43 protein-coding genes, 2 tRNA genes, 2 rRNA genes and 2 pseudogenes (2 of these 49 cut by a window edge) are annotated in these 57671 nt (G+C 40.8%); 19 read left to right on the plus strand and 30 right to left on the minus strand.

The window, feature by feature from the left end:
- The 10 genes from I6H78_RS04625 to I6H78_RS04670 form a co-directional block, all read right to left on the minus strand.
- Nucleotides 1-1699, minus strand: a 23S ribosomal RNA gene (locus tag I6H78_RS04625); it reaches 1202 nt to the left of the window's first position.
- A 123-nt stretch (nt 1700-1822) separates the two neighbouring features.
- Nucleotides 1823-1895, minus strand: a tRNA-Ala gene (locus I6H78_RS04630).
- Between the two features lie 51 nt (nt 1896-1946).
- A 16S ribosomal RNA gene (locus tag I6H78_RS04635) occupies nt 1947-3495 on the minus strand.
- Together the 16S and 23S rRNA genes with 2 tRNA genes alongside form the textbook arrangement of a ribosomal RNA operon.
- A 231-nt stretch (nt 3496-3726) precedes the next feature.
- Nucleotides 3727-3798 (minus strand) — tRNA-Glu (locus tag I6H78_RS04640).
- 125 nt (nt 3799-3923) lie between these two features.
- Nucleotides 3924-4349, minus strand: a complete 426-nt coding sequence (locus I6H78_RS04645) for a cytidine deaminase family protein (RefSeq protein ID WP_198458939.1) — start codon at nt 4347-4349, stop codon at nt 3924-3926.
- Between the two features lie 12 nt (nt 4350-4361).
- A complete protein-coding gene (gene gltX, locus I6H78_RS04650) occupies nt 4362-5822 on the minus strand; it encodes a glutamate--tRNA ligase (protein WP_198458940.1) in 1461 nt (486 codons plus the stop codon).
- A 128-nt stretch (nt 5823-5950) separates the two neighbouring features.
- Nucleotides 5951-7300, minus strand: coding sequence for a glucose-6-phosphate isomerase (locus I6H78_RS04655; protein WP_198458941.1), 1350 nt, complete (start codon nt 7298-7300; stop codon nt 5951-5953).
- Between the two features lie 169 nt (nt 7301-7469).
- Entirely contained in the window at nt 7470-8159 is a 690-nt protein-coding gene (locus I6H78_RS04660; protein ID WP_000124760.1) for a gamma-glutamyl-gamma-aminobutyrate hydrolase family protein, read from the minus strand.
- 139 nt (nt 8160-8298) lie between these two features.
- Entirely contained in the window at nt 8299-10065 is a 1767-nt protein-coding gene (locus I6H78_RS04665) for an ABC transporter ATP-binding protein (protein ID WP_198458942.1), read from the minus strand.
- A 1-nt stretch (nt 10066) separates the two neighbouring features.
- Nucleotides 10067-11773, minus strand: a complete 1707-nt coding sequence (locus I6H78_RS04670; protein WP_198458943.1) for an ABC transporter ATP-binding protein — start codon at nt 11771-11773, stop codon at nt 10067-10069.
- Between the two features lie 206 nt (nt 11774-11979).
- Between I6H78_RS04670 and I6H78_RS04675 the strand changes: the two genes are divergently transcribed.
- Both I6H78_RS04675 and galU read left to right on the plus strand, forming a co-directional pair.
- On the plus strand, nt 11980-12996 hold the full coding sequence (locus I6H78_RS04675; RefSeq protein ID WP_125423309.1) for an NAD(P)H-dependent glycerol-3-phosphate dehydrogenase: 1017 nt from the start codon (nt 11980-11982) through the stop codon (nt 12994-12996).
- 21 nt (nt 12997-13017) lie between these two features.
- Entirely contained in the window at nt 13018-13917 is a 900-nt protein-coding gene (gene galU, locus I6H78_RS04680; protein WP_049490103.1) for a UTP--glucose-1-phosphate uridylyltransferase GalU, read from the plus strand.
- A gap of 121 nt (nt 13918-14038) precedes the next feature.
- On the opposite strand, the gene I6H78_RS04685 is transcribed toward galU, so the two are convergent.
- The 6 genes from I6H78_RS04685 to pbp1b form a co-directional block, all read right to left on the minus strand.
- Nucleotides 14039-14719 carry a rhomboid family intramembrane serine protease gene (locus I6H78_RS04685; RefSeq protein WP_198458944.1) on the minus strand — a complete coding sequence of 227 codons (681 nt, stop codon included), beginning with the start codon at nt 14717-14719 and terminating at the stop codon, nt 14039-14041.
- Nucleotides 14703-15242, minus strand: a complete 540-nt coding sequence (locus I6H78_RS04690; protein WP_198458945.1) for a 5-formyltetrahydrofolate cyclo-ligase — start codon at nt 15240-15242, stop codon at nt 14703-14705. The genes I6H78_RS04685 and I6H78_RS04690 overlap by 17 nt, the downstream gene beginning before the upstream one ends.
- Nucleotides 15243-15253: 11 nt before the next feature.
- Nucleotides 15254-16384: an N-acetyldiaminopimelate deacetylase gene (locus I6H78_RS04695; RefSeq protein WP_198458946.1), complete on the minus strand. Its 1131-nt coding sequence runs from the start codon at nt 16382-16384 to the stop codon at nt 15254-15256.
- A 60-nt stretch (nt 16385-16444) separates the two neighbouring features.
- Nucleotides 16445-17143: a 2,3,4,5-tetrahydropyridine-2,6-dicarboxylate N-acetyltransferase gene (gene dapD / locus I6H78_RS04700; protein WP_198458947.1), complete on the minus strand. Its 699-nt coding sequence runs from the start codon at nt 17141-17143 to the stop codon at nt 16445-16447.
- An 84-nt stretch (nt 17144-17227) separates the two neighbouring features.
- On the minus strand, nt 17228-18139 hold the full coding sequence (locus tag I6H78_RS04705) for a DMT family transporter (RefSeq protein ID WP_061428581.1): 912 nt from the start codon (nt 18137-18139) through the stop codon (nt 17228-17230).
- A gap of 77 nt (nt 18140-18216) precedes the next feature.
- Nucleotides 18217-20724: a penicillin-binding protein PBP1B gene (gene pbp1b, locus I6H78_RS04710; protein WP_198458948.1), complete on the minus strand. Its 2508-nt coding sequence runs from the start codon at nt 20722-20724 to the stop codon at nt 18217-18219.
- Between the two features lie 140 nt (nt 20725-20864).
- Between pbp1b and tyrS the strand changes: the two genes are divergently transcribed.
- Nucleotides 20865-22121, plus strand: a complete 1257-nt coding sequence (tyrS, locus tag I6H78_RS04715; RefSeq protein ID WP_198458949.1) for a tyrosine--tRNA ligase — start codon at nt 20865-20867, stop codon at nt 22119-22121.
- A 54-nt stretch (nt 22122-22175) separates the two neighbouring features.
- Nucleotides 22176-23024: a putative RNA methyltransferase gene (locus tag I6H78_RS04720; protein ID WP_198458950.1), complete on the plus strand. Its 849-nt coding sequence runs from the start codon at nt 22176-22178 to the stop codon at nt 23022-23024.
- Between the two features lie 65 nt (nt 23025-23089).
- Here the strand turns inward: I6H78_RS04720 and glgP are convergent, their stop codons facing one another.
- Together glgP and malQ are read right to left on the minus strand one after the other, a co-directional pair.
- Nucleotides 23090-25348 carry a glycogen/starch/alpha-glucan family phosphorylase gene (glgP, locus tag I6H78_RS04725; protein WP_198458951.1) on the minus strand — a complete coding sequence of 753 codons (2259 nt, stop codon included), beginning with the start codon at nt 25346-25348 and terminating at the stop codon, nt 23090-23092.
- A gap of 24 nt (nt 25349-25372) precedes the next feature.
- Nucleotides 25373-26890, minus strand: a complete 1518-nt coding sequence (gene malQ, locus I6H78_RS04730) for a 4-alpha-glucanotransferase (protein WP_125841278.1) — start codon at nt 26888-26890, stop codon at nt 25373-25375.
- Nucleotides 26891-27364: 474 nt separating this feature from the next.
- Between malQ and I6H78_RS04735 the strand changes: the two genes are divergently transcribed.
- From I6H78_RS04735 to I6H78_RS04755, 5 genes are all read left to right on the plus strand, one after another.
- Nucleotides 27365-28633 carry an extracellular solute-binding protein gene (locus I6H78_RS04735; RefSeq protein WP_125841277.1) on the plus strand — a complete coding sequence of 423 codons (1269 nt, stop codon included), beginning with the start codon at nt 27365-27367 and terminating at the stop codon, nt 28631-28633.
- A gap of 124 nt (nt 28634-28757) precedes the next feature.
- A complete protein-coding gene (locus I6H78_RS04740; protein ID WP_198458952.1) occupies nt 28758-30050 on the plus strand; it encodes a sugar ABC transporter permease in 1293 nt (430 codons plus the stop codon).
- Between the two features lies 1 nt (nt 30051).
- Nucleotides 30052-30894 (plus strand): sugar ABC transporter permease, encoded by an 843-nt coding sequence (locus tag I6H78_RS04745; protein WP_001065641.1) that lies wholly within the window; start codon nt 30052-30054, stop codon nt 30892-30894.
- 179 nt (nt 30895-31073) lie between these two features.
- Complete coding sequence (locus tag I6H78_RS04750) at nt 31074-31874, plus strand: DUF1189 domain-containing protein (protein ID WP_198458953.1); 801 nt, start codon at nt 31074-31076, stop codon at nt 31872-31874.
- 9 nt (nt 31875-31883) lie between these two features.
- The gene (locus I6H78_RS04755) at nt 31884-32870 is read left to right on the plus strand and encodes a LacI family DNA-binding transcriptional regulator (protein ID WP_198458954.1); all 987 of its coding nucleotides are present in this window, start codon (nt 31884-31886) and stop codon (nt 32868-32870) included.
- A gap of 33 nt (nt 32871-32903) precedes the next feature.
- Here the strand turns inward: I6H78_RS04755 and I6H78_RS04760 are convergent, their stop codons facing one another.
- The 7 genes from I6H78_RS04760 to I6H78_RS04790 form a co-directional block, all read right to left on the minus strand.
- A complete protein-coding gene (locus tag I6H78_RS04760) occupies nt 32904-33845 on the minus strand; it encodes a YitT family protein (RefSeq protein ID WP_198458955.1) in 942 nt (313 codons plus the stop codon).
- Entirely contained in the window at nt 33823-35586 is a 1764-nt protein-coding gene (gene aspS, locus I6H78_RS04765) for an aspartate--tRNA ligase (protein ID WP_198458956.1), read from the minus strand. The genes I6H78_RS04760 and aspS overlap by 23 nt, the downstream gene beginning before the upstream one ends.
- A 144-nt stretch (nt 35587-35730) precedes the next feature.
- Nucleotides 35731-35973 (minus strand): hypothetical protein, encoded by a 243-nt coding sequence (locus I6H78_RS04770; RefSeq protein ID WP_198458957.1) that lies wholly within the window; start codon nt 35971-35973, stop codon nt 35731-35733.
- A gap of 17 nt (nt 35974-35990) precedes the next feature.
- Nucleotides 35991-36632 carry a CPBP family intramembrane glutamic endopeptidase gene (locus tag I6H78_RS04775; protein ID WP_198458958.1) on the minus strand — a complete coding sequence of 214 codons (642 nt, stop codon included), beginning with the start codon at nt 36630-36632 and terminating at the stop codon, nt 35991-35993.
- 221 nt (nt 36633-36853) lie between these two features.
- Complete coding sequence (gene hisS / locus I6H78_RS04780; protein WP_198458959.1) at nt 36854-38134, minus strand: histidine--tRNA ligase; 1281 nt, start codon at nt 38132-38134, stop codon at nt 36854-36856.
- A gap of 79 nt (nt 38135-38213) precedes the next feature.
- The gene (locus I6H78_RS04785) at nt 38214-39461 is read right to left on the minus strand and encodes an MFS transporter (RefSeq protein WP_198458960.1); all 1248 of its coding nucleotides are present in this window, start codon (nt 39459-39461) and stop codon (nt 38214-38216) included.
- Nucleotides 39462-39648: 187 nt separating this feature from the next.
- Complete coding sequence (locus tag I6H78_RS04790) at nt 39649-40500, minus strand: helix-turn-helix domain-containing protein (protein ID WP_198458961.1); 852 nt, start codon at nt 40498-40500, stop codon at nt 39649-39651.
- Nucleotides 40501-40623: 123 nt separating this feature from the next.
- On the opposite strand from I6H78_RS04790, the gene I6H78_RS04795 reads away from it, so the two are divergent.
- Entirely contained in the window at nt 40624-40965 is a 342-nt protein-coding gene (locus I6H78_RS04795; protein ID WP_001204052.1) for a metal-sulfur cluster assembly factor, read from the plus strand.
- 44 nt (nt 40966-41009) lie between these two features.
- Here the strand turns inward: I6H78_RS04795 and I6H78_RS04800 are convergent.
- Both I6H78_RS04800 and ilvD read right to left on the minus strand, forming a co-directional pair.
- A pseudogene (locus I6H78_RS04800) lies at nt 41010-41377 on the minus strand (VOC family protein).
- A 123-nt stretch (nt 41378-41500) separates the two neighbouring features.
- Nucleotides 41501-43204 carry a dihydroxy-acid dehydratase gene (gene ilvD / locus I6H78_RS04805; protein WP_198458962.1) on the minus strand — a complete coding sequence of 568 codons (1704 nt, stop codon included), beginning with the start codon at nt 43202-43204 and terminating at the stop codon, nt 41501-41503.
- 184 nt (nt 43205-43388) lie between these two features.
- Here ilvD and I6H78_RS04810 point away from each other — a divergent pair, with 184 nt between their 5' ends.
- From I6H78_RS04810 to rpmG, 4 genes are all read left to right on the plus strand, one after another.
- On the plus strand, nt 43389-44396 hold the full coding sequence (locus I6H78_RS04810) for an SPFH domain-containing protein (RefSeq protein WP_198458963.1): 1008 nt from the start codon (nt 43389-43391) through the stop codon (nt 44394-44396).
- Between the two features lie 2 nt (nt 44397-44398).
- The gene (locus I6H78_RS04815; RefSeq protein WP_000796544.1) at nt 44399-44599 is read left to right on the plus strand and encodes a type II toxin-antitoxin system antitoxin; all 201 of its coding nucleotides are present in this window, start codon (nt 44399-44401) and stop codon (nt 44597-44599) included.
- A 147-nt stretch (nt 44600-44746) separates the two neighbouring features.
- On the plus strand, nt 44747-44929 hold the full coding sequence (gene rpmF / locus I6H78_RS04820) for a 50S ribosomal protein L32 (RefSeq protein WP_000290417.1): 183 nt from the start codon (nt 44747-44749) through the stop codon (nt 44927-44929).
- Between the two features lie 15 nt (nt 44930-44944).
- On the plus strand, nt 44945-45094 hold the full coding sequence (gene rpmG / locus I6H78_RS04825; protein WP_001265622.1) for a 50S ribosomal protein L33: 150 nt from the start codon (nt 44945-44947) through the stop codon (nt 45092-45094).
- A 381-nt stretch (nt 45095-45475) separates the two neighbouring features.
- On the opposite strand, the gene I6H78_RS04830 is transcribed toward rpmG, so the two are convergent.
- From I6H78_RS04830 to I6H78_RS04840, 3 genes are read right to left on the minus strand one after another with little or no spacing between them, the layout of a single operon-like run.
- Nucleotides 45476-46126 carry a hypothetical protein gene (locus I6H78_RS04830; RefSeq protein ID WP_198458964.1) on the minus strand — a complete coding sequence of 217 codons (651 nt, stop codon included), beginning with the start codon at nt 46124-46126 and terminating at the stop codon, nt 45476-45478.
- A gap of 16 nt (nt 46127-46142) precedes the next feature.
- Nucleotides 46143-47648 (minus strand): serine/threonine-protein kinase, encoded by a 1506-nt coding sequence (locus tag I6H78_RS04835; RefSeq protein ID WP_198458965.1) that lies wholly within the window; start codon nt 47646-47648, stop codon nt 46143-46145.
- 13 nt (nt 47649-47661) lie between these two features.
- Nucleotides 47662-48435: a hypothetical protein gene (locus I6H78_RS04840; RefSeq protein ID WP_198458966.1), complete on the minus strand. Its 774-nt coding sequence runs from the start codon at nt 48433-48435 to the stop codon at nt 47662-47664.
- Nucleotides 48436-48650: 215 nt separating this feature from the next.
- Here I6H78_RS04840 and I6H78_RS04845 point away from each other — a divergent pair, with 215 nt between their 5' ends.
- From I6H78_RS04845 to I6H78_RS04865, 5 genes and pseudogenes are all read left to right on the plus strand, one after another.
- Nucleotides 48651-49445, plus strand: coding sequence for a hypothetical protein (locus tag I6H78_RS04845; protein WP_198458967.1), 795 nt, complete (start codon nt 48651-48653; stop codon nt 49443-49445).
- A gap of 177 nt (nt 49446-49622) precedes the next feature.
- Nucleotides 49623-54322, plus strand: a pseudogene (locus I6H78_RS04850) (DEAD/DEAH box helicase).
- A gap of 6 nt (nt 54323-54328) precedes the next feature.
- A complete protein-coding gene (locus I6H78_RS04855) occupies nt 54329-55504 on the plus strand; it encodes a hypothetical protein (RefSeq protein ID WP_198458968.1) in 1176 nt (391 codons plus the stop codon).
- A gap of 497 nt (nt 55505-56001) precedes the next feature.
- Nucleotides 56002-57201 carry a hypothetical protein gene (locus tag I6H78_RS04860; RefSeq protein WP_198458969.1) on the plus strand — a complete coding sequence of 400 codons (1200 nt, stop codon included), beginning with the start codon at nt 56002-56004 and terminating at the stop codon, nt 57199-57201.
- 232 nt (nt 57202-57433) lie between these two features.
- Nucleotides 57434-57671: the 5' portion of a hypothetical protein gene (locus tag I6H78_RS04865; protein WP_198458970.1), read on the plus strand. 77 nt of this gene lie beyond the right edge of the window; the window shows 238 of its 315 coding nt (coding positions 1-238); its start codon is at nt 57434-57436; its stop codon lies off the right edge, out of view.

Here is a 57671-nt window from a genome sequence, read left to right on the forward strand (position 1 = left end):
GTTCCTTAACGAGAGTTCTCTCGCTCACCTGAGGCTACTCGCCTCGACTACCTGTGTCGGTTTGCGGTACGGGTAGAGTATGTTTAAACGCTAGAAGCTTTTCTTGGCAGTGTGACGTCACTAACTTCGCTACTAAACTTCGCTCCCCATCACAGCTCAATGTTATAGATATAAGCATTTGACTCATATCACACCTCACTGCTTAGACAGACACTTCCATTCGTCTGCTTTAGTTAGCCTACTGCGTCCCTCCATCACTACATACTCTAGTACAGGAATATCAACCTGTTGTCCATCGGATACACCTTTCGGTCTCTCCTTAGGTCCCGACTAACCCAGGGCGGACGAGCCTTCCCCTGGAAACCTTAGTCTTACGGTGGACAGGATTCTCACCTGTCTTTCGCTACTCATACCGGCATTCTCACTTCTATGCGTTCCAGCACTCCTCACGGTATACCTTCTTCACACATAGAACGCTCTCCTACCATACCTATAAAGGTATCCACAGCTTCGGTAAATTGTTTTAGCCCCGGTACATTTTCGGCGCAGGGTCACTCGACTAGTGAGCTATTACGCACTCTTTGAATGAATAGCTGCTTCTAAGCTAACATCCTAGTTGTCTGTGCAACCCCACATCCTTTTCCACTTAACAATTATTTTGGGACCTTAGCTGGTGGTCTGGGCTGTTTCCCTTTCGACTACGGATCTTAGCACTCGCAGTCTGACTGCCGACCATAATTCATTGGCATTCGGAGTTTATCTGAGATTGGTAATCCGGGATGGACCCCTCACCCAAACAGTGCTCTACCTCCAAGAATCTTTATGTCGACGCTAGCCCTAAAGCTATTTCGGAGAGAACCAGCTATCTCCAAGTTCGTTTGGAATTTCTCCGCTACCCACAAGTCATCCAAGCACTTTTCAACGTGCCCTGGTTCGGTCCTCCAGTGCGTCTTACCGCACCTTCAACCTGCTCATGGGTAGGTCACATGGTTTCGGGTCTACGACATGATACTAATGCGCCCTATTCAGACTCGGTTTCCCTGCGGCTCCGTCTCTTCAACTTAACCTCGCATCATATCGTAACTCGCCGGTTCATTCTACAAAAGGCACGCTCTCACCCATCAACGGGCTCGAACTTGTTGTAGGCACACGGTTTCAGGTTCTATTTCACTCCCCTCCCGGGGTGCTTTTCACCTTTCCCTCACGGTACTGGTTCACTATCGGTCACTAGGGAGTATTTAGGGTTGGGAGATGGTCCTCCCAGATTCCGACGGGATTTCTCGTGTCCCGCCGTACTCAGGATACTGCTAGGTACAAAGACTATTTTAAATACGAGGCTGTTACTCTCTTTGGCTGATCTTCCCAAATCATTCTTCTATAATCTTTGAGTCCACATTGCAGTCCTACAACCCCGAAGAGTAAACTCTTCGGTTTGCCCTCCTGCCGTTTCGCTCGCCGCTACTAAGGCAATCGCTTTTGCTTTCTCTTCCTGCAGCTACTTAGATGTTTCAGTTCACTGCGTCTTCCTCCTCACATCCTTAACAGATGTGGGTAACAGGTAGTACCTGTTGGGTTCCCCCATTCGGAAATCCCTGGATCATCGCTTACTTACAGCTACCCAAGGCATATCGTCGTTTGTCACGTCCTTCTTCGGCTCCTAGTGCCAAGGCATCCACCGTGCGCCCTTATTAACTTAACCTTATTTTCTGACCTTTCAGTCATAAACTCTTATTAATACTACAGCGTTTCGGTTTATTTTCTTGTTACTATTTGATATAGATATTCAATTTTCAATGTGCATTACTTGGTGATCTCTCACCAATGGAGCCTAGCGGGATCGAACCGCTGACCTCCTGCGTGCAAAGCAGGCGCTCTCCCAGCTGAGCTAAGGCCCCACAAGACCTCTCAAGACTAAACAAGACCAATGTGCAGTTCCTTATCCTTAGAAAGGAGGTGATCCAGCCGCACCTTCCGATACGGCTACCTTGTTACGACTTCACCCCAATCATCTATCCCACCTTAGGCGGCTGGCTCCTAAAAGGTTACCTCACCGACTTCGGGTGTTACAAACTCTCGTGGTGTGACGGGCGGTGTGTACAAGGCCCGGGAACGTATTCACCGCGGCGTGCTGATCCGCGATTACTAGCGATTCCGACTTCATGTAGGCGAGTTGCAGCCTACAATCCGAACTGAGACTGGCTTTAAGAGATTAGCTTGCCGTCACCGGCTTGCGACTCGTTGTACCAGCCATTGTAGCACGTGTGTAGCCCAGGTCATAAGGGGCATGATGATTTGACGTCATCCCCACCTTCCTCCGGTTTATTACCGGCAGTCTCGCTAGAGTGCCCAACTGAATGATGGCAACTAACAATAGGGGTTGCGCTCGTTGCGGGACTTAACCCAACATCTCACGACACGAGCTGACGACAACCATGCACCACCTGTCACCTCTGTCCCGAAGGAAAACTCTATCTCTAGAGCGGTCAGAGGGATGTCAAGACCTGGTAAGGTTCTTCGCGTTGCTTCGAATTAAACCACATGCTCCACCGCTTGTGCGGGCCCCCGTCAATTCCTTTGAGTTTCAACCTTGCGGTCGTACTCCCCAGGCGGAGTGCTTAATGCGTTAGCTACGGCACTAAACCCCGGAAAGGGTCTAACACCTAGCACTCATCGTTTACGGCGTGGACTACCAGGGTATCTAATCCTGTTTGCTCCCCACGCTTTCGAGCCTCAGCGTCAGTTACAAGCCAGAGAGCCGCTTTCGCCACCGGTGTTCCTCCATATATCTACGCATTTCACCGCTACACATGGAATTCCACTCTCCCCTCTTGCACTCAAGTTAAACAGTTTCCAAAGCGTACTATGGTTAAGCCACAGCCTTTAACTTCAGACTTATCTAACCGCCTGCGCTCGCTTTACGCCCAATAAATCCGGACAACGCTCGGGACCTACGTATTACCGCGGCTGCTGGCACGTAGTTAGCCGTCCCTTTCTGGTAAGATACCGTCACAGTGTGAACTTTCCACTCTCACACTCGTTCTTCTCTTACAACAGAGCTTTACGATCCGAAAACCTTCTTCACTCACGCGGCGTTGCTCGGTCAGACTTCCGTCCATTGCCGAAGATTCCCTACTGCTGCCTCCCGTAGGAGTCTGGGCCGTGTCTCAGTCCCAGTGTGGCCGATCACCCTCTCAGGTCGGCTATGTATCGTTGCCTTGGTGAGCCGTTACCTCACCAACTAGCTAATACAACGCAGGTCCATCTGGTAGTGATGCAATTGCACCTTTTAAGCAAATGTCATGCAACATCTACTATTATGCGGTATTAGCTATCGTTTCCAATAGTTATCCCCCGCTACCAGGCAGGTTACCTACGCGTTACTCACCCGTTCGCAACTCATCCGCTCGGTGCAAGCACCAAGCTTCAGCGTTCTACTTGCATGTATTAGGCACGCCGCCAGCGTTCGTCCTGAGCCAGGATCAAACTCTCATTAAAAGTTTGAGTTCTCACTCATTTCTGTCACTGACAGATTTATTGTTTTTTCATTGTTCAGTACTATAACCTCAGTTATAGTGCCCTGCACATTGGTTCGTCTTGTTCAGTTTTCAAAGGTCTTTGTCACTCATTCTCTCTCAAGCGACAACTATATTAGTATATCACAGCCATCTGTCTCTGTCAACAGATTTTTTGAACTTTTTTTCAAGTTTTTTTAACCGCAATACACCATAGTCCGTACGGGATTCGAACCCGTGTTACCGCCGTGAAAAGGCGGTGTCTTAACCCCTTGACCAACGGACCTGAGCTTTTCAACTCTTTCTATTATACCTACTTTTTTACCTTTGTCAAGAACTTTTTTCCTCTTTACCGAAATTCTGAAAAGATTAGGGGAAAAGAGCCAGTTAAACTGACTCCCTCTATTTATCTTACCAATTAGTCGCACGTTCCTCTCCCCACCAGTAAGGGATCAATTCGGCAACCTTAATTGTTTTTCTTGTTTCGTAGTCTATCATGAACTCTGCTTCTTTGTTTTCAGCATTCAATTCTAAGAGAAATTCTCTGCAAGCGCCACAGGGCATACCTGATCCTTCGCCGTAGGGAGGTTTGTCTCGAAAGGCGAGGATTTTCTTAACTTTAGTTTGTCCTGAAAATTGATACATATTGAAGAGAGCCGCTCGTTCTGCACAGAGATGAAAAACGCCACAAGTGCCTTCCATACAAAATCCTGTGAAGATCTGACCATCTTCTGCTTCTACTGCAGCAACAACATGGTTAGCATAAACAAAGTCAGAAACTTCATGGGGATTGTATAGTGTTTGTGCTTCTTCATACATCTTTTCCCATGTATCCATCGGAAGTCCTTTTTATTTAGAAATCTCTTTCAGCATGTTTTCAATATGCTGGATTGACTTTTCACGTCCAAGTAAGAAAATGGTGTCTGGCAATTCTGGTCCATGCATTTCACCTGATACAGCAATACGAATAGGCATGAAGAGATTTTTCCCTTTAATACCTGTTTCTTTTTGTACTGCTTTGATTTGTGGGAAGATGTTTTCTGTCACAAATTCTTCATCTGTCATTGCTTCTAGTTTCGCTTTGAAGGCTTCTAGAACAACAGGAACGGTTTCTCCTGCCATGACCTCGCGCTCAGCGTCTGTCAACTCTGGGAAATCTGAGAAGAAAAGATCTGTCAATGGAACGATTTCGTCCACTGACTTCATTTGTGGTTTGTAGAGTTCTACCATTTTTTCAGATTTGTCAGTCAAACGTCCTGCTTCTTCTAAGTAAGGTTTGGCCATTTCAAAGATAGTAGCTAGATCAGCTCTCTTGATGTAGTCGTTGCTCATCCAGTCAAGTTTTTTCTGGTCGAAGGCTGCTGGAGACTTGCTGAGGCGGTTTTCATCGAAAAGTTTAATGAGTTCTTCACGAGAGAAAATTTCATCTTCGCCACCTGGGTTCCAACCAAGAAGGGCGATAAAGTTAAAGACGGCTTCTGGCAAATAGCCTTTTTTACGGTAGTCTTCGATAAACTGAAGGGTATTGGTATCCCGTTTAGACAATTTTTTACCCGTTTCAGAGTTGATAATCAAAGTCATGTGACCGAACTCTGGAGCTTCCCACCCAAGAGCTTCATAAACCATAAGCTGTTTGGGTGTGTTGGCAATGTGGTCATCTCCACGGATAACATGAGAGATTTGCATATCGTGGTCATCAATAACAACGGCAAAGTTGTAAGTTGGGTAACCATCTTTCTTTTGAATCACCCAGTCACCGCCGATATTGCCACCTTCAAACTCGATATCACCTTTGACCATGTCATGCCATTTGTAGATACCAGATTCATTAACAGCCAAACGAACAGTTGGGATGATACCGGCTGCTTCACGTTCTGCGATGTAAGTTGCTTTTTCTTCTTCGCTCATACCAAGGTATTCATTGATGTAACGTGGTGTTTCACCTGCTGCTTCTTGGCGTTCGCGTTCAGCTGCCAACTCTTCTTCTGTGACGTAAGATTTGTAGGCTTTTCCTTCAGCTAGCAATTGGTCGATGTATTTTTGATAGAGTTCCAAACGCTCTGATTGGCGATAGTTTTCATGAGTTTCTGGACTTTCATCCCAGTCAATTCCCAACCAGCGAAGATTTTCAAGCTGTGAACGTTCTCCATTCTCAACATGGCGTTTACGGTCAGTATCTTCGATACGGATGATAAAAGTTCCACCATGATGGCGTGCGTAAAGGTAGTTGAATAATGCTGTACGGGCATTTCCGATGTGTAGGAGTCCTGTTGGACTTGGTGCGTAGCGTACGCGGATATCTTTTGACATAGTTTCTCCTATAAAGTCTCTAGGCGTCTGCCTTTTTTGCTTTCTATATTATATCACAAGTCTCGCCTGAGTCCAATGTCTATGAATAAAGAGAGTAAAAAGAGTGGTCAAGCCACTCTTTTCTTCTATTATAGACGTGCGTTAAGCTCTTTGCTCAATTCTTCAAATCCTGGTTTTCCAAGAAGGGCAAACATGTTACGTTTGTAGGCTTCAACACCTGGTTGGTCAAATGGGTTGATGGCATTCAAGTAACCTGAAAGGGCAATTGCCAATTCGAAGAAGTAGATAGTGTAACCAAGAGTGAAGGCATCTTGCTCTGGAAGAGTCACGTACATGTTTGGTACATCACCGTCAGTGTGGGCAAGAAGAACACCGTCAGTCGCTTTTTTGTTTACAAAGTCAACGTCTTTTCCTTGAAGGTAACCAAGTCCGTCAAGATCTTCTTCCAAAGTAGGAATGATCACGTTCTTACGAGGTTTGTCAACACGGACAACTGTTTCAAACATGATACGAGTTCCTTCTTGGATAAATTGACCAAGTGAGTGCAAGTCAGTTGAGAAGTTTGCTGAAGTTGGGTAAATCCCTTTTTGGTCTTTCCCTTCTGATTCACCAGCCAATTGTTTCCACCATTCTGAGAAGTATTGAAGTGATGGTTCGTAGTTTACCAAGATTTCAGTAGCGTAGCCTTTACGGTAAAGGATGTTACGAACTGCTGCGTATTGGTAAGCTTCATTTTCTGAAAGTTTGTCTGAAGTGTAGTCTTTACGAGCTGCATTCGCACCTTCCATAAGAGCTTTGATGTCTGCACCTGATGCTGCGATTGGAAGCAATCCAACTGCTGTCAATACTGAGAAGCGTCCACCGATGTCATCTGGAACAACAAATGTTTCCCAACCGTTAGCGTCTGCTTCAACCTTAACAGCACCTTTTTGGCGGTCAGTTGTAGCATAGATACGTTTGTTAGCTTCTTCTTGACCGTATTTCTTAACCAAGAGTTCTTTGAAGACACGGAAAGCAATCGCTGGTTCTGTTGTTGTACCTGATTTAGAAATCACGTTTACTGAGAAGTCTTTGTCAGTTACGTACTCTACCAAGTCAGCAAGGTAAGTAGATGAGATTGAGTTTCCAGCGTAAAGGATTTGTGGAGCTTTGCGTTCTTCTTTTGTTTGCAAGTTCGCAAAGTGGTGGTTCAAGAAGTCGATGGCTGCTTTGGCACCAAGGTAAGATCCACCAATACCGATTACAACCAAGACATCGCTATCTGATTTGATTTGCTCAGCAGCTTTCAAGATGCGGTCGAATTCTTCGCGGTCATAATTTTCAGGAAGGTCCAACCAACCCAAAAAGTCGCTACCAGCACCAGTTCCTTTACGGATCAATTCGTCTGCAGCTGTTACTTGTGCTTGCATGTATTCCACTTCATGTGGAGCAACAAATTTGTCTAAAACTTTTGAATAATCAAATTTAATATGTGACATGATAATCCTCCAAAATTTCTTCTTTTCTATCATAACGCTTACCTTCGATTTTTTCAAGTTTTTTTATTGAATTTGCCCAATTTTTATCAGAATTCAAACGTTTGCGTAAAAATGCCAAAATACAAAAAAATCTGAAAGAACGAATAAAAACGGCTAGAGTCTCTAACCGTTACAATTCATTTAATAAATACTCAAATAGTTCTAAATTGCCGTCTTCTTCATTGACCAGAAACTCTGGATGCCACTGCAAACCAATGATACGGTGCTCGTCGATAGACTCAATCGCTTCAATGGTCTGGTCTCTTGGATCAATAGCTGTCACACGAAAATTAGGTGCCAGATCTTTGATACTCTGACGATGGACTGAGTTGACCTGACTTTCTCTTCCAAACAACTTAGCCACCACACTCCCTTCTACCGTCTCAATAGAATGAGATGTTCCAAAAGGCAAGCCTTGCCAGTGACCTTCAATTTCTTGGTGGAGAGTGCCGCCAAAAGCAACATTGACCAGCTGAACTCCGCGACAGATTGCCATAATTGGTTTATTCTGACGGAGCGCTTCTTTCAAGAGAGCTAGTTCAAACTCATCGCGTACAAGGTTGTAATCATCGCTCTCAATGGTCTTTTTCTCTCCATAAAACTGAGGATGGACATTTTGCCCACCTGTCAAAATGAGTTTGTCAATCATTTCCACATAATCGCGAACAATGGACTCATCCCCTACAGGAATTACTAAAGGAAGACCACCGACTTGACGAATGCTCTCTGCAAATTTACAGGATACAGATGAGTGAATGTTTTTCCCTTCTGCATCTACAGGACATAGATTCGCAGCAACTCCTACAACCGTTCTAGCCATGATGTGTCTCCTTTCGATTTTCTTGCGACAGTCTTATCTTATCACTCCAACCCTTTCCTGTCTAATATGTTTTTTTAAAGACCGTGATAAGTATTTTTTATGGATAAGAAAAAGCTGCCCAACGAGGACAACTTCTTTTTTATTCGAAGACAAATTGATTGTGATACAGTTCTGAGTAGAAACCGCCAAGTTTGAGCAACTCGTGATGATTTCCACGTTCAATAACCTCTCCATCTTTGAGGACAATAATCTGATCGGCATTGAGGATGGTCTTGAGACGATGGGCAATAACAAAACTGGTTCGTCCTGCTACAACTGCCTCCATAGCATGCTGGATTTTGCTTTCTGTTACGGTATCGACATTGGAAGTCGCTTCATCTAGGATTAGGACTTGAGGGTCTGTCATCAAGGTACGAGCGATGGAAATCAATTGTTTCTGCCCAGTTGAGAAGATATTTTGCTCATCATCAATAAGGGTATCATACTTATCAGGCAAGCTTTCGATGTAGTCATGAATATGAGTTGCCTTAGCAGCAGCTTCAACCATTTCCTGACTGGCATCTGGCACACCAAAGCGGATATTGTCTCGGATTGTTCCACTAAACAAGACCGAATCCTGCAAGACAATACCGACCTTACTCCGCAGGCTGTCCAAGTCGTAGTCACGGATGTCTTTGCCATCAAAGCAAATGCTGCCTGCATCCACATCGTAGAAACGATTGATGAGGTTCATGATGGTCGTTTTCCCTGAGCCAGTCGGACCGACAACTGCTATCATCTGCCCCTTAGGAGCTGAAATGCTGACATCTTTCAAAATCGGCTTGTCTGGCACATAAGAGAAATCAATGTGACTGATTTCAACGCCCTCTCGTAATTCCGTAAAGGATGGTGCATTTTGCGGGCGGATCTCTTCTTCTGCATCGAACATTTCTTGGATACGATCTGCTCCAGTAAAGGCCAACTGGAGGCTTCCCCAACTCGCAGCCACCTGGATAATCGGCTGGTAGTACTGCTGAGAAAATTGGGTAAACATGACAATCAAACCTAGGGCTGTCGTTGTTTCGATACTTGGATCGTTCAACAAGACCGCAGAACCTGCAAAAATGACGACGGCCGTATTGACCAAGCTCATCCCATTCATAACTGGAAAGAGGATGCCTGAGAACATTCTCCCTTTAAAGGTCGCCTTGCGCACGCGCTCATTTTGCTCCACAAAGCCTGCTACGATGTCGTCTTGAATTCCTTGTACGATAACAGCTTTCTGTCCAGAAATACTCTCGTCCATGTAGGCGTTGAGTTTCCCAACCTCTTTTTGCTGGAGATTGGTGTACTTGCGGGCCATTTTCACGATGAAGACCAACATGAGAAAGGCCACTGGAGTGCTGCCTACTGTTATCAGGGCTAGCGTCACATTCTTTGAAAACATGACAAAAATCAAACCGATGTAAAGAGCAATATTGCTCATGACCTGAACTAGGCTTTCATTGAAGGCTTGAAGGATGTTGTCCAAGTCACTCGTGAATCGAGAAAGGATATCACCATCCTGATGGCGGTCAAAGAAAGAAACCGTTAAACGAGAAAGTTTACCAAAAAGGCCCTTACGCATCTCATTTGTTGACTCAGCAATCACACGGGTCATCAAGGTCATGTAAATCAAACTGGATACCACTAAGGCGAGGACAACCAGAGCTAGATTCAGCATCAGAGCTGACAAACTCTGCCAGGCTAGTTCGGAAGTCCCATTTTGATAAGCCAGAACTAGGTTAGCGAGCTCTGTCACTGCTTGACCTGAAAAAACTGGAAAGAGGGCTTGGGCAATCGTCGCAACTGCAACCATCAGAATCACAATAACAAAGGAGAGCTTGTAAACTTTAAAATAATTCCAGAAAAATCGAACGGTTTTCATTTTATTCCTCCTTTCCCTTTTGTGTTTCGTAGATTTCGCGGTAGACGGCATTGTTAGCTACCAAGTCTGCATGCCGTCCTTCTCCAATCAAACGCCCTTGATCCAAAACCAAAATCTTGTCTGCATGGACGACCGAACTAATCTTTTGAGCGATGATAATGGTTGTCGTCCCTTTCAGGTCTTTGTTCAAAGCTTCCTGTACGAGTCTTTCTGACTTGGCATCTAGGGCTGAAGTCGAATCGTCAAAAATCAGGATCCGGGGATTGCTGACAATCCCACGGGCAATCGACATCCGTTGCTTTTGTCCACCAGAAAAGTTGCTGCCACGTTCTTCAACCTGACTCTCAAATTTGTTTTCCATGCGCCCGATAAATTCACTGGCTTGGGCAATCCGTGCTGCACGTTCCATTTCTGACACGCTGGCATTGCCTTTCCCTTGACGAAGATTATCTGCAATGGTCCCGCTAAAGAGAATAGCACGTTGCAAGACGATGGAAACTGTTTTACGCAAAGTTCCCTCGCTGACGTCTCGAATATCCTTGCCACCAATCTTGATAGAGCCCTCCTGTGGATCAAACAGTCGTGGAATTAACTGAGCCAAGGTAGACTTCCCTGCTCCAGTCGCCCCAACCACACCGACCATCTGACCAGGCGCAACATCAAAGGTTACATTCTTCAGCATAGGCTCATCGTCATTAGGATAGGTGAAGGTCACATTTTCAAAAGAGAGACTTCCTCCTAACTCTTCGTCTGGGAGATCTTTAAAGGTCATCGCTGGCTCGGTATCTAGAATTTCGCGGATACGACGCAAGGAAATCATAGCACGACTGACAGAATTCCCTAAAAATCCAACCATGATGATGGTAAAGATAATCTGGCTGAGATAGTTGATAAAGGAAGCAATCGAGCCCACAACAGACGGATCTGACTGAGCCATACCTGCCACCAACCAGATAGAGAGAAAGACTGCCCCATAGCCGACTAGCATCATAAAGGGTTCTATAACTGAGAAGGCATAACCGATATAAAGATTTTGTCCGAGAAGTTCATCTGAAACTTCAGTAAATTTGGCAAACTGCTCTTTTTCCTGCACAAAGGATTTGACTACGCGCACACCACGTAGATTTTCCTTGGCGATAGCATTGATCCGTTCAAGAAGGGTTTGAAACTTAGCAAATCGTGGCCCCATCATCCCCATCATGATGGCTGTTAGTGCAAAGATTAAGAGCACCATGAGGACAATCACCCACCAAAGTGACGGAAGAGTGTGAACCGCCAAGATAAAGGAACCGATAAAGAGAAGAGGGAGACGGAAGAGGATTTGAAAAGCCATCATCACCACGTTCTGAATTTGGTTGATATCATTGGTCATTCGGACGACAAGATTGCCCGCATTGAACTGCTCGATATTGGCATAAGAAAAAGTCTGGATCTTGCGAAAGGCGTCTTCCCGAAGGTCCGAAGACACTCCTTGAGCAATGTAGGCTGCAAGTGTCACATTGACCCCACCTGCAACCAGACCGACTAGGGCTACTCCTATCAGCCAGACACCAATACTATAGATAGCCTCATGTTGACCAGCCAACAATGCCTCTAACACCTCTTGCAAATAGCGCGGTTGCAAGAGCGAACTCGCAACCATCAAGCCTGTCATCATTAAGGATGCCAAGGCCTGCCATTTATAGGTTTTTAATTTTTTAATGAGCATATTTCCTCCTAATAAAATAGATAAAGGGAGCGACATCCTGCGTCAGCTCCTTCTCATTCGTTCATATTGATGCTATTCTAGCAAAAAAGAGGCATCTTGTCAAAGAAGTCTCCTTATTATAAATTAGTGCGCTTTCATCTACAGGTGATGCATGAAAAGGCTTTTTATGGTAAAATGGAAGGAAGAACTCTTACAAGGAGGAAAAGATGAAGAAACAAACCATCGCTGTCTTGGGTCCTGGTTCTTGGGGAACTGCCCTTTCGCAGGTCCTAAACGACAATGGACACGAAGTTCGCATTTGGGGAAATATTTCTGACCAAATTGATGAAATCAATAACCAACATACAAACAAACGCTACTTCAAAGATATCCTACTCGACGAAAAGATCAAAGCCTATCATGACTTAGAAGAAACACTCAAGGATGTGGATGCTGTTTTATTTGTGGTCCCAACAAAAGTAACGAGACTGGTTGCCCAACAAGTAGCAAAGGTACTCGATCACAAGGTTGTCATCATGCATGCCTCCAAAGGATTGGAACCAGATAGCCACAAACGCCTATCAACTATTCTTGAGGAGGAAATCCCAGCTGACCTTCGTAGTGAAGTCGTTGTTGTTTCAGGACCTAGCCATGCTGAGGAAACTATTGTACGGGATATTACCTTGATTACAGCAGCCTCTAAAGACCTTGAAACTGCTCAGTACGTCCAAAATCTCTTTAGCAATCACTACTTCCGTCTCTATACTAATACGGATGTTGTCGGAGTTGAAACCGCTGGTGCTCTCAAAAACATCATCGCAGTTGGCGCTGGGGCACTACATGGTCTGGGGTTTGGCGACAATGCCAAGGCAGCCATCATCGCTCGAGGATTAGCAGAAATCACCCGTCTAGGTGTCGCTCTTGGAGCTAACCCTCTGACTTATAGCGGTCTTTCTGGAGTTGGAGATTTGATCGTAACGGGGACATCTGTCCACTCTCGTAACTGGAGGGCAGGTGATGCTCTCGGTCGCGGAGAATCCCTCGCAGACATCGAAGCAAACATGGGCATGGTCATCGAAGGCATTTCAACAACTCGAGCAGCTTACGAGCTGGCTCAGGAATTGGGTGTCTACATGCCAATCACACAGGCTATTTACCGAGTTATCTACGAAGGTGTCAATATCAAAGAAGCAATCACTGGCATCATGAGCAATGAATTTAAAGCAGAAAACGAATGGTCATAGACCTTTATAGAAAGGAACATCATGAAACAAAAAGTCAGAAAAGCAGTCATCCCTGCCGCTGGATTGGGAACTCGTTTCCTCCCAGCAACTAAGGCCTTGGCCAAGGAAATGTTGCCAATCGTAGACAAGCCAACTATCCAGTTTATCGTTGAAGAAGCACTCAAGTCTGGAATCGAAGACATTTTGGTTGTTACGGGTAAGTCAAAACGTTCTATCGAGGACCACTTCGATTCAAACTTCGAATTGGAATATAACCTCAAAGAAAAAGGGAAAACAGATCTTTTGAAGTTGGTTGATGAGACAACCGGCATGCGCCTACATTTTATCCGCCAAACGCATCCACGCGGTCTCGGAGATGCTGTCTTGCAGGCCAAAGCTTTCGTTGGAAATGAACCTTTTGTCGTTATGCTTGGTGATGACTTGATGGATATCACAGACGAAAAGGCTGTTCCACTTACCAAACAACTCATGGATGACTACGAGCGTACCCACGCGTCTACTATCGCTGTTATGCCAGTCCCTCACGACGAAGTATCTGCTTATGGGGTTATTGCTCCGCAAGGAGAAGGGAAAGACGGTCTTTACAGCGTTGAAACCTTCGTTGAAAAACCTGCGCCGGAGGATGCTCCTAGCGACCTTGCTATCATCGGACGCTACCTCCTTACTCCTGAAATTTTCCAAATCCTCGAAAATCAAGCTCCAGGTGCAGGAAATGAAATTCAGCTGACAGATGCAATCGATACCCTCAATAAAACACAACGTGTATTTGCTCGTGAGTTCAAAGGGGCTCGTTACGATGTCGGAGACAAGTTTGGCTTTATGAAAACCTCCATCGACTACGCTCTCAAACACCCACAAGTCAAAGACGACTTGAAAGACTACCTCATCCAACTTGGAAAAGAGTTAGCTGGGGGAGAATAGAAGAAAAACAAAGCTCTTAATTAGGGGCTTTGTTTTTTGTTGAAGCTTGCAATAAAAAAAGCCATCTTTGCAGATGACTTATTAGCAACCGAATCGGTGCTCGCATTTAACTATTCCATCCCTACACATAGCTCATTCCCTTATAGCAAAGGAAAATGGCTAGTGCGATAAAAAGTACAATTGCTCCGATTCGCTGGCTGGTACTATACATCTTTCTCTCCCATTTAACTGGAAAAATGACTGCTAGAAAAGCACCGCCTACTGCGCCACCAATATGCCCAGCTAGGCTGATTCCTGGAATCAGAACACTTCCAATGATATTGATCACGAAAAGTGTCAGATAGGATTGCCCCAACTGCTGGATATAGGGGCTGCGAGTCGCGTAGCGCAAAACGATAATCGCAGCAAATAGTCCATAGAGGGAGGTGGATGCTCCTGCTGCTAGGACTTTCGGTGTGAAAGCAAACACAAAGAGATTGCCCATCATTCCTGATAAGAGATAGAGAAGGAAGAACTGCTTGGAGCCGAAAATCTCCTCAACCTGTCGTCCAAGAAAGTAGAGCGAAATCATATTGACAATGAAATGCTCCCATCCGATATGCACAAATATAGCCGAAAAAAGGCGCCAAATCTGCTCAGGGAACAGGCGAATGATCGGTCCATACATGGCTCCAAACTGAAGCAAGGTATCTGCTCGTTCAAAATTTAAACCTGTAAGAACCAACATCAAGAGAAATACCAATGCTGTTACTAGGAGGAAGAAGCTAGTCACAGGATAACGTTTATCAAAGATTTCCTTCATAGGTTAGCACCTCCTGTACGGGAATATCATGGTCTTCCAAGTTAAACTCCTGAACCTGACAAGGATAGATTGTACTTAGGCTATGCCCAGCAAAATTCTCCAGATAGCGGTCGTAGTATCCTCCACCATATCCAATCCGATACCCCTCTGTTGTAAAAGCCAAACCCGGAACATGAATTAAATCAATCTGAGACGGATCCACCACTTCCAAGTCTCCTTGCGGTTCCATTAGACCAAAGGAAGTTTTTACCAACTGCTGCGGATTGTAGACTACAAAGTCCATGCACCCCTTGGGATAGGTTTTGGGTATCAGAACTTTTTTGCCGTCCTTCAGCGCCTGCTCGATCAATTCTTGCGTTTGAAACTCATGCGGAAAAGAGAGATAGGTTGCGATGGTCTTGGCTTCTTGGTAAAAGGGGTGATGCAAGAAACGCTCAGTTAAAACTTGATCCATAGCCTGTTTTTGCTCCTGAGATAAAGCCTTCATTTCGTGTAAGACTTGCTTACGTAGTTCTGCTTTCATAGACAATTCCTCTACTCCGCCGCCTTCTTTTTCAGGAAACTAGATACTGCTTCCACCCCAATAGTTAAGGCTTCTTCCTTGGGACTCATCTGAGGATGGTGAAGGGCGTAGGGACTATCGATACCCAGCCAAAACATAACGCCATCTACCTTCGAAAGGAGGTAACCAAAGTCCTCACCTGTCATAGCAGGCTCGATATCAATCAACTCGATTCCGTCTTTTTCTTCAAAGAAATCCATCAGTTTACGCGCCAAGGCTGGATTGTTCTCAACAGGTAGGTAGCCTCCTTGCTTGAGTTCCACTTCGACTTCCATATCAAAGGCTGCTGCAACTCCTTCTGCAACTGTCTTGACCCTTTTTTGTACCAAGAGACTCATGTCCTGAGTCAAGGCGCGAATGGTTCCGTGTAAAAAGGCTGTATCTGTGATGACATTGTTGGTTGTTCCAGCCTGAAAAACGCCAAAGGTCACCACCGCTCCCTCGATTGGGTTGACATTGCGGCTGACAACTGACTGCACCTGGGTCACAAAGTAACTAGCCGCTACCAAGGCGTCATTAGCTTCATGTGGAAAAGCTGCATGTCCCCCTTTTCCTTTGAAATGAATCTTCACCTCACAGGTCCCTGCAAAGAGAGTATGTGTATTGGTCGCAATCTGTCCAACCTTCAGATCCGGACGAACATGGAGACCATAAAACTGGTCTGGCAACCAATCTCCAAAAGCACCGTCTTCATACATAAGCATCCCACCGGCTTCATTTTCTTCAGCAGGCTGAAATAGAAAGAGCAAATTATTCTTGGGTTGCTCCTCAAGAGCGCGTTCGAGACAGCCCAAGGCAATAGTCATATGAAAATCATGGCCACAGGCATGCATGCGACCTTGGTGCTGAGAGGCAAAAGGCAGTCCTGTTTGTTCGACGATAGGCAGGCCATCAATGTCTGTTCGCCAACCAATGGTTCGTTCCGGCTGACTTCCCTGCAAATAAACCAGAATACCTGTCCGCCAAGTACGAACTTGAACAAAGTTCTTGTCCGTAGTCAATTTTTCAATCACATCCAGCAAATAAGCCTGAGTCTTAAACTCCTCCAAGCCAATCTCTGGAATCTGGTGTAAATCTCGTCTAGTCTGAATCAAATCTAACATCTATCTGTCCTCCTATATAGAAGAAAGAGGCTGGAAAAAGGGTTCCGCCTCTTTTTATTTTTACAAGGTACGAAGCGCATCCTCAAGCGCTGTTTTTTGTTGGGTTTGGGCATCAATTTCTTTGATGATACGAGCCGGAACACCTGCTACCACCACATTTTCTGGGACATCTTGGGTAACGATAGCTCCTGCTGCAACAACTGAACCACTGCCGATTTGAACTCCTTCGATAACCACTGCATTGGCACCGATAAGAACATTGTCTCCGACACGGACTGGTTCAGTACTAGCTGGCTCAATCACACCTGCCAAAACTGCACCTGCACCAACGTGGCTGTTTTCCCCAACGATAGCGCGACCACCAAGGATGGCACCCATGTCAATCATGGTTCCAGCACCGATTTCAGCACCGATATTGATAACAGCTCCCATCATGATAACAGCATTGTCACCAATTTCAACCTGGTCACGGATAATAGCACCTGGCTCGATACGAGCATTGATCGCACGTTTGTCTAGCAAAGGAACTGCAGAATTACGAGCATCTTGCTCGACAACGTAATCTTGATTTTCTACTAAACCTTCAAGAAGCGGAGCGACATCCTTCCAGTCTCCGAATAAAACATTTCCTAGTTTGACAACAGAGCTAGGCACAGCAGTTGCGAGTTGCCCCTCAAAGGTTACTTTGACACTGGTTTTCTTTTCAGCATTGGCGATAAATTGGATAATTTCTTGAGCGTTCATTTTTGTAGCAGTCATAGGTGCCTCCTGGTTCGTTATAATGATACCTATTCTACCAAAAAAGGCCTCAAATTTGAAGCCTCAACTATCAAATAATCATCTTTACCTGGCTTGTTTTGCTTCCTCTACAGATAAAAAAATCATCGGAACGATAATCAACACCATAGCTAAAGCCAAAAAACCATCCATGACCAATCCCAAAAAAAGAACACTTAATAAAGCTGAAGAGAGCGGTTCGCTAGCACTCACCACCGATACAACCAGCGGGGAAACGAGTGACACAGCCTTCATAGATAGGAAGAAAGCAAAAGCAGTACCAAACACGGCAATCGTCAGACAAATCAGCACACTTACCAGATCCACTTGAAAACTTATCCGATAAATAGGGTAGAGGAAATTACTAAAGAGCCCTGCCAGAATCATCCCCCAGCCAACAGTCGGAACAAATCCATAGCGCCGTGCAAAACGCTGAGGAAGGATAACATTAAACATGACCCCTACTGCACTGAGCAAACCTGTCACTAGAGCCAAAGGAGTCATGGATAATTGGGACAAATCCCCTTTTGTAGCCATCAAAAAAACACCTAGCATGGCAATTAAAACATAGAAAACAGCTGTAATCGAAGCCTTCTTCTGGTAAATGATTCGATTGTAAAACAGGATAAAAACCGGGCTGATAAATTGCAAAATGGTCGCCGTCGTCGCATTGGAATACTCAACGCAGAGATAGAAGAAAAACTGCACAGAAAAAATACCTAGAATAGCATAGGCTAAAAAAGGTAGGTAATTTTTTTTATCACGCCAGATGTCCAACAAGTGGCTACGCAACTGAAAGGCAGATAGACCTAAAACCAAACTCCCCGCCACTAGTAAACGCATAGAAGTAATCCATCCAGAAGACACTGGATAATGAGTGAAAAAATACTCTCCTAAAATCCCACAAATCCCCCAGATTAGGCCTGAGAGTAGCGAGTATACTGTTCCCTTAACAATCTTTTTCTGATAATGATTCATATTATTATTGTAACACGAAACCAACAAAGAAAAAAGTAGCAACAAGGAGAAATTACTAACCTTGCTACTACTCTTTCTTAACGATTAAATAGACGTGAACGTCCTGAAGAACCACTTTGAGTATTTCCACTCGAACTTGAACTTCCAGAGCTACTGCTTGAACTTGAGCTTGGAGGAGTCACTGCTGGAACGCTTCCTAGAATATTCTTCCATGCGTTCAGATAATCTGCATCGCTTCCTCCAATAGCAAAGCGATAGGTGGTCACTGGGGCGCCTTCCTTAGTCGCCCAGTAGCTCGTTACTGTTGATCCAGAAACTTCTATTTCTTTCCCATTGATAGAAACCTTGCCTGGTTTTTGCCCTGTAGATCGGAGAACTTGCGACTTGGTCACACTTGGATCCAGATTAAAGCGCTCATTCCCCCATATTCCAGGTTCAGCTTGTTGGATAGCATTGACCAAGTGGGCCATATAGTTGGCATTACGGTAGTGGCCTGCTCCTTTGGCTAGTGGTCGATTATCATCGTGACCTAACCAGCCACCCAAAGTCAAGCGAGGTGTAGAAAGCATGAGCCACATATTTTCATCTTCATTGGTCGTACCAGTTTTTCCGATCCAGTCAGCACGAGCTAGGGATGGATTGATAGTCGTCAAGTCCGTCTGGAAACTTGAAGTAATCCGAGATGAAATGACATCCCGAAGGAGACTTTGCATGATGGTTGCTGTCGCTTTTGAATAAACTTGGACAGGCTCATCCTTGTGCTCGTATACCAATCGGCCATCCGTTGACTCGATCTTAGCGATCATATGTTTCTTATGGTAAACTCCATTGTTGGCCAGAGTTTGATACCCGTTGGTATGCTGGGCAACTGTAACGTCAATCCCCCCACCCATCGGTAAACTTTCAATCCCATATTCTGGGATTTCGTAACCCATTTTTTCCATATAGCCTTTGACATCAACACCCTTCTCTCGAAGCGTACGATACGTCCAGTAGGCTGGGATATTCCATGAGTAGTTAAGAGCTTCTCCCAATGTCATCATACCTGTACCAGGACTATTGACATACATGATGGGATTCCCGTTTGAGAAGTTGGTAGGATAGTTTGATAAGATACTTGCACTCCCCATCAAACCTTGGTCAATAGCGATACCATAGGCCAATATAGGTTTTGTGGTTGAAGCTGGAGAACGCTTGGTATCGATAGCGTGATTATTCTGATTTTCTTGATAATTACGGCCACCAACAAATCCAAGGATAGCTCCCGTTTGGTTGTCCATGAGGACATTCCCCACCTCAGGCTGACCTGTCGAATCATCTAGCAGATAGCCGTAGGTCGCAACCGCATTTTGCATCGCAGCATGAACATTTTTATTGATAGTTGTCGTAATCTTATATCCACCATTTTCAATTTCCTTAGTGGCTAAATCACGATAGGATTTCTGAATGGACTCATTCTTTAATTCTTGCGCAGAAACATTATCTCGTTGGATGAGATAGTCGTACATACGGTCAGTTGCTTCTGCCAAGGTTGCATAGTAGAGATAGTCACGCGAAGTACCACTAACACTACCAGATGGTAGGAAATCTTTCTTAAAGTCATAATCTTTGTACTTATCGTAGTCTTCTTGACTTAGAGCCCCTGTCCGGTACATGTTGTAGAGGACATCCTTGGCACGCTTGATTCCCAGAGCCATGTCCTCATCACTCTTCATACTACCATCAGATTCATAAGGAGAGTAACTGATTGGACTCTGTGGCAATCCTGCGATAAAGGCTGCTTGAGGGACCGTTAAATCCGAAGCATTAACACCAAAGATTCCTTCTGCAGCCTGCTGGGCACCTGCAATATTTTGACCTTTATGATTGCGACCAAAAGGAGCAATGTTAAGGTAGGTTGTCAAAATCTCATCCTTACCCATGGCCCTTTCTAAAGCAAGAGCATCAATAATCTCTTTAGCCTTACGAGCTAGAGTTGGAGCATCCCCCACTACTTGTTGCTTGATGACCTGCTGGGTCAAGGTCGAACCACCACTAGACGAGCCTAGACCGACAAAGGTTCCCAAGGTCGCACGAATAACGGCCTTAGGCACAACTCCCTTGTGCTCATTGAAATGCTCGTCCTCTGTCGCAACAATAGCTTTCTTAAGGTTATCTGAGATAGCATCTGAAGCGACTGAAGTGCGCAATAAATCGCCCTCGATCGAGGCAATGGTACTACCGTCAGAATAAGTGATTTCTGAGATGGAGGCAATATCCTTCACTTGTTTGACCAACTCTTCTGCTTGAGGTACCTGGGCCTTGTCAAATAGAGCGACTCCATAACCCATAGCCACACCAGCGCCAAACAGTCCACCGATAAAACCTAAGATAAAGAGTGTGTTAAAAACTATTTTAAACCCACTCAAAACCTTAGCAAAAACAGATCCTGCCTTTCTAACTTTGTCAGAAGAGGTCCCCTTTTTACTGGTTTTCTTATTAGCTAGTTTTTCTGCTAGTCTTTTCTTCCATTTTGCAATTCGTTGCATTAGCTGCTGGAAAAAATGCAGCATTTTTGTTTTTAATTCATTAATTCTTTCTTTCATGAATGTCCTCGCTTTCTCTATTATACCATAAAAGGGAAATTTTCAATAAAATAGCCACTTTCTTCCCTATTCCACTAGGCTATTAATCAAGTTTGTGATACAATAGGTAGAAACAATATTTTATAAAGGAGAAAAGACACATGCACATTTTTGATGAGCTAAAAGAGCGTGGTTTGATTTTTCAAACGACTGATGAAGAAGCTTTGCGCAAAGCCCTAGAAGAAGGTCAAGTTTCTTATTATACTGGCTACGATCCAACTGCTGACAGCCTTCACCTCGGTCACCTTGTCGCAATCTTGACAAGTCGTCGTTTGCAATTAGCAGGTCACAAACCTTATGCGCTCGTTGGCGGTGCTACAGGTCTCATCGGAGATCCGTCCTTCAAAGATGCTGAACGTAGTCTCCAAACAAAAGACACAGTAAATGGTTGGGTCAAGTCTATCCAAGGACAACTTTCTCGTTTTCTTGACTTTGAAAATGGTGAAAACAAAGCTGTCATGGTCAACAACTACGACTGGTTTGGCAGCATCAGCTTCATTGACTTCCTCCGTGATATCGGAAAATACTTCACTGTCAACTACATGATGAGCAAGGAGTCTGTGAAGAAACGGATCGAAACAGGGATTTCTTACACTGAGTTTGCCTACCAAATCATGCAAGGCTATGACTTCTACGTCCTTAACCAAGAGCACAATGTTACTCTTCAAATCGGTGGTTCTGACCAATGGGGAAATATGACAGCTGGTACCGAATTGCTTCGTCGTAAGGCTGACAAGACTGGCCACGTGATCACTGTGCCACTCATCACAGACGCAACTGGTAAGAAATTTGGTAAATCAGAAGGAAACGCAGTCTGGCTCAACCCTGAAAAGACTTCTCCATACGAAATGTACCAATTCTGGATGAACGTCATGGATGCTGACGCTGTTCGCTTCTTGAAGATTTTTACCTTCTTGTCACTGGACGAGATTGAAGACATCCGTAAACAATTTGAAGCGGCTCCACACGAACGCTTGGCACAAAAAGTCTTGGCTCGTGAAGTCGTGACTCTTGTACACGGAGAAGAAGCCTACAAGGAAGCCCTCAATATCACTGAGCAACTCTTTGCTGGAAACATCAAAAACCTTTCTGTCAAAGAACTCAAACAAGGACTTCGTGGAGTGCCAAACTACCAAGTACAAGCAGACGAAAACCACAATATCGTGGAACTCCTCGTGTCATCTGGTGTGGTTAACTCAAAACGCCAAGCCCGTGAAGATGTTCAAAATGGAGCCATCTACGTCAACGGCGACCGTATCCAAGACCTTGACTATGTCTTGAGTGATGCAGATAAGTTAGAAAACAAACTAACTGTTATCCGCCGCGGGAAGAAAAAATACTTCGTTCTTACATACTAAAAAAGCAGACTGGAGGCATTTGCCATCCAGTCTTTTTTTTGCTAGACTAAAACTATGAATACAAACCTCAAACCCAAACTTCAACGTTTTGCTACTGCGACTGCCTTTTCCTGCCCTATCTGCCAAGAAGATCTGACCTTGGTCGAAACTAGTCTCAAGTGTAGCAACCGCCATTCTTTTGACTTGGCAAAATTTGGCTATGTCAATCTGGCTCCTCAAATCAAACAATCCACCAACTACGACAAGGAAAATTTCCAAAACCGTCAGCAAATCCTTGAAGCTGGTTTTTATCAGACTATCTTAGAAACCATCTCTGACCTGCTTGCAAGGCTAGAAACTGCCAAAACAATTTTAGATATCGGTTGTGGCGAAGGATTCTACTCTCGTAAACTCCAAGAAAGTCACCCTGACAAGACCTTCTATGCCTTTGATATTTCAAAAGACTCAGTCCAAATCGCTGCTAAGAGTGAACCCAACTGGGCAGTCAACTGGTTTGTCGGTGACCTGGCCCGTCTTCCTATAAAAGACGCCAGTATGGATATCCTGCTCGACATCTTTTCGCCTGCCAATTATGGAGAATTTCGCCGTGTTTTATCCAAAGATGGCATCTTGATCAAGGTCATCCCGACTGAAAATCACCTCAAAGAAATCCGTCAAATGGCGCAGGACCAGCTGACAAAGAAGGATTATTCCAACCAAGATATCAAAGAACATTTCCAGGGACATTTCAGCATCCAATCTCGCCAAATAACCTTCCTGACCAAATCCATCACAGCAGAGCAACGCCAAGCCCTGCTTGCCATGACGCCCTTACTCTTTCACGTTGACCAAAGTAAGATTGACTGGACTCAGTTGACTGAGATTACCATTGAAGCAGAGATTCTAGTTGGGAAAGTAGGGTGAAATATTTTAAAGATAAAAAAACGCATCTTTTTAGATGCGTTTTTTATAATCTGATGCAATGTATCTTAGTTCAAGTGCCAGATATCTTCATTGTACTGAGCGATTGTACGGTCAGATGAGAAGAATCCTGCTTTGGCAATGTTAACGATGACTTTATCCAACCATGCGTCACGGTCTTCGTAGTCAGCAAGCATTTGCTCTTTGACTTTGATGTAGTCTTCCAAGTCAAGGAGAGTCATGAACCAGTCTTTGTTGATCAATTCGTTGTAAAGACGTTCCAAGCGTTCTTTCTTACCTACTGCAAGAACAGCATCGCTCACGATGAAGTCAACCAATGGTTTGATAGCCTTACGAGCGTAGAATTCGCTTGATTTGTAAGCTGCTTTTGCGTAAAGGTCGATAACAGTTTCTGAATCTTCACCGAAGATATAGATGTTTTCGTCGCCAACCAATTCAGCGATTTCCACGTTAGCTCCGTCCATAGTACCAAGAGTCAAGGCTCCGTTCAACATGAATTTCATGTTACCAGTACCTGAAGCTTCTTTAGAAGCAAGTGAGATTTGTTCTGAGATGTCACATGCTGGGATCAAGAAGCTTGCTGCAGTAACGTTGTAGTTTTCAACCATTACGACTTGCAAGTGTGGAGCTACAGCTGGATCGTTAGCAATCACTTCTGACAAGCAGAGGATCAAGTGAATGATGTCTTGAGCGATTGTGTAGGCAGGTGCTGCTTTACCACCAAAGAAGACTGTGATTGGACGAGCAGGGATGTTACCAGCCTTGATATCAAGGTATTTGTGGATAACATACAAAGCGTTCATTTGTTGGCGTTTGTACTCATGAAGACGTTTGATTTGGATATCAAAGATAGAGTTTGTATTGATTTCCACACCTTGGTGCTCTTTCAAGTGACGAGCCAATTTACGTTTGTTGTGAGCCTTGATGCTTTCCAATTTTTCTTTGACAGCAGCCTTGTCTTCGTATGACAAGAGTTTTTCAAGCTCATCTGCTTCATGATGCCAACCATGTCCAAGAATCTCATCCAAGTAGTGAGACAAGCTTGGGTTAGCATGCATGAGCCAACGACGGAATGTGATACCGTTTGTTTTGTTGTTGAATTTTTCTGGGTAGATGTCGTAGAAAGCTTTCAACTCTGAGTTCTTCAAGATTTCAGTGTGAAGAGCTGCAACCCCGTTTACACTGTATCCGTAGTGGATATCCATGTGAGCCATGTGAACACGTCCGCTCTCATCGATGATTTGAACAGCTGGGTCTTTGTATTCTGCCTTCACACGACGGTCCAATTCTTTGATGATTGGTACCAAGTGAGGAACCACTTCTTGCAAGAATTCAAGAGGCCATTTTTCAAGGGCTTCAGCAAGGATTGTGTGGTTAGTGTAGGCAGTCATGCTACGTACGATTGAGATTGCTTCATCAAGTTCGATACCACGCGCAGTCAAAAGACGGATCAATTCAGGAATCACCATTGATGGGTGAGTATCGTTGATTTGTACAACTGCGTAGTCAGCAAGGTCATGCAAGTTGCTTCCTTTTTCGATTGCTTCGTCGATGATCAATTGGGCACCGTTTGAAACCATGAAGTATTGTTGGAAGATACGGAGCAATTCACCTTGCTTGTCGCTATCGTCTGGGTAAAGGAAGAGAGTCAAGTTACGAGCGATATCTGTCTTGTCAAAGTTGATACCATCTTCGATGATAGAAGAATCAACTGAATCCAAGTCAAACAAACGCAAGCGGTTTTTAGTAGCTGTCTTGTAACCAGGCACATCGATATCGTAAAGAGTAGATGTCAATGTGAAGTGTGCAAATGGTACTTGGTAGCTACGGCTTGAGCGTACCAACCAGTTTTGCTCAGTCAACCAAGCGTTAGGAATCGTTTCTTGTTGGTTGTTTTTAAGAACTTGTTGGAAAAGACCGAAGTGGTAGTTCAAACCAACACCATCACCATTCAAACCAAGTGTAGCAATTGAGTCGATAAAGCAGGCCGCCAAACGTCCCAAACCACCATTACCAAGTGATGGTTCCAATTCTACTTCTTCGATTTCGATCAACTCTTTACCTGCAGCTGCAAGTTCTTTTTTCACATCGTCGTAAAGTCCGAGGTTAATCAAGTTGTTTGACAAGAGTTTACCGATCAAGAACTCAGCTGAGATGTAGTAAACTTTTTTCTTACCAGTATTGACTGGTTTTTGACTGCTAGCAAGCTTGCTGTAGTTGAGAAGAGCAAGGTAAAGCTCTTCATTGCTACATTCTGCAATGGTTTTATTGTAACGCTTTTGTACAAATTCGTTTAATGGTAACATGTTTATGTGTCTCCTGATATTGTCTTATTTCTTTAATTCTACCAAATTTTCATTGATTCGGCGATAAATTGTAGTCAAGTCAAGCAAAGTTTCTTCAACAGCTGGTGTGAGTTGGTCTGCTGTCATACGCCATGACCAGTTTCCGCCAAGAGTAGATGGGAAGTTCATACGAGCTGACTCATCTAGTTCTAGCAAATCTTGCATCGTTGCAATGGCCATGAAGCTAACGGATGAAAAGACTGTGCGAAGCATTGCGTGTGGCACTGTCTCGTACTCTTTACGGTTGGTGTAACGCGCCATATACTCACGAGTTGGATCGTCGATTTCATTACGGTACCAACCAAGAACTGTATTGTTATCGTGTGTTCCTGTGTACATAACAGAGTTGGCAGGTGCCAAGTGTGGGCTATCAATACTTTCGTCTTCTGGGTTGAAGGCGAATTGAAGAATCTTCATCCCTGGGAAGCCAGTACGCTCACGCAACTCGATGACTTCATCTGTCATGAAACCGAGGTCTTCTGCGATGATGTTTAGCTCACCAAGCTCTTCCTTAACGGCTGCGAAGAGTTTGTAGCCTGGACCTTTCACCCATTTACCAGGTGCTGCTGTATCGGAACCAGCAGGAATTTCCCAGTAAGATTCGAAACCGCGGAAGTGGTCGATACGAACGATATCGTAGATTTTGAAGCTTTCGCGCAAGCGTTCAATCCACCATTTGTACCCGTCTTTGTCCATCGCTTCCCAGTCATAGATTGGGTTCCCCCAAAGCTGACCAGTGGCAGAAAACTCATCTGGTGGGCATCCTGCGATGCAAGTTGCTTTACCATTGGCATCTGTCTTGAAGAGGTGTGGATTTGCCCACATGTCGCTTGAATCTTCCGCTACATAGATAGGCATGTCTCCAACGATTTCGATGTGGTTATCGTTAGCGTAAGCTTTCAATTTCAACCATTGTTGGAAGAAAAAGTATTGAGTCACACGATGGTAAACCAACTTGTCTGCCAATTTCTCACGGTAGCTTTCAAGCGCCGAAACTTTACGAGCACGAGCATCTGCGTCTGGCCATTCTGTCCAAGCAAGATTGTTAAAATGCTCTTTGATAGCCATATACTCTGCGAAGAGTTCAAGCCATGATTGGTTGTCTTTAGCAAACTTCTCAAAATCTTTGACATCACCCACTTCCAAGAAGCGTTTCACTGCTTTTTCTAAAAGTGGACGACGTGCATAATAAATCTTCGCATAGTCAACTTCAGATGCATCGCTACCAAAGTCAACACCTTTAAGATCACTGGCTTCGAGCAAGCCTTGCTCTACCAAGATATCAAGGTCGATAAAATGCGTATTTCCAGCAAAGGCCGAGAATGATTGGTATGGAGAATCTCCATAGCTTGTTGTCCCAAGAGGGAGGATTTGCCAGTAACGTTGCTTCGTACGAACCAAGAAATCAACGAAATCATAGGCAGTCTGGCCAAATGATCCAATCCCGTATGCTCCTGGCAGAGAAGAGATGTGCATCAACACACCACTTTGACGTTTTTTCATAATAGCACCTCATGTGTTTGTTATAAAACGTTGCGTAATCAAGGCGCAAACGTTTGCGTTAAATTAAGTATAGCGTATTTCAAACACAAATGCAAGCGTTTTTAAAAAATTTTTTTGAATTATTTTAATCAAACAAAACTTGTTCCCACTGATATTTTATGAAATAAGCGAAAAAATTTTTAAAGATTTTCTAATTTAAGATAATTCATTCCCAATATCTGCTTTATTTTCTGAAAAACCGAGCCGGATTTACGCAATCGTTTCCCTAATATATTTCCTATTCAAGAAAAACAAGCGTTTTAAGTTCTTTCCTATATAAGGGCTTTAACAAATGTTTGAAACCTTAAAATTTTTTTAAAAAACTTTTTAAAAAAGCTTGCAACCGTTTTCTATTTGTGCTATACTAAGCTCATAAAAGAAAACGTTTGCGTTTTCTAAATAAATTATACTGTTATTCTTTAGGAGGAATACACTATGTCATCTAAATTCATGAAGAGCGCTGCTGTGCTCGGAACTGCTACTCTCGCTAGCTTGCTCTTGGTAGCTTGCGGAAGCAAATCTGCTGACAAAGCAGCTGATACTAGCTCTTCAGAAGCACAAGAACTCACTTTCTACGTTGAAGACCAATATAAAGCCTTCGCTGAATCAGCTGCAAAAGCTTATGAAAAAGAATCTGGCGTAAAAGTTACTATCAAAACAGGTGACCAAATGGGTGGTCTTGATAACCTTTCACTTGACAACCAATCTGGTAAGGCTGCTGATGTTATGATGGCTCCATACGACCGTGTAGGTAGCCTTGGTACTGACGGACAACTTTCAGAAGTTACTCTTAGTGATGGTGCAAAGACCGATGACAAAACAAAATCTCTTGTAACTGTTGGTGGTAAAGTATATGGTGCTCCAGCCGTTATCGAATCACTCGTTTTGTACTACAATAAAGACTTGCTAAAAGAAGCTCCTAAAACTTTTGCTGATTTAGAAAACCTTGCTAAAGATAGCAAATACGCTTTTGCTGGTGAAGATGGTAAAACTACTGCCTTCCTAGCTGACTGGACAAACTTCTACTACTCATACGGACTTCTTGCTGGTAACGGTGCTTACGTATTCGGCCAAAATGGTAAAGATCCTAAAGATATCGGACTTGCAAACGAAGGTGCCATCACAGCTATCAACTACGCTAAATCTTGGTACGAAAAATGGCCAAAAGGTATGCAAGATACTGAAGGAGCTCCAAACTTAATTCAAACTCAATTCCAAGAAGGTAAAACTGCTGCTATCATCGATGGTCCTTGGAAAGCTCAAGCATTCAAAGATGCTAAAGTAAACTACGGTGTTGCGACTATCCCAACTCTTCCAAACGGTAAAAACTACGAAACATTTGGTGGTGGTAAAGCTTGGGTTATCCCAGCAAGCACTAAGAACCTTGAAGGAGCTCAAAAATTTGTAGACTTCCTTGTATCAACTGAACAACAAAAAGCGTTCTACGACGCTACAAATGAAATCCCAGCCAACACTGAAGCTCGCACTTATGCTGAAGGCAAAAAAGATGAGTTGACAACAGCCGTGATTGAACAGTTCAAGAACGCTCAACCAATGCCAAACATCTCACAAATGTCAGCTGTTTGGGACCCAGCTAAAACAATGCTCTTTGAAGCTGTAAGTGGTAAGAAAGATGCGAAAACAGCTGCTAACGATGCTGTAACATTGATCAAGGAAACAATCAAACAAAAATTTGGTGAATAATTGATTTGTTCAAGGGGGGTGGAAGCAAAATCCCCCTTTGAATTTATAGATACGCTTCTTATCAGTTGTATGTATCTTACGATTGAATCTGAGTTTTATCTCGCATCCTATGAAAGGAGTAATCATGGAAAAACAACAGCCTCGCAAAGCAGCCTTGCTGTCAATCATTCCTGGTTTAGGACAAATCTATAACAAACAAAAAGCTAAAGGATTTATTTTCCTTGGTGTTACTGTTTTATTTGTTCTGTATTTTCTAACACTTGCAAGCCCTGAATTGAGCAATTTGATCACACTTGGTGACAAACCTGGTCGTGACAATTCACTTTTCATGCTGATTCGTGGTGCTTTTCACTCTATCTTTGTTGTCGTTTACTTACTCTTTTATATCTTTAATATCAAAGATGCACATACGACTGCTAAACGTATCAACAACGGTATTCCTGTAGCTCGTACCTTCAAGGATATGGTTAAGGGCGTTTATGAAAATGGGTTCCCATACCTTTTAATCATCCCATCGTATGTAGCGATGACATTTGCGATTATCTTCCCTGTTATCGTAACCTTGATGATCGCCTTTACCAACTATGACTTCCAACACTTGCCACCAAACAAATTGTTGGACTGGGTTGGTTTGACGAACTTCACAAACATCTGGAGCTTGAGCACCTTCCGTTCAGCCTTTGGTTCTGTTCTTTCTTGGACCATTATCTGGGCCTTGGCTGCTTCTACTTTGCAGATTGTCATTGGTATCTTTACAGCCATCATTGCCAACCAACCATTTATCAAAGGAAAACGTATCTTTGGTGTTATTTTCCTTCTTCCTTGGGCAGTTCCAGCCTTCATCACTATCTTGACATTCTCAAACATGTTTAATGATAGTGTCGGTGCCATCAACACCCAAGTCTTGCCTCTTTTGTCTAAGGTTCTTCCTTTCCTAGATGGAGCTCTTATCCCTTGGAAAACAAATCCAACTTGGACGAAGGTTGCCTTGATTATGATGCAAGGTTGGCTAGGATTCCCATACATTTACGTTTTGACTTTGGGTATCTTGCAGTCTATTCCTAACGACCTCTACGAAGCGGCTTACATCGATGGGGCCAATGCTTGGCAAAAATTCCGCAACATCACTTTCCCTATGATTTTGGCTGTTGCAGCACCAACATTGATCAGCCAATACACCTTCAACTTTAACAACTTCTCTATCATGTATCTCTTTAATGGTGGAGGGCCTGGTACTGTCGGAGGCGGAGCCGGTTCAACTGATATCTTGATTTCATGGATTTACCGTTTGACAACAGGTACATCTCCTCAATACTCTATGGCGGCAGCTGTTACCTTAATTATCTCAATCATTGTCATCTCTATCTCTATGATCGCATTCAAGAAACTACACGCATTTGATATGGAGGACGTCTAAGATGAATAACTCAATCAAACTCAAACGTAGACTGACTCAAACCCTCACTTACCTCTACTTGATTGGCCTATCAATCGTGATTATCTATCCACTTTTGATTACCATCATGTCAGCCTTTAAAGCAGGTAACGTCGCAGCCTTTAAACTCGATACCAACATCGACTTCAATTTTGATAACTTTAAAGGACTCTTTACTGAAACCTTATACGGCACTTGGTATCTCAATACCTTGATTATCGCCTTGATTACCATGGTTGTTCAAACAAGTATCATCGTACTGGCTGGTTATGCCTACAGCCGATACAACTTCTTGGCTCGTAAGCAAAGTTTGGTCTTCTTCTTGATCATTCAAATGGTGCCAACCATGGCCGCATTGACCGCCTTCTTCGTTATGGCGCTTATGTTGAACGCTCTTAACCATAGCTGGTTCCTCATCTTCCTCTACGTCGGAGGAGGTATTCCGATGAATGCTTGGCTCATGAAAGGTTACTTCGATACCGTGCCAATGTCTCTTGACGAATCTGCGAAACTAGATGGTGCAGGACACTTCCGTCGCTTCTGGCAAATCGTTCTCCCTCTTGTTCGCCCAATGGTGGCTGTACAAGCTCTTTGGGCCTTCATGGGACCTTTCGGGGATTATATCCTCTCTAGTTTCTTGCTTCGTGAGAAAGAATACTTTACTGTTGCCGTTGGTCTCCAAACCTTCGTTAGCAATGTGAAAAACATGAAGATTGCCTACTTCTCAGCAGGTGCTATCCTCATCGCCCTTCCAATCTGTATTCTCTTCTTCTTCCTACAAAAGAACTTTGTTTCAGGACTTACAAGTGGTGGCGACAAGGGATAATCTATCCCCGCCACCCTTTTTCATTTTGGAGCATGTTGCTACAGCTACAAGATTGGACACCCTTCTACAAATCTTATTGAAACTATCTTTCAATAAGGAATTGATTTACTAGACTTGAAATAAAGCACATTTCTCTATATAATAATACTCATATAGAAAACACTTTTAGAAAGATGCCTATGCTTCCATATCCATTCTCGTATTTCTCTAGTATCTGGGGATTTCGTAAGCCCCTATCAAAACGTTTCGGACTTAACTGGTTTCAGCTTTTCTTTACTAGCATTTTCCTCATCAGTTTGTCCATGATTCCGATTGCCATTCAAAACAGCTCACAGGAAACGTACCCACTGGATACCTTTATCGACAATGTCTACACTCCACTGACAGATGAAGCCATCATGGACTTGTCAGAGAATACACAAATCGTAGATGGAAAGCTGAACTACTCAGGTACGAAGAATCAGCAACCTTCTCTTTTGCTTGGTCCAAGCCAAAGCAAAGAACTGCCAAAGGACTTACAACTTCATTTTGATACGGAAGAACTTGTCATCAGCAAGGAAAGTAAAGAGCTGACTCGTATTCGCTACCACGCGATTCAAACGGAGAGTTTCCAGAGCAAGGAAGATTTAACCCAGGCCATTTCTAAAGACTGGTACCAACAAAACCGGGTCTATATCAGTCTCTTTCTCGTTCTTGGTGCAAGCTTCCTCTTTGGATTAAATTTCTTCATTGTCTCTCTTGGGGCTAGCTTTCTCCTTTATATCACAAAAAAATCACGCCTCTTTTCATTTAGGACCTTTAAAGAGTGCTATCATTTTATCTTGAACTGTTTAGGATTACCAACTCTGATTACGCTTATTTTGGGACTTTTTGGCCAAAATATGTCAACCCTTATCACTGTACAAAACATTCTTTTTGTTCTTTATCTGGTCACTATTTTTTACAAGACACATTTCCGTGATCCAGATTACCATAAATAGGAGATTTTTATGCCCGTGACGATTAAAGATGTGGCTAAGGCAGCAGGTGTCTCACCTTCAACTGTTACCCGCGTCATTCAAAATAAATCAACGATTAGTGATGAAACCAAAAAACGAGTTCGTAAGGCTATGAAGGAACTCAACTACCATCCCAACCTCAATGCTCGCAGTCTAGTTAGCAGCTATACTCAGGTTATCGGCCTGGTGCTTCCTGATGACTCGGATGCCTTTTACCAAAACCCTTTCTTCCCATCTGTCCTTCGAGGGATCGCCCAAGTCGCGTCTGAAAACCACTACGCTATTCAGATTGCAACAGGGAAAGATGAGAAAGAACGTCTCAATGCGATTTCTCAGATGGTTTATGGCAAGCGTGTTGACGGTTTGATTTTCCTCTACGCCGAGGAAGAAGACCCTCTGGTCAAACTGGTAGCCGATGAGCAGTTCCCTTTCCTCATTCTCGGGAAATCTACTTCACCTTTTATCCCTCTTGTTGATAATGACAATGTACAAGCTGGCTTTGATGCGACAGAGTATTTCATCAAAAAAGGATGCAAACGAATTGCCTTTATCGGGGGTACAAAGCGACTCTTCGTAACGCAAGATCGTCTAACTGGCTATGAGTCCGCACTCAAACAACACCAACTTCCAATTGATACCAACTTAACCTACTTTGCGACCGAATTTCTAGAAGAAAAAGGTTATCAGTTCAGTGAACTCCTGTTCAATCACGATCCGCAGATTGATGCTATCATCACAACTGACAGCCTCCTAGCGGAAGGAGTTTGTGACTACATCAGCAAGCATCAGTTAAAGGTTCCTGTCTTGAGTTTCGACTCTGTCAATCCTCGACTTGACCTCGTAGCTTATGTCGATATCAATAGTCTAGAACTTGGGCGGACATCATTTGAGACGATTTTACAGATCATCAATGACGCAAAAAATAACAGACAAATCTGTTACCGCCAGTTGATTGCCCACAAAATTATCGAAAAATAAAGACCAGCCCCAAGGCTGGTCTTTTGAGTATTATTAATTGTCTGTTTCTACGAATCGTCCTAAGATATGGACATTTTCAGATACAGAGACAAAGGCTGTCGGATCAACCTGTTTCATGATGTGTTTAAAATCATTAAACTCTGCTCGTGTGATAACCGTAATCAAGACTGCTTTTCTCTCATGATTATAAGTTCCTTCTGCATCGTGGATCATGGTTGCTCCGCGGTGCAATTTTTTATGGATTTTTGCGATTACCTTGTTAGGATTATTGGTCACAATCATGGCCTGCATGCGTTTTTGCTTGGTAAAGACCGCATCCGTCACACGGCTAGATACAAAGATGGTAATCATAGAGTAGAGGGCGTATTTCCAACCAAAGGTCAATCCTGCTATCAGCATAATGGTCCCATTCACTAAGAAAGAAATACTGCCGACATTTCTCCCTGTTTTCTTTCGAATGGTGAGACTGACGATATCTGTACCTCCGCTAGAAATATTGTTACGGAGTGCAAAACCAATCCCCAAGCCCATGACAACACCCCCAAAAAGGGCATTGATAATGGGATCCTCTGTCAAGGTCACAACTGGTACAATCTGGATAAAGAGGGAACTCATGGATACTGTGATAAAAGTAAAGACCGTAAATTTATGTCCAATTTGATACCAAGCCAAAATCATTAACGGAAAATTAATAGCATAAAAGGTTAGCGATATCGGAATGTAAAACCCAAACCAGTGATTACTCAAGGCAGAGATAATCTGTGCCAGACCCGTCGCGCCGCTGGAGTAAACGTGTCCTGGTTGAAAAAAGAAATTGACTGCTACTGCTGACAAAAAGCCATAAACCAGAGAAGCCGAGACTTTCTCATCATATTTTTCCCGAGAGATACTTTGTAAAACTCGTAAGATTTTTATCTGATAAGCAAAGCGGCGCAGATAATAGCGCCACCGCTTAATTCGTTTTGCTTGTTTCATCTTCTTCTACTTGTAAGCTGAGTTCCTCTAGTTGTTTGAGAGCGACTGTTGATGGAGCTTGTGTCATTGGGTCGGTTGCCTTATTGTTCTTAGGAAAGGCAATGACTTCACGAATATTTTCTTCTCCTGCTAAGAGCATCACAAAACGGTCAAGTCCAATAGCCAAGCCACCGTGGGGTGGGAAACCATAGTCCATGGCTTCAAGAAGGAAGCCAAACTGGTCATTTGCTTCTTCAGCTGAGAAACCAAGAGCCTTAAACATGCGTTCTTGAAGGTCTTTTTGGTTGATACGAAGACTACCACCACCAAGCTCATAACCATTCAAGACGATATCGTAAGCAATGGCACGAACCTTAGCCAAATCACCTTCTAATTCGTGAGCGGTTTCTTCCTGTGGAAGAGTGAACGGATGGTGGGCACTCATGTAACGACCTTCTTCTTCAGACCATTCAAACATTGGCCAATCAACCACCCAAAGGAAGTTGAATTTATCGTTATCAATCAAGTCAAGCTCTTTGGCGATACGGCCACGAAGGGCGCCTAGTGTTGCATTGGCCACTTCAAGCGTATCTGCCACAAATAGAACCAAATCCTTATCTTCAAGACCAAGTGCTGCAGTCAAATCTGCTTGGATCTCAGTCAAGAACTTGGCAACTGGTCCATTTAATTCTCCATCAACTACCTTGACCCAAGCAAGACCTTTGGCTCCGTACTGTTTGGCTACTTCGGTCATCTTGTCGATGTCTTTACGTGAGTAGTTGTCCGCTGCGCCTTTGACTACAATAGCTTTAACAGCAGGTGCTTCTGAAAAGACTTTGAAGTCTACACCTTTGACCACTTCTGTCAAGTCCTGAAGCAACATGTCAAAACGAGTATCAGGCTTGTCAGAACCGTAAAGAGCCATGGCATCATCGTACTTCATACGTGGGAAGGGAAGGGTTACTTCAATCCCTTTTGTTTCCTTCATCACGCGCGCAATCAAGCCTTCTGTAATATCTTGGATTTCTTGCTCCGTAAGGAAGGAAGTTTCCAAGTCGACCTGGGTAAACTCAGGCTGGCGGTCTCCACGCAAGTCCTCATCACGGAAACATTTAACGATTTGATAGTAACGGTCAAAACCAGCATTCATCAACAACTGTTTTGTAATCTGTGGACTCTGAGGAAGAGCGTAGAAATGCCCTTTATTGACACGAGATGGTACCAAATAGTCACGCGCCCCTTCTGGCGTTGATTTAGAAAGGAACGGCGTCTCCACATCGATAAACTCCAACTCATCCAAGTAATTACGGATTGAGTGGGTCACCTTAGCACGAAGTTTAAGATTTTCCAACATCTCTGGACGACGAAGGTCAAGGTAACGGTAACGCAAACGTGTATCGTCATTGGCCTCAATCCCATCCTTAATCTCAAAAGGCGTTGTTTTAGCTGTATTAAGTACTGCCAAAGCTGTCACGTTCAACTCAACTGCACCCGTTGGCAATTTATCATTAGCTTGCTCACGCGCAGCGACTTGTCCAGTCACCTCAATGACAAATTCGCTACGAAGGCTTTCAGCTGTTGCCATAACCTCTGCAGATACTTTTTCAGGATTGATAACCAACTGCATGATCCCTTCACGGTCACGAAGATCAATAAAAATCAAGCCCCCTAGGTCACGACGACGGCCAACCCATCCTTTCAAGGTCATTTCTTGTCCGATGTGTTCCTCACGAACACGACCAGCATACATACTACGTTTCATGTTTTCTCTCCTCTTTTATTCTGTTACTATTTTACCATAAAAGCGCAAGCTCTTCATGAAAATCATCAGAAAAGTTTGATTGCCGTTAGAAATCAAAACGAACAGACAAAAATAGCGAGACTATCAAAAAATCCGATGAAAACGTCATCGGATTCTCTGATTATGATTCTTAACCTTTTTACGCTTTTCAGCAATCTCAGCTGCCTTTTTAGGTAGAACAATCTCCGTCGCATAAGCCGAAGCAAAACGTAAGACACCTGCAATAGGCGCAAAGACAACTGCTAGATAGTTGTAAAAGAAGTCGCCTTTAAAGGCATAGGCAAGTGCTCCGATGATAAAGAAGAGAACAACCGCCTGTATCACTGCTAATAAAATTACTCGTTTCATGTGACCTCCTGACTCTATTATAGCATGAGAATCATCAAAAAGCCGATTAAATTATTCAAAGCGTGGAGAGAAATGCTGTAAAGAAGACCTTTTCGGCTCACATAAGCCAGACCCAAACTCAATCCCAGACTAGCATAGACTAAAAATTGTTGCAAAGTCCCTGGAAAATGAATCAAGGCAAAAAGCACACTCGATACGAGGAGAAACAGAGCTGTCTGTTTGCCGTTGTTCTGCTTAGGAAAGAGATAGCGCGCCAGCATCCCTCTAAATATGAGTTCTTCCGTCAGAGGAGCAAAAACCACTACCATAAAGAAACCAAAGACAGGCTGAGCAACTGTCAATTGTGATACGATTTGTTGATTGACTGACGGATCTTCTGGCAAAAAGAACTGGGCTATAATCGCCACTAGCAAAACCAGGGTTGGCAACCAGATATAACGATTAAAAGCTGTTGTCTGGATGCTAACCTTTTCTGTCTGATACCATCTGTAAACTCCATAAACATAGGCCCCTGACAGGACGATATAGAGTGGCAAGACTCCAAAGATTGAAGCCCCCAGATCAAGCGCTGAGAGAGCCATGCTCTGAACCAGACCATAGCCAAAGAAAAAGGATAGAACAGCTAGAAGAAACCAGCCAAGATTTTTAAGTAAGTTCATAAAAGACTCCTATTTGAAATGAAGACTTAGCATTGTTATTCACATCATCTTGATAAAAATGTGGAATACAGTCGCAACCAAAAGGGATAATAAGCGAATTCCTCTTGCAAAAATAGAAACGGTAGTAATGGTTTTATAAAGATATTTTGGAGCAAGCAAGAGCAATGTTAATCCTAGGAAAAAGAGGGGCAGGAGTAAGGTCCTGACCAGTTTATCTGTCATTAAAATCCTAGTTTTTCAAAGACTTGAGAGAAATTTTGGCTGATGGTCTCAAGGGATGCTTCCACTTCTTCTCGTGTTTGGTTGTTCTTAACTGTCACTTGTCCGCTTTCGACTTCGCTCTCTCCGAGAGTGATGAGGGTCTTAGCCGCAAAGACATCGGCGGACTTGAACTGAGCTTTGAGTTTACGGTTAAGGTAATCACGCTCTGCTTTGAATCCTTGTTGGCGAAGGGCTTGTACCAATTCCAAGGCCTTAACATTTGCTCCTTCACCCAAGACTGCGATATAGACATCTAGGGCATTTTCGATAGGGAGGGTCACACCTTGCTTTTCAAGGATGAGAAGCAGGCGCTCTACACCAAGGCCAAATCCAAATCCAGCAGTTTCAGGACCACCAAAGTAAGAGACCAAGCCATCGTAGCGACCACCCGCACAGACGGTCAAATCATTGCCCTCGATTTCAGTGATGAACTCGAAAATCGTGTGGTTGTAGTAGTCCAGACCACGCACCATATTGGGATCGATGATATAGTCTACTCCAAGATTTTCCAACATCTGACGGACGGCATCAAAGTGTGCTTGGCTTTCTTCATCAAGGAAATCCAAGATAGATGGTGCATTCTCCACTGCTACCTTGTCTTCTTTCTCCTTAGAGTCCAAGACACGAAGAGGATTTTCCTCCAAGCGACGTTGGCTATCCTTAGACAAGGTCTCCTTGAGCGGTGTCAAATAGTCGATCAAGGCTTGACGATAGGCCGCACGGCTCTCAGGATTTCCCAGAGTGTTGAGATGCAATTTCACACCTTTAATGCCGATTTCTTTCAAGAAATGGGCTGCCATAGCGATGGTTTCCACATCGGTAGCTGGATTACTAGAGCCAAAACACTCGACACCAATCTGGTGGAATTGGCGTAAACGCCCTGCCTGTGGACGCTCATAACGGAACATAGGGCCCATGTAGTAGAACTTACTTGGCTTTTGTACTTCTGGGGCGAAGAGTTTATTTTCCACATAAGAACGGACAACGGGCGCAGTTCCTTCTGGACGGAGGGTAATATGGCGGTCACCCTTGTCATAAAAATCGTACATTTCCTTGGTTACAATATCGGTTGTATCTCCGACAGAGCGACTGATAACCTCGTAATGCTCAAAAATAGGCGTACGCACTTCTGCATAGTTATAGCGCTTGAAAATTTTACGGGCAAAGCCCTCAACGTACTGCCACTTAGCAGACTCAGCAGGTAAAATATCCTGCGTTCCTTTTGGTTTTTGTAATTTCATAGGGAATCCTCTTTAAACTTAATAGTCTTATTTTACCATAAATAGAGGGATTAAAACAGTGAGAAAAGAAGACTAGAATCTAAATATCATTTTTGAGATTAAGACTAGCTAGGAGAATGGCAAGCAAGGAAAGGCCAACAAATAAGATCCAGGTCAACTGCATATCCCATACGGCTACAAGTGAAAAACAGGCTGTTCCCACAGGAATAGAAAGGGTAAAGAGAAGATTTAAAAAATTGCTGGTACGTGAAAGGACCTCTGGGGATAGATTTTTCATGAGCATAGCGCTAATCTTGGGAGAAATTTTTCCAGAAATATACATCGTAAAGAAGAGGAAAAACATTCCGATCAAAACTTGATTTAATAAATTGGCTAGGCCAACTAGGGTCGCTCCAAGCGTCACCCACATCATTAACCTTAATAAAGGCTGTTTCCCAAAATAATCATTTCCCGCAAGGCTACTGATGATGACTGCTAAGAAAACACAGACCTGCTCGATAAATAGCGCCTCTGTGTACGAAAAGTTCAACAGAGAGTGGCTCAAAAAGAAGATGTTATAAATGCCTCCCAAAGCACCACCCAATGCGTTAATCAATAAAACCGCACAGAGCATCAAACCAAAGTTCTTTTGTCCGCTTTGAAGAAAAACGAGATGTAAATTTCGGTAAATCGATAGAAACTGGTCTTTGATAGAAAGCTTCTCATTTTTTAGGATTTCACCATCAGCAGATGAAACTGACAGGTTCAATTTGCTTCTGCCTAAAAAGAGAATAGCGGCTGATACTAGGAAAAAACAGGCATTGATTCCAGCAACGAGGGAAAAATTGTTGACCGATAGACCTAAGAGCCAGACTCCGAAAGCTTGACCACCAATAGCTGAAATATAGGTGATGAACTGGGAAAAAGAATAAGCTTCCATCAGATATTGTTCAGCTACTTTTTCCTTGATGAAAGGCATGCGCAAACCACCAGCAAAATCACTGATTAGATCGCTAATGACATTGATCAAACACAGGCTAGAAAAGGCAAAGAGATTGCCTTGACCAAGCAACAGAGCTGCTAGGAAAAAGAGAAGAGCCTGAAACAAACCACTATAGGTCATCCATTTGACCTTGCCCCTCGTGTAATCTGCCCGAATCCCTACAAAAACTGTAAAGAGAGTCGGAAGAATCATGACAATATTCGCCATAGCAACCGCAAAAGAGGCTTGTGGCAAGGTCGACGCATAGACGATAAATACCAGATTAAAAATCGAAGCACCAAAAGCATTGAAGAATCGTGACAAAGTCAACAGTCGATAAGCTGGATTTCTAAACAATAGTTTCATAGGTAATCTCCCTTCTTGTTCTACGTTCTATATGAAGTATGACTACAGTATAGCACTTAGGAATTAGCGGGAAATTTTTTTGAATATATGCAACACACAAAAAACGATAGAAGTTCTTTAATGGCCTGAGAGAGGTCTAGAGTTCTATCGCTTCAAATTTCAAATTATTTTCTTAACTTGCAGATATTCAACAATCGGGCGTGTTTCTATAGTATTCGGCAGATTTGTTACAGCCAAGCATCTCAAAAATACGGACTGCATCCTCCATCTTTTTCTGACCTTCCTTGACTCTGCCTTGCTTGCTATCAAGGAGACCTTCCGCCCACAAGTAGACTATTCGGAAATAGGTCTCGTTTTCCTTGTAGAAATGCTCTTCGATAACACGTTTAAAATAATAGGCATTGGTAAATTCTTCACACTCAATGCTAGCTAAAAAACCATTCAATAGCATGGTGTGAAAAAGGTTACGATTACCAGACATTTCCATTAGAAAATCGGATTTGCGGACCATTTCTCGTACATATCTAGTAAAAAGAGGAACAGATAAGAGTGGGGAACTGACTGAGAACAAATTGAGTTCATAGATTCCCCAAATCTCGGTAGAAAACAGGTAGTCATGAAGGACTTTCCCTTCCTCTGCTGTTAACTCTACCGTTTCATCCATGCTCTTCATATAAGACTTGATCATAATGGCATTTAGAATATGTTTCTGTTTATTTTGAGAATCAGCATGCTTTTGATACTCCTTACGATACAAGTCCTCGAGAGGTGCTATGTCCTTTGGATCCAAGATATCTGTGATTTCTTTTCTCAACTCAGAATCTGTATCATACTGAAAACCTCTCGCCAGAAAGAGAATTTCTTCTACACTAGTAGATATATTTTCTAGGGCAAACAGAAACTTTTCCACCGAAAGCTCACTCTGACCAGTTTCAAATCGGGACAACATAGACGGCGAAAATTGTCCCCTAGTTGCTTGTCTCAGCGAGATATTTCTTGACTCTCGTAATTGTCTAAAGACTTTTCCAATCTGCTCCATAGACTTCCCCTTGATTCCTCATTTTCTTCATTTTATCATATTTTTCAGAAAATTCATCAAAAACTTGCCAAATTGTCAGAATTATGAGAAAATAGAGGATACTTATCACGTGGAGGGACTGTTATGAGAGACGACATCAAAATCAATGACCGGGCTTTGGCCTTGCAAGACCAAATTATTGAAAAACTAGAGAAGGTTTTTGATACAGATGTGGAATTGGATGTTTACAATCTGGGCTTGATTTATGAAATCAATCTGGACGAAACAGGTCTCTGCAAGATTGTCATGACCTTTACTGACACTGCCTGCGATTGCGCTGAAAGCCTGCCTATCGAAATCGTCGCAGGTCTGAAACAAATCGAGGGTATCGAAGATGTCAAGGTTGAAGTCACCTGGTCACCTGCCTGGAAGATTACACGAATCAGTCGCTACGGCCGTATTGCCCTGGGACTACCACCTCGTTAAAACATAAAAGGCTCTCTGTTTACTTTCAGAGAGCTGTTTTATTATTAAATTCCTTTAACTGCAAAATAGTGCCCACTCGGGTTTGCAAAGTTAAAATTCAAAAACGGTTCTTCATTCACTGGACTAGTTGTATCGGTTATCCTAGACACCAGTTTATGTAAGGCGTAGATATCTTTAGCTTCAAAAAGAATACTTGGCTTCATATCAACTACTTCTGGCGATACCTGACGAATAAAGTCCTTGGCATAGACAGTAAAAGTCAAAGTACTATCTACATGCGGTTTCATCTCAAAAGTTTTAAATCCCATTATTTCCGATTGGTTAAAACTTCAAATCCAATGGCAGACCAAAAATCTTTCTCTGCTACGACGTCATCTACATAAAGCATGATCCCTGTATTTTTTGAAAACATTGTCTCTCCTTTATCAATTCAACTCGAATTAACATTTTAGCACAATCATTAAAAAGGAACAATTGATTTGATTAAAACAAAACAGTGCAACCTTATCTAGACTGCACTGTTTTTTAGTCTTAGTTATTTTTTACCTGACTTATCCATATTCCAGAAGTCTGTCACGGCTCCGCGTGAAGCAGATGATACGATATGGGCATATTTACCAAGAACACCACGGCTGTAAAGTGGTGGCAAGGTTGTTTCTGCTTTACGTTTTTCAAGTTCTTCTTCCGATACGGCCATGGAAATTTCTTTGGTATCTTGGTCAACCGTAACGATATCACCTGTACGAAGGTAGGCAATTGGTCCACCATCCTGAGCTTCAGGGGCGATATGTCCAACAACCAGACCATAAGTACCACCAGAGAAACGTCCGTCTGTCAAGAGGGCAACCTTGTCTCCTTGACCTTTACCAACGATCATGGATGAAAGTGACAGCATCTCAGGCATACCAGGACCACCCTTAGGTCCAACGAAACGGACAACGACAACATCGCCATCAACGATTTCATCTGTCAGAACAGCCTGAATGGCATCTTCTTCTGAGTCAAAGACTTTAGCAGGTCCAACGTGACGACGCACTTTAACACCTGATACCTTAGCAACCGCGCCATTAGGGGCAAGGTTCCCGTTCAAGATGATAAGCGGACCATCTGCACGTTTTGGATTTTCAAGTGGCATAATGACTTTTTGACCTGGTGTGAGGTCTGCAAAGTCAGCCAAGTTTTCAGCAACCGTCTTACCAGTACATGTGATGCGGTCTCCATGAAGGAAGCCATTTGCCAAGAGATATTTCATAACCGCAGGTACACCACCGACTTCGTAGAGATCTTGGAAGACATACTGACCAGATGGTTTCAAATCGGCCAAGTGAGGAACACGCTCTTGGATCGTATTGAAGTCCTCAAGTGACAAGTCAACATTAGCCGCATGGGCAATGGCAAGCAAGTGAAGAGTGGCATTTGTAGAACCACCGAGAGCCATCGTTACAGTGATGGCATCTTCAAAGGCTTCACGAGTCAAGATATCTGATGGTTTGAGACCAAGCTCCAGCATCTTGACAACAGCACGTCCTGCTGCTTCGATATCTTCTTTCTTGTCAGCTGATTCAGCTGGGTGAGATGAAGATCCTGGCAAACTCATACCTAGAACTTCGATAGCAGTCGCCATGGTATTAGCTGTATACATACCACCACAGCCACCAGGGCCAGGGCAGGCATTACATTCAAGACGCTTCACGTCCTCAGCTGTCATGTCACCGTGGTTCCACTTACCGATACCTTCAAAGACAGAAACCAAGTCAATGTCTTTGCCATCAAGATTTCCCGGTGCAATGGTCCCACCATAGGCGAAAATAGCTGGGATATCCATATTGGCAATGGCAATCATGGAACCAGGCATGTTCTTGTCACAGCCACCGATAGCCACAAAGGCATCCACATTATGCCCCCCCATAGCCGCCTCGATTGAGTCCGCAATGATATCGCGAGATGTTAGAGAGAAACGCATCCCAGGCGTTCCCATGGCAATCCCGTCCGCTACGGTAATGGTTCCAAACTGAACAGGCCAAGCACCTGCCGATTTGATACCCTCTTTAGCCAATTTTCCGAAATCATGCAAGTGGATGTTACATGGTGTATTTTCCGCCCAAGTCGAAATCACTCCCACAATCGGTGTTTCAAAATCCTTATCTGTCATACCAGTCGCACGAAGCATAGCGCGGTTTGGTGATTTAACCATGCTGTCATAAATGCTACTGCGGTGACGTTTATCTAATTCAGTCATCTTATCCCTCCCGCTTCAGTTTTTACTATTATAGCACATTTTAAAGGCAATGAACAGAAGAAAATTCTTGAATTTTCAGAAAATTCTATACAGTGATATTTTCTTTAAAAATGTTACATTTATTTCTTGACTTTACAAATTAAAGTGATATCATTTAGATATCACATAACAGGAGGTCATTCTTATGACTGAAAAACTAATCAATTCAAAACCAAATGGTGTAGCGGCCTTGATACTTATCGAGTTGACACTCGTACTTGGCATTTTTATATTTGTAATCGGTGCTGGTTCGGAAAACGTTTTTGGAATTATTATCGGACTTTTATTAAGCTTAATTGCAGGTCTAGCTCATGCTGGTTTAAAAGTTGTCAAACCTCAGGAAGCTCTGGTTTTGACCCTCTTTGGTAATTATACAGGTACCATCAAAGAACCTGGTTTTTACTTTGTCAATCCTTTTAGCATAGCAGTCAACCCTGCAAACCACACTCGACTTGGTCAAAGTGGTGATGTTAGCACAAAATCTCCTTTTTCAGGAATGAAATCATCAAATGGCAATGATGTAAGCCTTGAAATTGGCAAGAAACAGATTTCTCTCAAGGTTATGACCTTGAGCAATTCTCGCCAAAAAATCAATGATTGTCTAGGAAATCCCGTAGAAATCGGTATCGCGGTAACTTGGAGAGTTGTCGATACCGCTAAGGCAGTCTTCAACGTTGATAACTATAAAGAATATCTCTCATTGCAGTGTGATAGCGCCCTCCGTAATATTGTCCGCATCTATCCTTACGATGTGTCTCCTAATGTAGATACTACAGGGGATGGACAAGCAGATGAAGGTAGTCTCCGCGGTTCTAGTGAGATTGTAGCTAAACGTATTCGTGAAGAAATCCAAAGTCGTGTTGAGGATGCTGGCTTGGAAATCCTTGAAGCCCGAATCACTTACCTAGCTTATGCGCCAGAAATTGCTGCTGTCATGCTTCAACGTCAACAAGCATCTGCTATTATCGATGCACGTAAGATGATTGTAGACGGCGCTGTAGGAATGGTTGAAATGGCCCTAGAACGTCTCAATGAAGGGGAATTGGTAGAGCTTGACGAAGAACGAAAAGCTGCCATGGTTTCAAATCTCTTAGTCGTTCTCTGTGGCAATCATGATGCACAACCAATTGTCAACGCAGGAAGTCTTTACTAAAGATGGCTGAAGCTAAAAAAAAGCAGATCCCCCTTCGACTCTCAACAAAGTTATACGCTGCACTCGCATCATGGGCAGAAGACGACTTTCGTTCAGTCAATGGGCAAATCGAATATCTCCTCACAGAATGTGTCAAACAACGGAAGAAAGACGGAAAATACGTATCAGAAACCATTGACGAACCATTTGAGATTGATATTTAACACCTTCTCCTGTCTGCTGGGTCAGACGGGAGAATTTTTTCATCTTTTTTTGTCAAGTAACTTTACTTTACAAAAAAGTTTTGATATACTATTAAAGTTGATGAAAATCAAACCTAACTGAATTATATCTTAAAAGGAGAAATCAAAATGGCAGTACCTGCACGTCGCACTTCAAAAGCGAAGAAAAACAAACGTCGTACACACTACAAAGTAACAGCTCCATCTGTAAACTTTGACGAAACTACTGGAGATTACTCACGTTCTCACCGCGTATCACTTAAAGGATACTACAAAGGACGTAAAATCGCTAAAGCTGCATCAGCTGAATAATAGAAGGGAGATACCATGCGCGTAAATATCACACTTGAACACAAAGAATCTGGTGAACGCTTGTACCTTACTTCTAAAAACAAACGTAACACTCCAGACCGTCTTCAATTGAAGAAATACTCACCAAAACTTCGCAAACACGTTGTGTTTACAGAGGTTAAATAGTGGGTCATTACGTTTCAGTAGAAACGCAAAAACCTTGATTTAACGCGATTCTTGAATTTTCAAAATTCAATGTATTGCAATAAAAATCAACCGAATGACTACATTTTTGACTACATTTTTTGTGAAATAAATTAGATGTTCGGATATATAGAAAACGCTCTAGTCATATTGTCTAGAGCGTTTTTGTATTTTATAATCTATTCAATCTTTGCTTTCCAATCATCAATGTTCAACGAACCATCATATAAATCATAAGCAATTGAGATTAATGTGATTTTTGAAGCAATATTCTCTATCTTCATAATTCATTTTATCTTATTATTAAATCTTCTATTTTTATCAAAATTGATATTTCAATTTCAACATAGTTCATATCGATTTTTAAATCTCTTTTTGTTTATTATCAAAAACTTTTTTTGAATCAATGATTTTTTGGTAAAAATCATATTCAATCTCTGTAAAGTGACAGAATACTTCAGCACATTCAATTAAAATAGGATTTAGTTTTTCTCTTGGGGGAAATCCAACTGAAAATTTAATTTTGTCTCTTTTTTCAAAACGTTCGGCCCAAAAGGCTTCATGAAATGCGACTTCAGACAAATGAACATAGCCAGATGATTTATTGTATATTTCTTCAATCTCAGGATAATACTCCGATATCCTTTTCTTAAGATTGAAATCAGTCATCTTTCTGTTTTGATTATCTCTCATATTTCTAATAGCTTTACCACTTAAACTCTCTTTAATAAAGGTTCTTCTATCTTCTGATATAAAAGCAGCGAAGACTCTCATAAGGTTATCAAGTTGTGTTCGTACTAAAATTCCTACACAAGCCAGATTTCTCATTCTTAGTAAATCTATTATTCCATCAATATGTTGAACCCGTCTGTTAAGTGCAGAAATAAAAAACAAATCATCTTCAGTTAGATTTTCACCAATAATACCTTCAGCTATTGTCTTTGATTCTTCACGATATTCTCTTAATTTATTAAAATATGTCTCTATTTCATTGAAATATTCATCATTTGTCATTACATTTCCTCCTGATCTATCTTTCTAATATTGACTCAATCATTGGTTCAATCCCATTTTCAATCAAGTTATCTATCTTACGCTGAGCAGAAAAGCGCCCAACTTCATAAGCTACATAGTGTAAAATCTGAGCAGCCACTTCTTTAACATTGAATGAAAATTGTTCCTTTAGAACTCTATAAGAAAGGGTAGCAAAAGAGTCTGCATCTTCAAATCGTTTCAAATATTGCTCATAGTTAGAATGAATCGTCTGAATGATATAAATCGCATGGGTATCATCTAACTTCATAAAGATCATTAAGCTTTCAATAAAAACATTACTTTTTTTTATACATGCTTGACATAACTCTCTTGCTGGCATTTCATAGATATAGTTTTCTATGTCGTCATCAAAAACACCGTTGCTAATTTTTTCCCATATTGTCTTCTTAAAAGCATCGTCGCTTCTAATTCTCAACCATGCATTTAATGCACTCAACATTTCAGTAGCATCTTGATACCTATAATCAGGTTCTAAATTCGTAGCTTTTTCACTAACAGAACGAAGTGAATGAGAAGAAATATTAGGATACTTAGTCATAACAAAATTAATAATACGTCCCAGCGAATACACATCGCTTCGTTTATCGGCATCTTTTAAAAGCATTAATTGCTCTGGTGCGCAATAAAAGAGTTGACCAAAGGAAGTTGTGTCCATTGTTTGATGAGATGTCAGAGTGTTTAGGTTTTTTCCTAAACCAAAATCAGCAATCTTAATTATCCCATTCACTAAAAAAACATTGGTCGGACTTAAGTCTCTATGTAGAACATCTCTTTGGTGGACAAGAGACATAGTATAAAGTATTTGACGCAATATATTGAGTTTAGAATCCTCTGTCAGCTCACTTGCTTCAATATAATTTCCCAATGTATCATCGGCTTTTTCCATTGTGTATGAACAATTACTACTATCGAAATCAAATACTCGAATAATACTCTCAATATCCGAACAAGACTTAGTTATTTCATACTCTCTTTTTAACCTACTTCTCAACGATTGTCGTCTCACAGATTCCTCATTTAGTTTTTTTACAACTAATCCTGTAGATTTTTGGAAATAAATATCAGCAAAGCCACCCTTTCCAATCTCAACTAAATCTAAATCAATTTCTACTAAATAAAATTCATTTCCTTTTCTTGAGAGTTTTAAAGAATAAACAGAACAAATTTTATCTAATTCATTTATTATTTTCTGCTGATGCTCTATAGCGTCCACTTCACTTATCTGACGCTCTGTTAAAAGATATTGTTTGCTGAGTATAAGGCTGAAAAATGAATTGATAATGCCTCTAGATGAAAAGTCCAACAGCTTGTCATTCACATATATCCATCTTGTAGGAAAACCCTGACCATAACTATCTTGAGTATGGAAATGGGTATTAAAAAAAGAAACTAGCTGAGGTCCTGATTTATAAGTAAACAGCTCTGTCTCATCTCCACAGAATATCTTTGCTAGTCTTTTGTAAAAATCTGGATTGATCAATAACTCGTCCTCCTTATAGATGGTAATTCTTTAATTTAATAAATGTAGGCAGTAACATACAATCTACTTTCTCAATTAAACAGAGGATGTCGTCAAGAATAGAAAAAATATAAAATCTATCTTGAAATATAGTTACAAAATAGGTATCAAATCCCTTCGCTTTTAAACTTCTGTATTCAAATAGTGAGTGGAAATCATAATTTAACGCGCTTACAATAATATCATCCGAATTATCTGTCTCGAGTATATCAATCAGCTCAAACGAATATGGAAAAAATAATAAAAGGTTTTTCTGTTTTTCAAGCATTTTCAACACTTTTATGATATCTCTTTCAATACCATACTTTCTAATATTTAAAAAGTTTTCCCCTAATCGAGTGAGCTCTGATATATCTCTTGTTCGGAATGCAACATGAATCTGAGTAGCTTTTACTTCACCGAATTTCTTTTTACTTTCATGAATACCAATTATACCATCGCCATAATTGCTAATGCCCGGAGAAAACAAATGACTAGCTTGTAATCTAGTGCTAGATGATAATAATTTAAAGTCTATTTCATAATTTTTCGATATTGCATCACATTGACCATTATTTTCATTTAACGGTTTATAGAAAGGAGATTGCCCTTTATCTTTGAAATGAGATGACTTATTAAGTAGCTCTAGTAAATAGTTCTCATAATTACAGTCGGGCTCTCCATCAACAAAATTTTTAATAATAGTAGCTGGTGGTAACAATTTGAATTGTATACGTGGGTCAATATTAGGGTTTAAATTTTCTTCCATAAAAATTCCTCCAGTTTATTATAACATTAACATCTTAAAATTTTTACACTTAATACACTTACAACAAATAATTTCTTTGTTCACTAGCTTATGCTACCACCTACCCTTTAGTAACAACTATGGATACCTTATGTATTAGAGTATTTTGTACTATTATGGTATAATAAAATACAAACATCTTTACCTTTCATTTATATAATTAAAAAGGAATAATTATGCCTGAAACAAATAAATATCAGTACTGTATAAGCAACAATGAAATACTTGAACTTCACGTACTAGAAGAGGAATTCTATAGAAACAAACAAGCAACAAGAGACAGATACAGAGGTCAACTACTATGTCCTGGGTGTAAACAAGTACGATTATCTATAAAAGAGAATAGTAATGGAATTTACCTTGCTGCTTACCCCAACTCTGTTCATACAGAAAATTGTGAGTACTTACTTAAACCTGCTGCTAGAAGAGAATTAAGAGTATTCTATGATCAAATTGCTCCTGACAGAGCTGAACAAATGTTAGAACGTATTTTAGATGATAGAATAATTGTGGTAAATCTACCTCAAAATCAAAATCCTAATGATGATGTTGATGTTGATGAAGGTGATGATGAAAATTACGAATTGACAAATGAAAATGGTATTAGAAAATACTTGCCTCGAAGATCATTACAGTTAAGAAAAATGGAAGAATCTGACCATCTTGTAATGTATTATGGAGAATGCAGATTGTTTCTAGTGCAAGATAAGTGGAACAACTTCTACCTAAGAATTTTTCGAAATGATGAAACTAGGTATTATCTATGTAGTTTAAAAATTCCAAAAATTGTTTTCAATCATTTATCGGATGAATTAAACTTTATTCCTTGCGAGCAAGATTTCGATGTAAATAATTCTAAGGAAAAATCTGTTCCTGCTAGAATAGCTTTTATCTCTGAAATCGAAAAAAAATTATCGTATTTTAATGGGAAAATAATTCATTCTAAGCTATTAAAAGTAATCCAACTATAAATTAAACTCCTTCATAAAATCCTGTAGCAACTATTCTTATAGTTGCTATTTTACTGATTATAAATAACAATAATATGAATTATCTAAGTATGGTATAATAGTAACAAAAACAGTATTGTAAGCTTTTGGTTGGCTACTATTTAAATAATAGTTTATCTTTCAAAACGGAGAAATAAAATGACTTTTGATAACCTAGTACATCAGATTAATGAACTTGCTGAAACGCAACGTGATAGAGGAACATACTTTGAGTATTTAGCACGTGCCTATTTTCAAAATGAACCAACATACCAGAATGAGTTTAAGAATGTATGGATGCTAGCAGATGTTCCAGAGGAATTTGGGGTACCCAAAGTTGATCTAGGAGTGGATTTAGTTGCTGAAAAGTATACTGGTGAATTGGTAGCGATTCAGGCAAAGTTCTATAATCATACAATACAAAAGTCTAATATTGATTCTTTTTTAGGGGAACTTGGGAAAGACTATTATGAATCAGGTATTATCGTTGCTTCTACTGATAAATGGGGCAAAAATGCTGAGAAAGCTCTAGCAGACCGAAGTGATGTTATTCGTATTGGGCTTTCGGATCTTAGAAATTCTCAAATTGATTGGTCAAAATTCTCTTTTGAATCACCAGAAATAGTCACTGTTAAAGCTAAAAAGAAACTAAGATATTATCAAGAAAGTGCGATCCAGTCTGCATTGAATCATTTTAAGGAAAATGATCGTGGACAACTTATAATGGCTCCAGGAACAGGTAAGACTTTTACAAGTTTAAAAATTGCTGAAGCAATGGCGAAGGAAGCTAAAAAAGAACAGTATACTATTCTTTATTTAGTACCAAGTATTCAACTTCTTACCCAAACATTGAGAGGTGGAATAATGATACAGAGATGACTATGTCTTCAATGGCAGTTACTAGTGATAGAAATGCTAGTCGTGGAAGTGTCAAGCAGGATGAATCAAATATAACAATTAAAGCTAGTGATATAGGTTATCCGGCAACAACTTCATCAAAAAAAGTTGTTGAAAATTATTTAGAATTAATGGATAGACCTAAAAAAGAGCTGTTAGTTGTATTCGGAACATATCAGTCAATTGATGTTCTTGGAAAGGCTCAAAAGGAAGGATTCCCAGAATTTGATTTAATTATTGCAGATGAAGCTCACCGAACTACAGGAGCAAAAGCTTTGGGAGATGAAGCATCAGCATTTACAAAAGTACACAGTAATTTAAATGTCAAAGGGATTAAGCGCCTTTACCAAACAGCAACACCAAAATTATATGGTACTGATGCTAAGAAAAAAGCTGAAGAAAATTCAATCGTTATTTCTAGTATGGATGATGAAAGCCTATATGGTAGTGTATTCTATCGTTTAGGTTTTGGGGATGCCATTAGTCATGATATTCTTACTGACTATAAGCTGATGGTGCTAGCGGTAGATGAAACAGTTGTTCAGAAAGATATGCAAAAATCTCTTGCTGATTCAGAGAATGGGCTGAATATTGATGATGTAGGACGTATCATTGGTGTTTGGAATGGAATGATTAAGCGTGAAAGTTTTGCAGATAAAGTTTCTGGAGAACCGATGAAAAGAGCTATAGCCTTCTCACGAACCATTGAAGATAGTAAGCGTCTATCACAACAGTTTGAGAATGTTGTAAATGACTATCTAAATAGTGATGAAGGGTACTCTGTTAATGTTCGTCATGTTGATGGTAGCATGAATGCCCTTGAGAAAAATGAGGCATTAGATTGGTTAGCAAGCGATGATATACCTGAAGATTCAGCACGTATTTTATCAAATGTTCGCTTCCTAACTGAAGGAATTGATGTTCCTAACCTAGACGCGATTATCTTCCTTTCACCTCGCAAATCACAGGTAGATATCGTTCAAGCGGTAGGACGAATCATTCGTAAATTTGAAAGTAAAGAATATGGGTACATAATTCTACCAATTGTAGTTCCTGCTGGTGAAACACCTGAAACAATTCTTGATAACAATAAAACTTACGATGTTATTTGGCAGGTATTAAACGCTTTACGATCAGTAGATGAACGTTTTGAGGCTACAGTTAATAAATTGGAATTAAATAAACAAAAACCCAAAAATATCCAAGTTATTGGGGTTGGTGGTGCACCAGACGATCCTAATTTCAATGATAGTTATGTGAAAGAGCCAATAGTTGCTTACCAAACAGAACTTGAACTTGAATGGGAAGCTGTCGAGGGAGCAATTTATGGCAAGATTGTTCAAAAAGTGGGGGACAGACGCTACTTAGAAGACTGGTCAAAAGATGTAGCTGACATTGCTAGACGTCACATTCAAGGAATTGAGTTCATCTTAGAACAAAATCCAGATAGTCAATCTGCTTTTGATAAATTTTTGCATAGTTTGCAGCACAATATCAATGAATCCATTGATCAAAATCAAGCCATCGAGATGTTGGCACAACACTTGATTACTTTGCCAATTTTTGATGCACTTTTTGGTGAGTACAGCTTTGTTAAGAATAATCCAGTAAGTTCAGCGATGGAACTAATTGTAGAAGAACTATCACAATTTGGTTTTGAAAAAGAGCAGAAAGAATTGCAACCATTTTATGATTCAGTTCGACTACGAGCAGAAGGAATTGACAACGCTCAAGCCAAGCAGAAAATCATTATTACTCTATACGATAAATTCTTTTCTACCGGTTTCAAACCAACCACAGAAAGATTAGGTATTGTCTTCACTCCCGTAGAAGTTGTAGATTTTATTGTCAAATCAGTCGATGTAGTCTTGAGGAAGCACTTTGGTAAGACTTTAGCGAGTGAAAATGTTCATATTTTAGATCCATTTACTGGAACCGGAACATTTATCACTAGAACGTTGCATTATTTGAAATCACTGATGGATAGTGGTGAAATTACTTTCAATGATATTTTAAGAAAATATACTCAAGAACTGCATGCAAATGAGATAGTTCTCTTAAGTTATTACATTGCTGCTATTAATATTGAAGCTGTATTTGATGAATTTAATGGTGATGAACCGTATAAACCATTTGAAGGAATTGTATTAACAGATACCTTTGAATCAACAGAAACAGAAGATACGCTTGATGACTCTTTCTTTGGTACAAATGACAAACGTCTAAAACGCCAGCAAGAAAAACCAATTACTGCCATCATTGGTAATCCACCATATTCGATTGGACAAAACAGTCAAAATGACAATAACCAAAATATCTCGTATCCAAAATTAGATAAACGCTTAGCAGATACTTATGTAGCTAAATCTAATGCAGTGCTCACAAAAGGACTATATGATTCTTATGTAAAAGCATTTCGTTGGGCTTCAGATCGCCTTAAAAATCAAGGAGTGATTGGGTTTGTGACGAATGGCAACTATCTTAATACCAATTCAGCGGATGGCTTGCGAGCGGGACTTTATGAAGAATATAATCATCTTTATATCTTTAATCTCCGTGGTGACCAGAGAACACTAGGAGAACAATCCCGAAGAGAAGGCGGGAAAATCTTTGGTTCGGGTAGTCGTACTCCTGTTGCAATTTCAATTCTAGTAAAAGATGGCTCAGATAGTCATAAACTTCACTATCATGATATTGGTGATTATTTATCACAAAAGGAAAAACTAGCAATTATTTCTGGATTTGGCGATGTTTCGCAACTAGATTGGCAAGAGATTATTCCTGATGAAAACAACGATTGGCTCAATCAAAGAGATCCGAATTATCAGAAATATGCTAGTTTAGCAGGAGAGTCTACTTCTGTGTTCAATAATAATTCAATGGGGATATTGACTAGTAGGGATGCTTGGGTCTATGGCTATTCAAAAGAGAAAGTAGCTCAAAATACAGAAAGACTTGTTCAAAATTATAATAATGAGTTGAAACGTTTGAAAAGTATTCCAGTTAATGAACGAAAGGATTTGCTGAATAGAAAATCTGATTATATCAACTGGTCACGTAAACTTGAAAGGTTTGCTGTAAATGATATTGAACTAGAATACCATCAAAGTCATTTAAAACTTAGCCTTTATAGGCCGTTTACTAAGAAATGGGTCTATCATGATAAGGCGCTTAATGAAGAAGCCCGTCTTTACTACAATAAATTCGGTCAGGATAATCTCGTCATCAATACAACAGGTCGGGGAGCTACACGAGATTTCTCACCGTTGGTAGTTGATTGCATCCCGAGTAATGATTTTATGGAAAAGGGTCAAGGTTTTATGCGTTATGACAACGAAGTTGATGAAACTTCATTGTTCCAAAATAATGATAACTTGAATCAAGAATTTGCTGATAAGCTGGGATTAAATTTAGATGATACCTTTGCTTATGTCTATGGGTTGCTAAACTCTAAAGAATACCAAGAGAAGTATGCTAACGATTTGAAGAAAGACCTCGCAAGAATTCCTATTGCACAAAATAAAGAGAGATATGTTGAAGTTGGTAGGGCTTTGATGGATCTACACCTCAACTATGAAGAAGTCCCTGTTTATGATGGAGTAGAGATTACACCGTTCGTTAATCCAAGTTACAAAGTAACTAAGATGAGATTTGCTAAAAAGCGTGATGAAAAAGGAAAATCGGTGAATGACTTATCCACAATTATATTTAACAGCGACATCACCATTAGTAATATTCCTGAAAAAGCGTATGAATATATTGTGAATGGACGCTCTGCTATTGAATGGATTATCGATCAGTATCAAGTTAAAACTGATAAAAAATCAGGAATTACAGATGACCCAAACGACTATAGTGAGGATGAAAAATATATCTTCAATTTACTATTAAGAATCATCAATGTATCTGTCCAAACAGTTGATTTAATTAATAGTTTGCCTAAATTTGAGGTGGAGGAGTAAAATATTATGGATATCACGAAACTAATGTCGGTTTTCAATTTTTCGCTTTTACTCGTTTTTCTGGTTTTCTACGAAAGGCATAAAAATAACGAAAGATTAAAAAATCCATTTTATAAAATGATAGAAAGAATTTTAAGTAAATATTATTCAGGATATTTTTTAAGGTTTAATGACTTAAAATACTATCCTAAATTAAAACTAATCTATAGTGATTTGATATGCCAATTATATAACGAGGGTATTTATCAAGAGACTTTAGAATCGTATGTTAAATCGAAGGAAAAAAGTACATTTACTCTGATGTCATTTTTAACTTTATTGGGAGCCTATTTAGGAGGGCTTCAATTAGAAAATCTAATTTCCATTATTAATATTCTTAAAGAAAAAATTTATGAAATAATTCCCTCTTTTAGTAACGATATTTTAATTTCGTTATTAATTGTGCTTCTATTAATGTTTGGTCTTTTTGCTATTTTTACTCTTATATTATATGGTTCCAATAGTATTGTAGAAAAATATAGCCTCAAGAAACAGGGGAAGCGTATTATAAAGGATGTATTAGAATTTTCTAAAAATAATAAGGGTATAACAAAAAATTTAAATTCAGATAATATAATCTTTACGGATCAAAATATTTATTTTTTGGATATTAGAATAATTCGAACAAAGAAAAAATATATAATTTATTTTCCTAAAGAAGTTATATCATCACTAGGTAAGAGCGAATGGGTTATAGAACATTCAGATGATGTTATTGGAATTCCTCATATAATTTTAAATAATAATGAATATGTTTTTGTGTTTAAAAAAAGCGCAGATAAATTGTCCATAAATCTGAATAAGATTAACCCTGTGGCTGCTTATCCTACATCTGAAATGGATCTACAAAAGTTAAGGATAATATTTCAAATCCTATTTCTAGGTGCTGATATGGAATATAGTAGACAAAATTTTGTATTACGATGGCTTAATAGCATTGTATCAATATCAAAGACTAATGGCAGAGGGGCAAAGGCAAGAACAATTTTTGCGAGTATAATTTTATTTGTGCTTTTTATGGGTGTCTTTGGACTGATTATTTTCATTTTACCGTTCTTCGGAACTTGGTATTTCTACATTTTACTTTTGTTTTTTATTCTTTTTTATCTGGCACTTATTTTTGTAAAAAAAATGTTTAGTTAAAGTGTATAAATACTAATCGATAATAGGGATGAAAAGATTAGACTAACATAATGTATTATTCCTTGATGGACAAAAATGAATAATTTCTCCGTTCCGGTGTAGTATTGTATTTTATATACAAAATTGAATTATAAAAACTGTATGATTAAATCTGCAGTTTTTTAGTTATGTAAATTTATTTGACGTTTAGAATACATCGTTCCGCTCAAATCCTGGAGTGTATAAGAAATAATTAAGCATGTATTGCTACTATATCCGACGTTTTAGATGGTCTATCACTTTGCCATTGTATTTGCCAAATTATTTTTTTCTTTAAAATTTTTCATAATTTAATTATATCTCAAATAATTTAAGTGGTTTTGAAAACTCCTTATCTTAACCTACCTAAACCATCTATGTTCGATTTTGTCTATCATAGTTTTACTTTTCATATTCTGTGGTTTAAAATAGAATAAAAGGCAAGCTTTTAAAATTATTTTATGAAAGGATATGACAATATGGATCTACCAGTTGAGCAGATTTTAGCAAGGAGGATATCACAGAATTTTTCTAATTGTTTAAAAAAATCAAGATATAAAAGAAGCACCTTTCCTGGGAATAACTCAGATTTAAAGAGAATTGAAGAAGACGATAGAATTATTGAATATAAATATAAAAATGGGAAAATGACAACGTCAAGTATTATAACTGAAGGGTTTATTCAATCTTGTATAGAAATTTTTAAATGTGATAAAATTGATTTTATATTTGGTGGAGAAGAGGAATTAGAAAGTTTATTATATCTAATATTTTATAGCGCTTCTAGACTTGCTTTTATACATGATCTAGATGCAGGGAGAAAAGGTCCGAAACCTAGAATTAGAGCGAAAAATAAACGGGATATAATGTTGCAAAAAAGTTTATGCAACCTTTTCTCATTTTCTGCAGAGTATTGTACAAAGAGGCAAAATCTTGCAGATTTAAAGATCTCAGAAATGCATTTTTACGAATATGTTGACCGAGAAATAAGATTCTTTGGTCAAAATTTTGTACCAATTAATGCCATTCTAAATAATGATAATTTTGAAGATTTATTCTATATATCTATTCCTTTCAATGAAATTTTCAGATTCTTTTGGGCATTCATAAAAGACAAATTTACACTATCGTTTAAGCATAAAATCATTAAATATTTAGTAACAGTTCCTCCCGGTTCTAAAGAAAAGCCTATAAAATTTCATGAGGTAAGCCAGAGAATTAATGATTGGTTATATGAAGATGTAGCAAATATTATAATTCCTGATGTGATTAGTAGACTTGAAAATAATCAGATATTTTCATTAGGACTCATAGTGAAAAATTTACTTGATGCTAGAAGTAGATTATTTAAAGATTATTCAAATGCTCAACAGGACTCAATAATAAACGCAGAAATAGTGAAAACATCATTTATTAATGTAGAGGAGTTTGAAGAACAATTTATTTCAGAAGAAGAAATACGTTGCGGAGATTTATATAGTAAAATAAATGAAGTAAATAAAAGTGGGCATGATTTGAGAATTGACTATCGGATAGAGAATAACAAAAGAGCGATTAATTTCTTTGCGAAAAATATTTTGCAAGATATTGAAGCACTTTGTGAATCTCTGACTAGTATTCAAAAAACTTTTTTAAATACAGTCTCTATTGAAATGGAAGAAACAATTTTAAATATATAGTGAGAGGCTCTAATTAGTCTTTTAAAAGGAGAGGATGTGTTTCCTCTCCTTTTCGTATGTAATTATAATTTTTATTTTTGAAATTTCGTTAGGAAGTTCGTTAGAACGAACGATTTTTTTTAACGAATATCATAATTTTTAAAAAAAGTATTTAGGCTATAATAGTCTTGTCGGATGAATGAGCTCATATTTGACAATAATTTTAAAATAAAATTTAAAAGAGGTAAATCAGATGAAAACACGAAACCGTAAAAACGGCTATTCAGCCAACACAGCTAAACAATATGTAGATCAAAAACAAGCGATTCACTGCTTGAGTACTGAATTTGAAGCACAAATCAAGTTTGAAGATGGTCAACCAACTGGTGAGATTATCGGCCACAAAGCCTGGTTCACTCAAAAAGGTTTGCCACCATTCCAAGTCAAATTCGAATCTGAAGTTGCTCTTCCAGCATATTTAGCGATGGTTG

It is taken from the genome of Streptococcus oralis (assembly GCF_016127915.1).
Classification (GTDB): domain Bacteria; phylum Bacillota; class Bacilli; order Lactobacillales; family Streptococcaceae; genus Streptococcus; species Streptococcus oralis_BO.

Excerpts from the sequence above, each read along its gene's own strand:
- I6H78_RS04645 (WP_198458939.1), bottom strand. The coding sequence starts at position 4,349 with ATGGATACATGGGAAAAGATGTATGAAGAAGCACAAACACTATACAAT.
- gltX (WP_198458940.1), bottom strand. The coding sequence starts at position 5,822 with ATGTCAAAAGATATCCGCGTACGCTACGCACCAAGTCCAACAGGACTC.
- I6H78_RS04655 (WP_198458941.1), bottom strand. The coding sequence starts at position 7,300 with ATGTCACATATTAAATTTGATTATTCAAAAGTTTTAGACAAATTTGTT.
- I6H78_RS04660 (WP_000124760.1), bottom strand. The coding sequence starts at position 8,159 with ATGGCTAGAACGGTTGTAGGAGTTGCTGCGAATCTATGTCCTGTAGAT.
- I6H78_RS04665 (WP_198458942.1), bottom strand. The coding sequence starts at position 10,065 with ATGAAAACCGTTCGATTTTTCTGGAATTATTTTAAAGTTTACAAGCTC.
- I6H78_RS04670 (WP_198458943.1), bottom strand. The coding sequence starts at position 11,773 with ATGCTCATTAAAAAATTAAAAACCTATAAATGGCAGGCCTTGGCATCC.
- I6H78_RS04675 (WP_125423309.1), top strand. The coding sequence starts at position 11,980 with ATGAAGAAACAAACCATCGCTGTCTTGGGTCCTGGTTCTTGGGGAACT.
- galU (WP_049490103.1), top strand. The coding sequence starts at position 13,018 with ATGAAACAAAAAGTCAGAAAAGCAGTCATCCCTGCCGCTGGATTGGGA.
- I6H78_RS04685 (WP_198458944.1), bottom strand. The coding sequence starts at position 14,719 with ATGAAGGAAATCTTTGATAAACGTTATCCTGTGACTAGCTTCTTCCTC.
- I6H78_RS04690 (WP_198458945.1), bottom strand. The coding sequence starts at position 15,242 with ATGAAAGCAGAACTACGTAAGCAAGTCTTACACGAAATGAAGGCTTTA.
- I6H78_RS04695 (WP_198458946.1), bottom strand. The coding sequence starts at position 16,384 with ATGTTAGATTTGATTCAGACTAGACGAGATTTACACCAGATTCCAGAG.
- dapD (WP_198458947.1), bottom strand. The coding sequence starts at position 17,143 with ATGACTGCTACAAAAATGAACGCTCAAGAAATTATCCAATTTATCGCC.
- I6H78_RS04705 (WP_061428581.1), bottom strand. The coding sequence starts at position 18,139 with ATGAATCATTATCAGAAAAAGATTGTTAAGGGAACAGTATACTCGCTA.
- pbp1b (WP_198458948.1), bottom strand. The coding sequence starts at position 20,724 with ATGAAAGAAAGAATTAATGAATTAAAAACAAAAATGCTGCATTTTTTC.
- tyrS (WP_198458949.1), top strand. The coding sequence starts at position 20,865 with ATGCACATTTTTGATGAGCTAAAAGAGCGTGGTTTGATTTTTCAAACG.
- I6H78_RS04720 (WP_198458950.1), top strand. The coding sequence starts at position 22,176 with ATGAATACAAACCTCAAACCCAAACTTCAACGTTTTGCTACTGCGACT.
- glgP (WP_198458951.1), bottom strand. The coding sequence starts at position 25,348 with ATGTTACCATTAAACGAATTTGTACAAAAGCGTTACAATAAAACCATT.
- malQ (WP_125841278.1), bottom strand. The coding sequence starts at position 26,890 with ATGAAAAAACGTCAAAGTGGTGTGTTGATGCACATCTCTTCTCTGCCA.
- I6H78_RS04735 (WP_125841277.1), top strand. The coding sequence starts at position 27,365 with ATGTCATCTAAATTCATGAAGAGCGCTGCTGTGCTCGGAACTGCTACT.
- I6H78_RS04740 (WP_198458952.1), top strand. The coding sequence starts at position 28,758 with ATGGAAAAACAACAGCCTCGCAAAGCAGCCTTGCTGTCAATCATTCCT.
- I6H78_RS04745 (WP_001065641.1), top strand. The coding sequence starts at position 30,052 with ATGAATAACTCAATCAAACTCAAACGTAGACTGACTCAAACCCTCACT.
- I6H78_RS04750 (WP_198458953.1), top strand. The coding sequence starts at position 31,074 with ATGCTTCCATATCCATTCTCGTATTTCTCTAGTATCTGGGGATTTCGT.
- I6H78_RS04755 (WP_198458954.1), top strand. The coding sequence starts at position 31,884 with ATGCCCGTGACGATTAAAGATGTGGCTAAGGCAGCAGGTGTCTCACCT.
- I6H78_RS04760 (WP_198458955.1), bottom strand. The coding sequence starts at position 33,845 with ATGAAACAAGCAAAACGAATTAAGCGGTGGCGCTATTATCTGCGCCGC.
- aspS (WP_198458956.1), bottom strand. The coding sequence starts at position 35,586 with ATGAAACGTAGTATGTATGCTGGTCGTGTTCGTGAGGAACACATCGGA.
- I6H78_RS04770 (WP_198458957.1), bottom strand. The coding sequence starts at position 35,973 with ATGAAACGAGTAATTTTATTAGCAGTGATACAGGCGGTTGTTCTCTTC.
- I6H78_RS04775 (WP_198458958.1), bottom strand. The coding sequence starts at position 36,632 with ATGAACTTACTTAAAAATCTTGGCTGGTTTCTTCTAGCTGTTCTATCC.
- hisS (WP_198458959.1), bottom strand. The coding sequence starts at position 38,134 with ATGAAATTACAAAAACCAAAAGGAACGCAGGATATTTTACCTGCTGAG.
- I6H78_RS04785 (WP_198458960.1), bottom strand. The coding sequence starts at position 39,461 with ATGAAACTATTGTTTAGAAATCCAGCTTATCGACTGTTGACTTTGTCA.
- I6H78_RS04790 (WP_198458961.1), bottom strand. The coding sequence starts at position 40,500 with ATGGAGCAGATTGGAAAAGTCTTTAGACAATTACGAGAGTCAAGAAAT.
- I6H78_RS04795 (WP_001204052.1), top strand. The coding sequence starts at position 40,624 with ATGAGAGACGACATCAAAATCAATGACCGGGCTTTGGCCTTGCAAGAC.
- ilvD (WP_198458962.1), bottom strand. The coding sequence starts at position 43,204 with ATGACTGAATTAGATAAACGTCACCGCAGTAGCATTTATGACAGCATG.
- I6H78_RS04810 (WP_198458963.1), top strand. The coding sequence starts at position 43,389 with ATGACTGAAAAACTAATCAATTCAAAACCAAATGGTGTAGCGGCCTTG.
- I6H78_RS04815 (WP_000796544.1), top strand. The coding sequence starts at position 44,399 with ATGGCTGAAGCTAAAAAAAAGCAGATCCCCCTTCGACTCTCAACAAAG.
- rpmF (WP_000290417.1), top strand. The coding sequence starts at position 44,747 with ATGGCAGTACCTGCACGTCGCACTTCAAAAGCGAAGAAAAACAAACGT.
- rpmG (WP_001265622.1), top strand. The coding sequence starts at position 44,945 with ATGCGCGTAAATATCACACTTGAACACAAAGAATCTGGTGAACGCTTG.
- I6H78_RS04830 (WP_198458964.1), bottom strand. The coding sequence starts at position 46,126 with ATGACAAATGATGAATATTTCAATGAAATAGAGACATATTTTAATAAA.
- I6H78_RS04840 (WP_198458966.1), bottom strand. The coding sequence starts at position 48,435 with ATGGAAGAAAATTTAAACCCTAATATTGACCCACGTATACAATTCAAA.
- I6H78_RS04845 (WP_198458967.1), top strand. The coding sequence starts at position 48,651 with ATGCCTGAAACAAATAAATATCAGTACTGTATAAGCAACAATGAAATA.
- I6H78_RS04855 (WP_198458968.1), top strand. The coding sequence starts at position 54,329 with ATGGATATCACGAAACTAATGTCGGTTTTCAATTTTTCGCTTTTACTC.
- I6H78_RS04860 (WP_198458969.1), top strand. The coding sequence starts at position 56,002 with ATGGATCTACCAGTTGAGCAGATTTTAGCAAGGAGGATATCACAGAAT.